This window comes from Streptomyces pseudoechinosporeus (assembly GCF_054783935.1).
The window spans coordinates 295237-350734 of sequence record NZ_BAAGPS010000005.1; the positions used below are offsets into that span (position 1 = coordinate 295237).

General features: G+C 69.5%; 52 protein-coding genes and 5 pseudogenes (2 of these 57 running past the window's edge). 23 read left to right on the forward strand and 34 right to left on the reverse strand.

The window, feature by feature from the left end; translation table 11 throughout:
* Both ACYVO6_RS07975 and ACYVO6_RS07980 read right to left on the reverse strand, forming a co-directional pair.
* On the reverse strand, positions 1 to 503 hold the 5' end (the start) of the coding sequence (locus ACYVO6_RS07975) for a serine/threonine-protein kinase (RefSeq protein ID WP_461058713.1). 1372 nt of this gene lie to the left of the window's left edge; the window shows 503 of its 1875 coding nt (coding positions 1-503); it begins with the start codon at positions 501 to 503; its stop codon lies off the left edge, out of view.
* Between the two features lie 224 nt (positions 504 to 727).
* Positions 728 to 1747 (reverse strand): right-handed parallel beta-helix repeat-containing protein, encoded by a 1020-nt coding sequence (locus ACYVO6_RS07980; protein ID WP_461058715.1) that lies wholly within the window; start codon positions 1745 to 1747, stop codon positions 728 to 730.
* A gap of 283 nt (positions 1748 to 2030) precedes the next feature.
* On the opposite strand from ACYVO6_RS07980, the gene ACYVO6_RS07985 reads away from it, so the two are divergent.
* Entirely contained in the window at positions 2031 to 2630 is a 600-nt protein-coding gene (locus ACYVO6_RS07985; RefSeq protein ID WP_461058717.1) for a Uma2 family endonuclease, read from the forward strand.
* 58 nt (positions 2631 to 2688) lie between these two features.
* Here ACYVO6_RS07985 and ACYVO6_RS07990 read toward each other — a convergent pair whose 3' ends face one another.
* Complete coding sequence (locus ACYVO6_RS07990) at positions 2689 to 3972, reverse strand: adenylosuccinate synthase (protein WP_461058719.1); 1284 nt, start codon at positions 3970 to 3972, stop codon at positions 2689 to 2691.
* Positions 3973 to 4159: 187 nt separating this feature from the next.
* Between ACYVO6_RS07990 and ACYVO6_RS07995 the strand changes: the two genes are divergently transcribed.
* A complete protein-coding gene (locus ACYVO6_RS07995) occupies positions 4160 to 4999 on the forward strand; it encodes a diacylglycerol kinase family protein (RefSeq protein WP_461058721.1) in 840 nt (279 codons plus the stop codon).
* 35 nt (positions 5000 to 5034) lie between these two features.
* Here the strand turns inward: ACYVO6_RS07995 and eutC are convergent, their stop codons facing one another.
* The 3 genes from eutC to ACYVO6_RS08010 all read right to left on the reverse strand — a co-directional run bounded on the left by eutC (position 5035) and on the right by ACYVO6_RS08010 (position 7929).
* The gene (gene eutC / locus ACYVO6_RS08000; RefSeq protein ID WP_461059331.1) at positions 5035 to 5820 is read right to left on the reverse strand and encodes an ethanolamine ammonia-lyase subunit EutC; all 786 of its coding nucleotides are present in this window, start codon (positions 5818 to 5820) and stop codon (positions 5035 to 5037) included.
* A gap of 5 nt (positions 5821 to 5825) precedes the next feature.
* Positions 5826 to 7220: an ethanolamine ammonia-lyase subunit EutB gene (locus ACYVO6_RS08005; protein ID WP_461058723.1), complete on the reverse strand. Its 1395-nt coding sequence runs from the start codon at positions 7218 to 7220 to the stop codon at positions 5826 to 5828.
* A gap of 217 nt (positions 7221 to 7437) precedes the next feature.
* A complete protein-coding gene (locus ACYVO6_RS08010; RefSeq protein WP_461058725.1) occupies positions 7438 to 7929 on the reverse strand; it encodes a GbsR/MarR family transcriptional regulator in 492 nt (163 codons plus the stop codon).
* Between the two features lie 105 nt (positions 7930 to 8034).
* Between ACYVO6_RS08010 and ACYVO6_RS08015 the strand changes: the two genes are divergently transcribed.
* The 3 genes from ACYVO6_RS08015 (at position 8035) to ACYVO6_RS08025 (ending at position 11090) form a co-directional block, all read left to right on the forward strand.
* Complete coding sequence (locus ACYVO6_RS08015; protein ID WP_461058727.1) at positions 8035 to 9054, forward strand: ABC transporter ATP-binding protein; 1020 nt, start codon at positions 8035 to 8037, stop codon at positions 9052 to 9054.
* Positions 9051 to 10712 carry an ABC transporter permease gene (locus ACYVO6_RS08020; protein WP_461058729.1) on the forward strand — a complete coding sequence of 554 codons (1662 nt, stop codon included), beginning with the start codon at positions 9051 to 9053 and terminating at the stop codon, positions 10710 to 10712. The genes ACYVO6_RS08015 and ACYVO6_RS08020 overlap by 4 nt, the downstream gene beginning before the upstream one ends.
* Before the next feature lie 84 nt (positions 10713 to 10796).
* Positions 10797 to 11090 (forward strand): hypothetical protein, encoded by a 294-nt coding sequence (locus ACYVO6_RS08025; RefSeq protein ID WP_461058731.1) that lies wholly within the window; start codon positions 10797 to 10799, stop codon positions 11088 to 11090.
* On the opposite strand, the gene ACYVO6_RS08030 is transcribed toward ACYVO6_RS08025, so the two are convergent.
* Complete coding sequence (locus ACYVO6_RS08030) at positions 11073 to 12290, reverse strand: cytochrome P450 (RefSeq protein WP_461058733.1); 1218 nt, start codon at positions 12288 to 12290, stop codon at positions 11073 to 11075. The two genes, ACYVO6_RS08025 and ACYVO6_RS08030, sit on opposite strands and share 18 nt — an antisense overlap.
* 98 nt (positions 12291 to 12388) lie before the next feature.
* Between ACYVO6_RS08030 and ACYVO6_RS08035 the strand changes: the two genes are divergently transcribed.
* Together ACYVO6_RS08035 and ACYVO6_RS08040 are read left to right on the forward strand one after the other, a co-directional pair.
* Positions 12389 to 13309 (forward strand): carboxymuconolactone decarboxylase family protein, encoded by a 921-nt coding sequence (locus tag ACYVO6_RS08035; RefSeq protein WP_461058735.1) that lies wholly within the window; start codon positions 12389 to 12391, stop codon positions 13307 to 13309.
* Between the two features lie 40 nt (positions 13310 to 13349).
* On the forward strand, positions 13350 to 13811 hold the full coding sequence (locus tag ACYVO6_RS08040; RefSeq protein ID WP_461058737.1) for a MerR family transcriptional regulator: 462 nt from the start codon (positions 13350 to 13352) through the stop codon (positions 13809 to 13811).
* A 16-nt stretch (positions 13812 to 13827) separates the two neighbouring features.
* Here ACYVO6_RS08040 and ACYVO6_RS08045 read toward each other — a convergent pair whose 3' ends face one another.
* From ACYVO6_RS08045 to ACYVO6_RS08080, 8 genes are all read right to left on the reverse strand, one after another.
* Positions 13828 to 14493, reverse strand: coding sequence for a response regulator (locus ACYVO6_RS08045; protein ID WP_461058740.1), 666 nt, complete (start codon positions 14491 to 14493; stop codon positions 13828 to 13830).
* Positions 14490 to 15851: a sensor histidine kinase gene (locus ACYVO6_RS08050; RefSeq protein ID WP_461058742.1), complete on the reverse strand. Its 1362-nt coding sequence runs from the start codon at positions 15849 to 15851 to the stop codon at positions 14490 to 14492. Before ACYVO6_RS08050 ends, ACYVO6_RS08045 begins: the two co-directional genes overlap by 4 nt.
* 148 nt (positions 15852 to 15999) lie before the next feature.
* Positions 16000 to 16674 (reverse strand): response regulator, encoded by a 675-nt coding sequence (locus ACYVO6_RS08055; protein WP_461058744.1) that lies wholly within the window; start codon positions 16672 to 16674, stop codon positions 16000 to 16002.
* Positions 16671 to 18029 carry a sensor histidine kinase gene (locus tag ACYVO6_RS08060; RefSeq protein WP_461058746.1) on the reverse strand — a complete coding sequence of 453 codons (1359 nt, stop codon included), beginning with the start codon at positions 18027 to 18029 and terminating at the stop codon, positions 16671 to 16673. Before ACYVO6_RS08060 ends, ACYVO6_RS08055 begins: the two co-directional genes overlap by 4 nt.
* Before the next feature lie 10 nt (positions 18030 to 18039).
* The gene (locus ACYVO6_RS08065) at positions 18040 to 19344 is read right to left on the reverse strand and encodes an acyltransferase family protein (RefSeq protein WP_461058748.1); all 1305 of its coding nucleotides are present in this window, start codon (positions 19342 to 19344) and stop codon (positions 18040 to 18042) included.
* A complete protein-coding gene (locus ACYVO6_RS08070) occupies positions 19337 to 20491 on the reverse strand; it encodes an alpha/beta hydrolase (RefSeq protein ID WP_461058750.1) in 1155 nt (384 codons plus the stop codon). The genes ACYVO6_RS08065 and ACYVO6_RS08070 overlap by 8 nt, the downstream gene beginning before the upstream one ends.
* A 236-nt stretch (positions 20492 to 20727) precedes the next feature.
* On the reverse strand, positions 20728 to 21633 hold the full coding sequence (locus ACYVO6_RS08075) for an alpha/beta hydrolase (RefSeq protein WP_461058752.1): 906 nt from the start codon (positions 21631 to 21633) through the stop codon (positions 20728 to 20730).
* 255 nt (positions 21634 to 21888) lie between these two features.
* Positions 21889 to 22281: a VOC family protein gene (locus ACYVO6_RS08080; RefSeq protein ID WP_461058754.1), complete on the reverse strand. Its 393-nt coding sequence runs from the start codon at positions 22279 to 22281 to the stop codon at positions 21889 to 21891.
* 102 nt (positions 22282 to 22383) lie between these two features.
* On the opposite strand from ACYVO6_RS08080, the pseudogene ACYVO6_RS08085 reads away from it, so the two are divergent.
* Positions 22384 to 22497: pseudogene (locus tag ACYVO6_RS08085) on the forward strand (integrase); the annotation flags it as partial.
* A 26-nt stretch (positions 22498 to 22523) separates the two neighbouring features.
* On the opposite strand, the gene ACYVO6_RS08090 reads toward ACYVO6_RS08085, so the two are convergent.
* The 3 genes from ACYVO6_RS08090 to ACYVO6_RS08100 all read right to left on the reverse strand — a co-directional run bounded on the left by ACYVO6_RS08090 (position 22524) and on the right by ACYVO6_RS08100 (position 24302).
* Positions 22524 to 22646 carry a hypothetical protein gene (locus tag ACYVO6_RS08090; protein ID WP_461058756.1) on the reverse strand — a complete coding sequence of 41 codons (123 nt, stop codon included), beginning with the start codon at positions 22644 to 22646 and terminating at the stop codon, positions 22524 to 22526.
* Between the two features lie 333 nt (positions 22647 to 22979).
* Positions 22980 to 23453: a hypothetical protein gene (locus tag ACYVO6_RS08095; RefSeq protein WP_461059333.1), complete on the reverse strand. Its 474-nt coding sequence runs from the start codon at positions 23451 to 23453 to the stop codon at positions 22980 to 22982.
* 129 nt (positions 23454 to 23582) lie between these two features.
* Positions 23583 to 24302: a GntR family transcriptional regulator gene (locus ACYVO6_RS08100; protein ID WP_461058758.1), complete on the reverse strand. Its 720-nt coding sequence runs from the start codon at positions 24300 to 24302 to the stop codon at positions 23583 to 23585.
* A gap of 56 nt (positions 24303 to 24358) precedes the next feature.
* Between ACYVO6_RS08100 and ACYVO6_RS08105 the strand changes: the two genes are divergently transcribed.
* Positions 24359 to 25183, forward strand: a complete 825-nt coding sequence (locus ACYVO6_RS08105) for a class I SAM-dependent methyltransferase (protein WP_461058760.1) — start codon at positions 24359 to 24361, stop codon at positions 25181 to 25183.
* A 115-nt stretch (positions 25184 to 25298) separates the two neighbouring features.
* On the opposite strand, the gene kynU is transcribed toward ACYVO6_RS08105, so the two are convergent.
* Both kynU and ACYVO6_RS08115 read right to left on the reverse strand, forming a co-directional pair.
* Positions 25299 to 26492, reverse strand: coding sequence for a kynureninase (gene kynU / locus ACYVO6_RS08110; RefSeq protein ID WP_461058762.1), 1194 nt, complete (start codon positions 26490 to 26492; stop codon positions 25299 to 25301).
* Complete coding sequence (locus ACYVO6_RS08115) at positions 26485 to 27315, reverse strand: tryptophan 2,3-dioxygenase family protein (RefSeq protein WP_461058764.1); 831 nt, start codon at positions 27313 to 27315, stop codon at positions 26485 to 26487. Before ACYVO6_RS08115 ends, kynU begins: the two co-directional genes overlap by 8 nt.
* Before the next feature lie 275 nt (positions 27316 to 27590).
* Here ACYVO6_RS08115 and ACYVO6_RS08120 point away from each other — a divergent pair, with 275 nt between their 5' ends.
* The 8 genes and pseudogenes from ACYVO6_RS08120 to ACYVO6_RS08155 all read left to right on the forward strand — a co-directional run bounded on the left by ACYVO6_RS08120 (position 27591) and on the right by ACYVO6_RS08155 (position 36656).
* Positions 27591 to 28466 carry a hypothetical protein gene (locus ACYVO6_RS08120; RefSeq protein ID WP_461058766.1) on the forward strand — a complete coding sequence of 292 codons (876 nt, stop codon included), beginning with the start codon at positions 27591 to 27593 and terminating at the stop codon, positions 28464 to 28466.
* A 137-nt stretch (positions 28467 to 28603) separates the two neighbouring features.
* A pseudogene (locus ACYVO6_RS08125) lies at positions 28604 to 30622 on the forward strand (bifunctional polysaccharide deacetylase/glycosyltransferase family 2 protein); the annotation flags it as partial.
* A gap of 177 nt (positions 30623 to 30799) precedes the next feature.
* Positions 30800 to 31879, forward strand: a pseudogene (locus ACYVO6_RS08130) (acyltransferase family protein); the annotation flags it as partial.
* The gene (locus ACYVO6_RS08135) at positions 31845 to 32264 is read left to right on the forward strand and encodes a DUF3151 domain-containing protein (RefSeq protein WP_461058768.1); all 420 of its coding nucleotides are present in this window, start codon (positions 31845 to 31847) and stop codon (positions 32262 to 32264) included. The pseudogene ACYVO6_RS08130 and the gene ACYVO6_RS08135, both read left to right, overlap by 35 nt.
* Positions 32265 to 32471: 207 nt before the next feature.
* A complete protein-coding gene (locus ACYVO6_RS08140; RefSeq protein WP_461058770.1) occupies positions 32472 to 33260 on the forward strand; it encodes an aldose epimerase family protein in 789 nt (262 codons plus the stop codon).
* A 46-nt stretch (positions 33261 to 33306) separates the two neighbouring features.
* Positions 33307 to 33855: an orotate phosphoribosyltransferase gene (gene pyrE, locus ACYVO6_RS08145; RefSeq protein ID WP_461058772.1), complete on the forward strand. Its 549-nt coding sequence runs from the start codon at positions 33307 to 33309 to the stop codon at positions 33853 to 33855.
* A 179-nt stretch (positions 33856 to 34034) separates the two neighbouring features.
* Entirely contained in the window at positions 34035 to 35057 is a 1023-nt protein-coding gene (gene fbaA / locus ACYVO6_RS08150; RefSeq protein WP_461058774.1) for a class II fructose-bisphosphate aldolase, read from the forward strand.
* Between the two features lie 102 nt (positions 35058 to 35159).
* Entirely contained in the window at positions 35160 to 36656 is a 1497-nt protein-coding gene (locus ACYVO6_RS08155; RefSeq protein ID WP_461058776.1) for an MFS transporter, read from the forward strand.
* 198 nt (positions 36657 to 36854) lie between these two features.
* Here ACYVO6_RS08155 and ACYVO6_RS08160 read toward each other — a convergent pair whose 3' ends face one another.
* The 3 genes from ACYVO6_RS08160 to ACYVO6_RS08170 form a co-directional block, all read right to left on the reverse strand.
* Entirely contained in the window at positions 36855 to 37742 is an 888-nt protein-coding gene (locus tag ACYVO6_RS08160; protein ID WP_461058778.1) for an SRPBCC domain-containing protein, read from the reverse strand.
* A gap of 57 nt (positions 37743 to 37799) precedes the next feature.
* The gene (locus ACYVO6_RS08165) at positions 37800 to 39407 is read right to left on the reverse strand and encodes a polyamine aminopropyltransferase (protein WP_461058780.1); all 1608 of its coding nucleotides are present in this window, start codon (positions 39405 to 39407) and stop codon (positions 37800 to 37802) included.
* Positions 39408 to 39588: 181 nt separating this feature from the next.
* Positions 39589 to 40107, reverse strand: coding sequence for a DUF2617 family protein (locus ACYVO6_RS08170; protein WP_461058782.1), 519 nt, complete (start codon positions 40105 to 40107; stop codon positions 39589 to 39591).
* A gap of 848 nt (positions 40108 to 40955) precedes the next feature.
* Here ACYVO6_RS08170 and ACYVO6_RS08175 point away from each other — a divergent pair.
* The 5 genes and pseudogenes from ACYVO6_RS08175 to ACYVO6_RS08195 all read left to right on the forward strand — a co-directional run.
* Positions 40956 to 41726 (forward strand): annotated as a pseudogene (locus tag ACYVO6_RS08175) (aminotransferase class I/II-fold pyridoxal phosphate-dependent enzyme); the annotation flags it as partial.
* A gap of 248 nt (positions 41727 to 41974) precedes the next feature.
* Positions 41975 to 42166 carry a hypothetical protein gene (locus ACYVO6_RS08180; RefSeq protein WP_144384867.1) on the forward strand — a complete coding sequence of 64 codons (192 nt, stop codon included), beginning with the start codon at positions 41975 to 41977 and terminating at the stop codon, positions 42164 to 42166.
* Positions 42163 to 43653 carry an N-6 DNA methylase gene (locus ACYVO6_RS08185; RefSeq protein ID WP_461058785.1) on the forward strand — a complete coding sequence of 497 codons (1491 nt, stop codon included), beginning with the start codon at positions 42163 to 42165 and terminating at the stop codon, positions 43651 to 43653. Before ACYVO6_RS08180 ends, ACYVO6_RS08185 begins: the two co-directional genes overlap by 4 nt.
* Positions 43653 to 44963 (forward strand): restriction endonuclease subunit S domain-containing protein, encoded by a 1311-nt coding sequence (locus tag ACYVO6_RS08190; protein ID WP_461058787.1) that lies wholly within the window; start codon positions 43653 to 43655, stop codon positions 44961 to 44963. The genes ACYVO6_RS08185 and ACYVO6_RS08190 overlap by 1 nt, the downstream gene beginning before the upstream one ends.
* Positions 44964 to 44976: 13 nt before the next feature.
* Positions 44977 to 46143 carry a pyridoxal phosphate-dependent aminotransferase gene (locus ACYVO6_RS08195; RefSeq protein WP_461058789.1) on the forward strand — a complete coding sequence of 389 codons (1167 nt, stop codon included), beginning with the start codon at positions 44977 to 44979 and terminating at the stop codon, positions 46141 to 46143.
* Positions 46144 to 46234: 91 nt separating this feature from the next.
* On the opposite strand, the gene ACYVO6_RS08200 is transcribed toward ACYVO6_RS08195, so the two are convergent.
* From ACYVO6_RS08200 to ACYVO6_RS08210, 3 genes are all read right to left on the reverse strand, one after another.
* Positions 46235 to 47413 (reverse strand): cytochrome P450 family protein, encoded by a 1179-nt coding sequence (locus tag ACYVO6_RS08200; RefSeq protein ID WP_461058791.1) that lies wholly within the window; start codon positions 47411 to 47413, stop codon positions 46235 to 46237.
* A gap of 209 nt (positions 47414 to 47622) precedes the next feature.
* Positions 47623 to 48141 (reverse strand): hypothetical protein, encoded by a 519-nt coding sequence (locus ACYVO6_RS08205; protein WP_461058793.1) that lies wholly within the window; start codon positions 48139 to 48141, stop codon positions 47623 to 47625.
* Positions 48142 to 48447: 306 nt separating this feature from the next.
* On the reverse strand, positions 48448 to 49002 hold the full coding sequence (locus ACYVO6_RS08210) for a Uma2 family endonuclease (protein ID WP_461058795.1): 555 nt from the start codon (positions 49000 to 49002) through the stop codon (positions 48448 to 48450).
* A gap of 175 nt (positions 49003 to 49177) precedes the next feature.
* Here ACYVO6_RS08210 and ACYVO6_RS08215 point away from each other — a divergent pair.
* Positions 49178 to 49615 (forward strand): annotated as a pseudogene (locus ACYVO6_RS08215) (aminotransferase class I/II-fold pyridoxal phosphate-dependent enzyme); the annotation flags it as partial.
* A gap of 258 nt (positions 49616 to 49873) precedes the next feature.
* Here the strand turns inward: ACYVO6_RS08215 and ACYVO6_RS08220 are convergent.
* The 8 genes from ACYVO6_RS08220 to ACYVO6_RS08255 form a co-directional block, all read right to left on the reverse strand.
* Positions 49874 to 50182 (reverse strand): hypothetical protein, encoded by a 309-nt coding sequence (locus ACYVO6_RS08220; RefSeq protein WP_461058797.1) that lies wholly within the window; start codon positions 50180 to 50182, stop codon positions 49874 to 49876.
* 75 nt (positions 50183 to 50257) lie between these two features.
* Positions 50258 to 50380 (reverse strand): hypothetical protein, encoded by a 123-nt coding sequence (locus ACYVO6_RS08225; RefSeq protein ID WP_461058799.1) that lies wholly within the window; start codon positions 50378 to 50380, stop codon positions 50258 to 50260.
* Between the two features lie 32 nt (positions 50381 to 50412).
* The gene (locus ACYVO6_RS08230) at positions 50413 to 51003 is read right to left on the reverse strand and encodes a class I SAM-dependent methyltransferase (RefSeq protein WP_461058802.1); all 591 of its coding nucleotides are present in this window, start codon (positions 51001 to 51003) and stop codon (positions 50413 to 50415) included.
* A 150-nt stretch (positions 51004 to 51153) separates the two neighbouring features.
* Positions 51154 to 51690 carry a YbjN domain-containing protein gene (locus ACYVO6_RS08235; protein WP_461058804.1) on the reverse strand — a complete coding sequence of 179 codons (537 nt, stop codon included), beginning with the start codon at positions 51688 to 51690 and terminating at the stop codon, positions 51154 to 51156.
* A gap of 184 nt (positions 51691 to 51874) precedes the next feature.
* Positions 51875 to 52198, reverse strand: coding sequence for a type II toxin-antitoxin system PemK/MazF family toxin (locus ACYVO6_RS08240; protein ID WP_461058806.1), 324 nt, complete (start codon positions 52196 to 52198; stop codon positions 51875 to 51877).
* Entirely contained in the window at positions 52195 to 52419 is a 225-nt protein-coding gene (locus ACYVO6_RS08245; RefSeq protein WP_461058808.1) for a hypothetical protein, read from the reverse strand. The genes ACYVO6_RS08240 and ACYVO6_RS08245 overlap by 4 nt, the downstream gene beginning before the upstream one ends.
* A gap of 22 nt (positions 52420 to 52441) precedes the next feature.
* Complete coding sequence (gene clpB / locus ACYVO6_RS08250) at positions 52442 to 55042, reverse strand: ATP-dependent chaperone ClpB (RefSeq protein WP_461058810.1); 2601 nt, start codon at positions 55040 to 55042, stop codon at positions 52442 to 52444.
* 291 nt (positions 55043 to 55333) lie between these two features.
* Positions 55334 to 55498 carry the 3' portion of a (2Fe-2S)-binding protein gene (locus tag ACYVO6_RS08255; protein ID WP_461059335.1) on the reverse strand. It continues 132 nt past the right edge of the window, so 165 of the gene's 297 nt are visible here — the last part of the coding sequence; its start codon lies beyond the right edge, outside the window; it ends in the stop codon at positions 55334 to 55336.

Consider the following 55498-nt stretch of genomic DNA (forward strand, 5'->3'; position numbering starts at 1 on the left):
GGGGCGAGGTAGCCAGGAGTTCCGGCGATCAGGCCGGTGGCGGTGAGCGTCGGTTCGTCTCGCAAGTTGCGCGAGATCCCGAAATCGCCCAGCTTGGCGTGATCACCACCGGCGACGAGCACGTTGCCGGGCTTGATATCGCGATGCACGATGCCCCTGGAATGCACGGTCTCCAACGCGTCGGCGAGCTGCGCACCGAAATGAGCCACTCGCTCGGGAGGCAGGGCATCGTGCTTACCCAGGTCCGGCCCTTCGACGTACTCCATGACCAACCAGCACTCGTCGTCCTCTTCCACCACGTCATGCACTGTGACGACATGCGGATGGTTCACCTTCGCCAGGAGGCGCGCCTCACGTCGCAGGCGCCTGATCTGTGAATCACCTCGCACCAAGGCACGCTTGACCGCGACCTCGCGGTCCAGCTCCGTATCGGTGGCAAGCCAGACAGCCCCGTTGCCGCCGGAGTCGATCTCTTCTTCCAGTCGATATCGGCGGCCGATCACAGAAATTTACCTCCCCCATTCAGAACAGCATAAAGATGCCGCCTGATCACGAATACGAGGGCGCCCTCTCGCGGACGCTGCGGGGCAACACTAGACCACATCGATGTGGATTATGGACCGGTTCCGAGATATCACGGCGACCGTTCACCCGTTCAATAGAACGAGCGTCCGCCAGCTCTACGCAGCGAGCCAGGAAATCGCAATCGCTGCCCGCCGACACGAATTCAGTCGGTAACTTCAATATTGGTCAGACCGCGACCCGCATATCGGACTTTATTGTCCCGGTACACCACGTTCGGCACCGAACCGCATTCATCCTGATCGACCACCTTGATCGCATAACCTTCAGCGCCGCCGAGGTTCGAGTCATTGGCCCGGAACACATTCCCGCAACCCCATCCGTTCACGATCACGTTCGTTTGGTAGCCGTCGACCAGCGCACCATCGCCGCCGAACGTACCGGTGTTGGCTTCGATCAGATAGCCGTTGCCCTTGACATCCAGCCAGGAGTCCGCGGAATTCTTACCAGAAACACCCTGCCCGTCGAAGGTATTTCCCCTGACAACACCGTCCTCGGTACCCTCCTTGATGTCGATATGCTCGGCGGTGATGCCCGGCCCCAGCTTGTTGTTCAGCGCCTGGTTACGGTTACTGCGATCGGGGCCTTTGTCCTCACCGTACTTTTCCCAGTTACTCTGCGCCGAGCCGAAGTAGATACCTTCGCCGAACTGCGGCTTCTTCAGCCCGGTGTCATGGATCCGCGAATCCTGAATGACGTTGTCCGAGCTGGACTTCCGGAAGTGAACGGCCTCCTCATCGATTCGGGACACTTCCACGTCATCGATAACGACACGATTGGAACTGTCGAGCACGATGCCCTTTTTGGCCTCGGCCACCGAGAAACCGGTGAGATTCCAGTGGGCCGCGCCGTCGAGACGCAGACCGTATCCGCCGCTGTTGGAGAGTACGGACTGGGGTGTTCCGCTCAGCGTGATGGGTTCCCGCTCGGTTCCCTTCACGGTGGCGGCGAAGGATCCGCTGTAGTCTCCGGCCGCCAGCTGGATGGTGTCACCCGGCTTGGCGTCAGCGAGAGCATCGGCCAACTCCTGGGACGAGCTGACCGAGATCGTGTTCCCGGGCGAATTCGGTTCCCGGGTCGGGTTCGCCACCGCGGTGACGCCGACGGCCAGGCCCAGCACGGCGCCGGCCAAGGCCCACACCGTGAGACGGGAGTTGGAGATCATTCACTGTCCTCTGTGCGGGCGGCGGGAGCCGCGACCGGGTGATCGCTACCGGCCGCAGGCATGAGAACAGGGACTCCCGGCAGCCCGAGGTATCGACCAACTCGCGCGCCAGGAGGCCCTGTTGCCGCAGTTGTACGCCGCCACGCAGGTGGGGTCCAGTTCGGTCACCGGGACGTGTGACTGTCTGCTCACCGGTTCGGAAAGCCGAGCGAAAGCCCGTACACGCTTGGATACGCTGAGTAGCGAATGGCCCGCTTCGCAAGAAAGGCGCATCCTGACGGTGATGCTGGAACGACCGACGATAAGCGGCACCGAGCCCCCCAGCTTCGAGGGCATGCTGGACGCCCTCGACGAGCTGCACGTGCCCGACGGCTACAAGGCCGAGATCATCAAGGGGAACATCGTCTTGTCACCGTGGTCGAAGGGGTACTACCTCAACATCATGGAGCTGGTGTGTGAGCAGCTTCGGCCACACCTTCCGGAAGGGCACCGGATCAGTTATGGCCCGTTTCTATACGTATTTCCGGGCTCTGAGCGCGCCTACGGCCCCGACATCCATGCCGCCGACAGTCGCACCCATCAGACCGCCAGCAACCGCCTGGACGGCGAAAGCCTCTCCTTCGTCGCAGAGCTGACGTCATCCTCCACACGGGACGACGACCTCACCGACAAGGTCGAGACCTACGGGAAGGCAGGCGTCCCCGTCTACCTGATCCTTGACATGCAGGAGGAGCAGGCCACCGTCCTGTGGGGTCCCTCCGCCAAGGGGTACGAGGGCCGCTTCACCAAGGACTTCGGCGAGAAGCTCCACATCCCCGCACCGTTCGACTGCATGCTCGACACCGCCGGATTCCAAGCCCCAAAGGAGCCCGAGGACGGCTGACAGCGAGGACAACGCGGAGAGGGGCGCCCAGTCCGGGCGCCCCTCTTTTCGGTCCGTATCAGAGGAACGAGTTGATCTCGATCGTCTCGTCGCGGCCCGGTCCCACACCGATCGCCGAGATCGGCGCCCCCGACATCTCCTCCAGCGCCTTGACGTAGTCCTGGGCGTTCTTGGGAAGGTCGGCGAAGGTCTTGGCCTTGCTGATGTCCTCGGACCAGCCAGGGAGCATCTCGTAGACCGGCTTCGCGTGGTGGAAGTCGGTCTGGGAGTAGGGGAGTTCCTCCACTCGCTTGCCGTCGATCTCGTACGCCACGCAGACCGGGATCTCCTCCCAGCCGGTCAGGACGTCGAGCTTGGTGAGGAAGAAGTCGGTGAGGCCGTTGACGCGGGTCGCGTAACGGGCGATGACCGCGTCGAACCAGCCGCAGCGGCGGTCGCGGCCGGTGGTGACACCGCGCTCGTGGCCGATGCGGCGCAGGGCCTCGCCGTCCTCGTCGAAGAGTTCGGTGGGGAAGGGGCCCGCGCCGACCCGGGTCGTGTAGGCCTTCAGGATGCCGATGACCCGGCTGATCTTCGTCGGGCCCACGCCCGCACCGGTGCAGGCGCCGCCCGCGGTCGGGTTCGACGAGGTGACGAAGGGGTACGTGCCGTGGTCGATGTCCAGGAGCGTGCCCTGGCCGCCCTCGAAGAGGACGACCTTGTTGTCGTCGAGGGCCTGGTTGAGGACCAGGACCGTGTCGGCGACGTACGGCTCGATCTGCGCGGCGTAGCCCAGCAGTTCCTCGACGACCTGGTCCACGGCGATCGCGCGGCGGTTGTACAGCTTGGTCAGGATCTGGTTCTTGACGTCGAGGGCCGCCTCGACCTTCTGGGTCAGGATCGACTCGTCGTACAGGTCCTGGACCCGGATGCCGACACGGTTGATCTTGTCCGCGTACGTCGGTCCGATGCCGCGGCCGGTCGTGCCGATCTTCCGCTTCCCGAGGAAGCGTTCCGTCACCTTGTCGACGGTGACGTTGTACGGCGTGATGATGTGAGCGTTTCCGCTGAGCAGCAGCTTGGACGTGTCGACGCCGCGCTCGTTCAGACCGCTCAGCTCGGAGAGCAGGACCGACGGGTCGACGACGACACCGTTACCAATGACCGGCGTGCATTCAGGCGAGAGGATTCCGGAAGGGAGGAGGTGCAGGGCGTACTTCTGATCGCCCACGACCACCGTGTGGCCGGCGTTGTTGCCGCCCTGGTAGCGCACCACATAGTCCACGGATCCACCGAGCAGGTCGGTGGCCTTTCCCTTGCCTTCGTCACCCCACTGAGCACCGAGCAGCACAAGTGCGGGCACAGGCGTACACCCCTTCCGGGTGGGGCATGTCCAACATCAGGGGCGTACGCTGCACAGCTTGTGCCGCGTACACCGGCGACCTTCGTTGGCCGCGACCCGTCGGACCGGATGCCCCGGAATAGACGAAGCCCCTGGCGCAATAGCGCAAGGGGCTCTTGCACAAAGATGCTACCCGAGGAAGCGAGGCATGACCGAGGTGGCGGCTTCCGACCAGCTCCTGGTGGTCATCGACCCGGTCGCCCGTCGCAATGACGGTGAGTCGGTACGGATCGCGAAAGACGTGCTCAGCGCGGGTGCGACCGTGAAACTGTGCCTCCCCGACGGGCCCGAGGAATTCGCCCGGGCACTGACCCGACGCGGGTCCCGGCGACCGGTCGTCGTGGGGGACGACCGGGCGTTCCTGCGGGCGGTGTCCCTTTTGCACCGGCAGCGGGAACTGGCCGGATGTGCGCTGTCGGTGGTGCCGGTGGGGAGTGCGCTGTCGCTCGTACGGTCGCTGGGGGTGCCCACCGGTGCCGTCGCCGCCGCGCGGGCTGTGCTCGACGGGGTCGAGCGGAGGCTGGATCTGCTCGCCGACGACAGCGACGGGGTGGTGCTGGGGGATCTGCGGATTCCGCCGGTGACGGGTCATCCGGGCGCCGCCCCGATGTCTGCCGAGGAGTCGTCCTCGCATCCCTGGCTGCGGACGTGCCAGTCGCTCGTACGGACCCTGACGGCGCGGCCCGCGCGGGTGGTGTCGGCGCCCGGGCCGTCCCGGCTGCGGGTCGAGGTCGACGGCGTCACCCTCGTCGACCTCGACCAGCCGGTGGAGGCGGTGTCGGTCACGCCCGGCGGTTCTGGTGCGCGGGTCGAGGTCCGGCCTGCGTCGGTGGGGGCGGAGGCCGCGCCGCTGGAGGCTGTCGCCCGGATCATCACCGTGTCGGGGGCGCATTTCCGCTACCGCGCGGACACGGTGGTCAGCGGGCCGGTACGAACTCGGACCTGGACGGTCCGGGAGGGGGCCTGGGGGCTTACGTTGCCGGGGTGACCACGGGGTGACGCCTGGTCTTTCATTCCCGCCCACTACGCCGGCAGCGCATCCGACTCGTCCTTCAGCCCCACCCCGGTGAGCCGCAGCTCACGGGCCCGGTGCATCAGGGATGCCAGCTTGGCGGCAGCCGTCTCGTAGGTCAGGCCCAGGGGTGGGCGGATGTTGGACAGGCAGTTGCGGTCCGCGTCCGTCGTCGTGCCCGGGGTCGGGGCGTACGTGAGGTACGCGCCCAGCGAGTCCGCCGCGGACATGCCCGGGCGTTCGCCGACCAGGACCACCGTCATCGTCGCGCCCATGGCATGGGCGATGTCGTCGCCGAGGGCGACCCGGGCCTGTTCGGCCAGGACGACCGGCGCGATCCGCCACCCCTTGAGCCGTGTCATCGTCTCGCGCACCACCGGCGCCGCATGCTCGTGGACGGCCCGGCTGGACAGTCCGTCGGCGACGACGAAGACCACGTCCCACTCCCCCACGGGAAGGTGGGCCCGGTCCGTGTCCTCCAGCCGCCGCCCCAGATCCGGCCGCTGAAGATACGTAAGCCGGTCCGCAGCCGCGCTCCGCACCCGCACGGTCGCCAGCCCCGTCCCCGCAAGCCCCGCCGCGACCACGTCCGGCTCGAACGGCGAGTGCACCGCGTCCCGCGCGGCGGCATGCGCGGCCTGGAGTTCCAGCCGGTGCCGGGTCGGCAGCCCGGACCCCGCCCGGCCCAGCCCGATCCGCGCCTGGGTGTGCCGGCGAAGGGTGGCCCACAGCGCGGCATCGGGGGACTCGGGTGCCACCAAGGCCCGTACGGCCGTTGCCAGTTGACGATCCGCCATATCCGTCATGCCGCCAGTTCCCTCCCGATCGCCGTCAGCGGATGCCCCGTACCCGTGACATCCCGTATCCCGCCCCGCTCGTCCAGCAGCCCGATCCTGTCCAGCCACGCCTCGAACTCCGGGGCGGGACGCAGGCCCAGTACCTGCCGGAGGTACAACGCGTCGTGGTACGAGGCCGATTGGTAGTTGAGCATGATGTCGTCGCCGCCCGGCGTGCAGATCACGAACGAAGCGCCCGCCACGCCCAGCATCGTCAGCATCGTGGCGATGTCGTCGTCGTCCGCGTCGGCGTGGTTCGTGTAGCAGATGTCCAGGCCCATCGGCAGGCCCAGCAACTTGCCGCAGAAGTGGTCCTCCAGGGCCGCCCGGAGGATCTGGCGGCCGTCGTAGAGGTACTCCGGGCCGATGAAACCCACCACCGTGTTGACCAGGAGAGGGTCGTAGCGGCGAGCGACCGCGTACGCGCGGGCCTCCACCGTCTGCTGGTCCACCCCGTGGTGCGCGTCGGCGGACAGTGCGCTGCCCTGGCCGGTCTCGAAGTACAGGGCGTTCGAGCCCACCGTGCCCCGGTCCAGTGAAGCCGCGGCCTCATGCGCCTCGTCCAGCAGGCTCAGCGTGACGCCGAAGGAGGCGTTCGCGGCCTGCGTACCCGCGATGGACTGGAAAACGAGGTCCACGGGAGCGCCACGCGACATCAGGTCGATGCTTGTCGTGACATGGCTGAGGACGCAGGACTGGGTCGGGATCGCGTACCGCTGGATCACGCCGTCCAGCAGTTCCAGCAGGTCCCGTACGGCCTTGGGGCTGTCCGTGGCCGGGTTGATGCCGATGACCGCGTCGCCGGAGCCGAGCAGCAGGCCGTCCAGCAGGGCGGCCGCCACTCCCGCCGGGTCGTCCGTGGGGTGGTTGGGCTGGAGGCGGGTGGCGAGGCGGCCGGGCAGGCCGATCGTGGAGCGGAAGGCGGTGACGACGTGCGCCTTGCGGGCGACGGCGACCAGGTCGGCGTTGCCCATCAGCTTGGAGACGGCGGCCACCATCTCGGGCGTCAGTCCGGGCGCCAGCGCGGTCAGCGCCGCCGCGTCCGCCGCCTCGGACAGCAGCCACTCACGGAACTCCCCGACCGTGAGCGACGACACCGGCGCGAAGGCCGCCGCGTCGTGCGTGTCGACGATGAGGCGCGTCACGTCGTCGCTCTCGTACGGGATCACCGGCTCGGCGAGGAACCGCGCGAGCGGCACCTCCGCGAGCGCCCACCGCGCCGCGACCCGCGCCTGCGCCGACTCGGCGGCGAGCCCGGCGAGCCGGTCGCCGGAGCGCTCGGGGCTCGCGGCGGCAAGCAGCCGGGGCAGATCGCCGAACTGATGGCTCCGGCCGCCGAGAGTCGCGGTGTAGGTGCTCATGGCGGCGACCGTACGAGGGGGTGGCCGACGGGGTCCATGGAAAGAAGGCGTACGGAAGGAGAGTTAACGCAGACGTTCGTTCTAAAGGTCTATTTGACAAGTATTTAACGCCCAGACCTGTGAGCTGACTCAATCATCCAGCAGGATTCCGGCGTCGCAATGGTCATCTTGGCGATCTTTTCGGTCGGCCAACATGGGCGTCGCGGACCAGGGAACGCTAGCCGAACAGTCTGTCCCGCTCCACACGCCAGCGGTCCATCAGGGCCTGCAGCTCGCCCTCGAGGAACTCGAAGAAGGCCAGGGTCTCGGCGAGCCGACGGCCAGCGGGGGTCTCGGGGCCGAGACCGTCGACGCCCTCCCGCAGGGTGTACTCCCAGCGCTTGAGCACCGCGTCCCGGTTGGTCACCGCCTCGTACCACTGATTGCTGTGCACCCGGTACCGCTCGCGCCGGGAGCCGGGGTCACGCTCGCGGGAGACCATGTGCTGCTGCGCGAGGTAGCGCACCGCTCCGGAGACGGCGGCCGGGCTGATCTGCAGTTGCTCGCCGAGTTCGACGGAGGTCATCGCCCCGGAGTCGGAGGCGAGCAGCGCCGCGAACACCCGGGCCGCCATGCGCTGCATTCCGGCCTCGACCAGCTGCGCGGCGAAGCTCTCGACGAACTTCGAGACCGCCTCCGGGTCCCGTCCCAACTCACTCGGTTCCGTCATCCCTGGATCCTCTCCCCTGCTCACCGCGCGCACCGTCGAGTCTATCCGCCGTTTTAACGCTTCCTTAACTTCACAAGTTTGTGAAACTAGCGTAGATTCAAAATCATGACGAAGGCAATCACCGTCTCCGGACTGCACAAGTCGTTCGGCAGGACACACGCGCTGGACGGCCTCGACCTGGACGTCGAGACCGGCGAAGTCCACGGCTTCCTCGGCCCGAACGGCGCCGGGAAGTCCACCACCATCCGCGTCCTGCTGGGCCTGCTGCGCGCCGACGCGGGCGCGGCCCAGCTGCTGGGCCGCGATCCATGGACCGACGCGGTGGAACTGCACCGGCATCTCGCCTACGTTCCCGGCGATGTCGAGCTGTGGCCCAACCTCACCGGCGGCGAGGCCATCGATCTGCTCTCGCGGCTCCGCGAAGACAGGGGCGCGAAGCGCCTTCCGCAGAAGGGTGGTGGCGGGCGACGGGCGGGAATCAACCGGCAGCGCCGGGACGAGCTCATCGAGCGCTTCGACCTCGACCCGACCAAGAAGGGGCGCGCGTACTCGAAGGGCAACCGGCAGAAGGTCGCCATCGTTGCCGCGCTCGCCTCCGACGCCGAACTCCTGTTGCTCGACGAGCCGACCGCGGGCCTCGACCCGCTCATGGAGGTGGTCTTCCAGGACGTCATCTTCGAGGCGAAGGCCGCGGGCAAGACCGTCCTGCTGTCCAGCCACATCCTGGCCCAGGTGGAGAAGCTCGCCGACCGCGTGAGCATCATCCGGCTCGGGAAGATCGTGCAGTCGGGCACGCTCAGCGAGATGCGGCACCTGACCCGTACGACGATCGAGGCCGAGACCGAGACCCCGGCCACCGGCCTTGAGGGGCTGCCGGGCATCCACGACCTGCGGACGGACGAGGGCAGGGTGCGGTTCGCCGTCGACGGCGGCCGGCTCGACGGCGCGGTCCGCAAGCTGACCGAGTTCGGCATCCGCAGCCTGGTCAGCCACCCGCCGACGCTCGAAGAGCTCATGCTGCGCCACTACGGCGACGAGCTCTCCGCCAACGGGCACGGCAACGGCAGCGGGCACGGTGATGGCAAGGGCAAGTCCACTGCCGCAAGTGACGGAGTCGTCCGATGACCACCGCAACCGCCACCACCAAGGCGCCCGCACCCGCCGGCGCCGCAGCGGGCGGCAACACACTGGCCGGAACCCGCACACTGATCCGATTCAACCTGCGCCGGGACCGCGTCCGGCTCCCCGTGTGGATCCTCGCGCTGTTCCTCGGCACGCTCGCGACGGCCAGCAACTACAAGGAGCTGTACGCCGACCCGAAGGACCGCGCCAACGTCGTCGAGACCATGGACAGCCCGGCCGGACTCGCCATGTCCGGACCGCAGCACTACCTCGACGACTACAACTTCGGCTCGATGCTGGGCCACCAGATGCTCGGCTTCATGGCCGTGCTCGTCGGCCTGATGAGCGTCCTGATCATCACCCGGCACACCCGCACCGAGGAGGAGACGAACCGCGCCGAGCTGGTGCGTTCCACCGTCGTCGGCCGACATGCCCACTTGGCGGCCGCGCTGGCCGTTGCGGCCCTCGCCAACCTCGTACTCGCCCTGCTGCTGGCCTTCGGCCTCAGCGGCATGGGCATCGACGGCATCGACCTCAGCGGCTCGCTGCTCTACGGCTTCGACCACGCGGCCGTGGGCATCGTGTTCGCCGCCGTCGCCGCGATCACCGTGCAGATCACCGCGCACTCGCGCGGCGCCTCCGGCATGGCGCTCGCGGTCATCGGCATCGCGTACGTCCTGCGCGCCGCCGGTGACGTGGGCAGCAATGGCGCGCTGTCCTGGCTGTCGCCGATCGGCTGGGTGCAGCGTACGTACGTCTACGTCGACAACCGCTGGTGGCCGCTGCTGCTCTGCCTGGCGCTCGCCGTGCTCTGCGCGGCCGCGGGCTTCGTGCTCTCCACCAGGCGGGACGTGGGCGCGGGCCTGCGGGCGACCCGGCTCGGCAGCCCGGTCGCCTCCGAGGCGCTGGGCCGGCCGTTCGGCTTCGCGCTGCGGCTGCACCGTGGCATGCTCATCGGCTTCGGAGCGGGTCTCTTCCTGATGGGCATGATGTACGGGTCGATCCTGGGCGACGCCGAGGACATGCTGCAGGACATCGACCAGATCCAGGAAGCTCTGCAGGAGATCGGCGGCGCCACCATCGCCGAGTCCTTCGCCTCGATGGTCATGGTGATCATCACGGTCGTCGCCGTGGTGTACGTGGTGATGGCGGCGCTGCGGCCGCGCGCCGAGGAGACCTCGGGCCGGGCCGAACCGCTCCTCGCGACCGGGCTGTCCCGTACGCGCTGGGTGGGCAGCCACCTGGCCGTGGCCATGACCGGCGGTACCGTCCTGCTGCTCCTGGCCGGGCTCGGCTTCGGCATCTCGGGAGCGGCCTCGACCGGTGACGGCGGGCTGTTCCTGAAGCTGGTCGGCGCGGCGCTGGCGTACGCGCCGGCGCTGTGGGTCGCCGTCGGGGTCGCGGTCGTGTTCTTCGGCTGGTTCCCGCGCGCGAGCGCGGCGGCCTGGATCGTTCCGGTGTATGCGTTCGTCGTCGGCTACCTGGGCCAGATCCTGCAGTTCCCGGACTGGATGAACAACCTCTCCCCCCTCGGCCACGTTCCGCAGTTGCCGGCCGCGGACCTGAGCTGGACCCCGCTGGTGCTCCTCACCCTGATCGCGGCGGCCCTGGTGTGGCTGGGCCTGGAGGGCTTCCGGCGAAGGGACCTGGAGACGAAGTAGCGGCGCCTTCCGGGCCTGCCGGTCGGCGCAAGGCGCCGTGGCCCGCCGGGAACCCCTGGTGGGCCAGGCGCGTCTCTTGCGGGCATGGAGCGAGGGGAAAGCGCGGCGTCCTGTGGGGGATGTGTCCTGGCGGTGGCCGGGGCCTCGGTGGCGGCGCTGGTCTGGGCCTCATCGGAACGTACGCAACGGCATATGGGCGGCGGTTTCGAGGGCGAGGGCACGGACTACAGCGTGCTGCTCACCGAGCTGCCGCTCGTCGTGGCAGCCGGAGCCGCCCTCCCCGCGCTCGCCTGTGCGCTGCTGATACGTGTGTTGCGCAGGCGGCGCCGGGCCACGGCCGCCGCCGCCACGGACACGGCATCAGAGCTCCACGAGTAGCTCCTTCAGGCCGCGGATGACGAAGTTCGGTTTGCGCTCCGGCTCGGCGGCCAGGCGGAGTGTCGGTGCCCGGTCGAGCAACGCGCCCAGGGACGCGGCCAGTTCGATCCGGGCCAGGGGCGCGCCGATGCAGTAGTGGATCCCCGCGCTGAACGAGATGTGCGGGTTCTCCGCGCGGGCGAGGTCGAGCCGCTCGGGCCGCGCGAAGACCGCCGGGTCATGGTTGGCGGAACCGAAGAGCATCGCCACCTCGCTCCCCCGCGGAATCACCGTGCCGTCGATCTCGATCTCGTCCAGCACCCAGCGCTCGAAAAGCTGGAGCGGGGTGTCGTAGCGCATCAGTTCTTCCACAGCTGTGGACAACAGTCCGCGGTCGGCACGGAGAGCGGCCAGCTGATCGGGGTTGCGGAACAGCGCCCACCAGCCGTTGACCGTGGCGTTCACCGTCGCCTCGTGCCCCGCGTTGAGGAGCAGCACACAGGTGGAGATCATCTCCTGCTCGCTGAGCCGATCCCCCTCCTCGTACGCGGCGATCAGCCCCGAGATCAGATCGTCCCCCGGCTCCTTGCGCCGAACCTCGATCAACTCCCGCAGATACTCGGTGAATTCGACCGACGCCCTCACCGCCTTCGCCGCCGTCTCCTGTGACGGGTTCAGCTCGTACATCCCGCAGATGTCCGCCGACCAGGGCCGCAGCGGAGCACGGTCGGACTCCGGGATGCCCAGCATTTCGGCGATCACGGCGACCGGCAGCGGCTCGGCGACCGTCGTCAGCAGATCGCCGCCGCCGTCCGCGACGAGGCCCGCGACCAGCTCGTTCGCCAGCTTGTGGACGTACGGGCGCAGCCCTTCGACCGTACGCGGCGTGAACGCCTTCGACACCAGGCGCCGGATCCGCGTGTGGTCCGGCGGCTCCAGATCGAGCATGCCGTGGTCGTTGAGCACATGAAACGGCTCGTGCTCGGCCGGCGGCGCCGTCCGCCCGAAGTCCTCATGCGTGAACCGATGCTGATACGTCCGCCCCAGCCGCCGGTCCCTCAGCAACGCCGACACATCCGCGTGACGCGGCACCAGCCACTGGTTGGTGGGCTCGTAGTAGTGCACCCGCCCCCGGGCACGCAGCTCGGCATACGCGGGGTAGGGATCGGCGACGAACCCGGGATCCCAGGGGTTGAACGCGGTGTCGGAAAGAGCTGCCATGTACGGACGCTAGCCCGCCGGGCGACGGCCCGCCAGATCCGCCGACTTCTGGACTGAGCCCTTGTCTTAGCGCGCGCTCGAATTTCTACGGTCGCCCCATGACAAATCCACAGCAGCAACCAGAGCAGCAGTCCGTCACCAGTCGCCGCACCGCACTCGCCGGCGGCGCCCTCCTGGGGCTCGGCGCGGCCGGCACCCCGCTCCTCGCCGCGACACCGGCAGCCGCTACACCGGCCGGGGCCGCAGCCGCGGAGTCCGATCGCTACGCCCGAGGGTTCGCCACGCTGCGCAGGATCGCGGGCGACCGCGCGGCCGAAACGATCAAATCGCTCCAGGACACCGCGCCGGATCTGGCCCGCTACATCGTCGAGTTCGCCTTCGGCGACATCTACTCCCGTCCGGGACTCGATCCGAAACAGCGGCAGTTCGTGACGATCGGCGCGCTGGCCGCACAAGGCGACACCGCTCCGCAGCTCGACTTCCACATCGATGCGGCACTTCGTGTCGGCGTGCGCCCCGCCGAGATCATCGAAGCGCTGATCCAGATCGCTCCGTTCATGGGCTTCCCCCGGACGCTGAACGCGGTCGCCGTGGCCCGCGAGGTCTTCACCGATCGCGACGTCACGTTCGAACCGCCCGTCATGAAGGACCCGCGCGACCGATACGAACGCGGCGCCGAGAAGCTGGTGGAGATCGACGGGCAGCACGGCCTAGACGTGGTCGAGTCGCTGAACGACATCGCCCCCGACCTGGGCCGCTACATCGTCGAGTTCACCTTCGGCGACGTCTACTACCGGCCCTGGCTCAGCCCGCAGCGACGGCAACTGGTCACCGTCGGCGCCCTGACGGCCTTCGGCGACACCGCTCCACAACTGCGCGTGCACCTCGGTGCGGCGCTGAACCTCGGCCTGAGCCCCGCCCAGGTGATCGAAACACTGATCCACACCGTGTCGTACGCCGGGTTCCCGAGGGTCCTGAACGCGGTCACCGTGGCGAGAGAAGTCTTCGAAGAACACTGACCGTTGACTCCGGGCGCCGCCGGACTCCTACCGTTGCCACATGACTTCATCAGGCACCGGCACCACGGGGACAGGCACTGGCACCCGGACCATTGCCGAGACCGCCGATCTCACCGGAATGAGCGCGCACACGCTGCGCTACTACGAGCGGATCGGCCTGCTGGACAGGGTGGACCGCGGTCCGGGCGGGCGACGCCGGTTCCGTGACGAGGACCTGGCGTGGCTCGCCTTCCTGACCCGCCTGCGCACCACCGGAATGCCCATCCGCGACATGCGGCGATTCGCTCAGCTCCGCAGGCAGGGCGACCCCAGCGTGCCGGCCCGCCTGGACCTGCTGCTCCAGCACCGGGAGACCGTACGGGACCGGATCGCCGAGCTCACCGAATGCCTGCGCGCTCTGGACGCGAAGGTGGAGCACTATCAGGCATTGACGGCACACATCGACGGCGTCGAGGCGGTGGGCGACATCGACGGCGTCGAAGCGGGGACTGCTCAAGAGTGACCGGGTCGGTCGCCCCTCACCCCGGCGTGACCAGTCTCGCCTCGTACGCGAACACCGCCGCCTGCGTCCGGTCCCGCAGGCCCAGCTTCACCAGGATCCGGCTCACATGGGTCTTGATCGTCGACTCGGCGACCACGAGCCGTTCGGCTATCTCGCCGTTGGACAGCCCCTGCGCGATGAGCACCAGTACCTCCGTCTCCCGCTCGGTCAGATCGCCGTACGCCGCCCGCGCGGTGGCCGACAGCCGCGGCGCCTCCGACAGTTTCGAGAACTCCGTGATCAACCGCCTGGTGACGGAGGGCGCGAGGAGGGCCTCGCCGGCCGCCACCACCCTTACACCGTCCGCGAGTTGGCGGGCCGAGGCATCCTTCAGGAGGAAGCCCGACGCCCCTGCCCGGAGCGCCTGGTACACGTACTCGTCGAGATCGAACGTGGTCAGCACCAGCACCTTGGCGCCGCCGTCCGCGGCCACGATCTCCCGAGTCGCCTCGATGCCGTTGAGCTCGGGCATACGGATGTCCATCAGGACCACGTCGGGAACGAGTTCCCGCACCCGGTCCACCGCATCTCGCCCGTTGACCGCCTCGCCGACGACCTCGATGTCCGGCATCGCGCCGAGCAGCACCGAGAACCCTTCGCGGACCATCATCTGGTCGTCGGCGATCAGCACCCGGATGGTCATACGGAGTCTCCCGAGTCCCTCGAGGTCTCCGTGTCGGAGACGGGCACCGGCAGGAAGACCGTCACCTCGTACCCCCCGTCGTCCGTCGCGGCCGCCGTCATTTCGCCGTTCAGCATCGTCACCCGCTCCCGCATCCCCGTGATCCCGTGCCCGGCACCGGGCGAGGGCTTCACCAGCTCGGTCGCCGGACCGTTGACGATCCGCAGCCCGAGTCCGCCCAGCACATAGCCGATCTCCACGCGGGCCGAGGCACCCGGCGCATGCCGCAGCGCGTTGCTCAGCGCCTCCTGGACTATTCGGTACGCGGACAGCTCTATGCCCTGCGGGAGTTCACGGACGGCTCCGGTGACCACCTTCTCGACGGTCAGGCCGGCGTTGCGCACATTGGTCAGCAGCCCGTCCAGGTCGGCGAGGGTCGGCTGCGGGGCGTCGGGGGCCTCGTAGTCCTCAGCCCGGACTACACCGAGGACGCGGCGCAGCTCGGAGAGCGCGATCACCGCGTTCTCCCGTATCACCGCGAACGCGTGCTCCAGCTCCGGCGGCGGGTTCTCCACCCGGTAGGGCGCGGCCTCCGCCTGGATCGCGACCACCGACATGTGGTGGGCGACCACATCGTGCAGCTCGCGGGCGATGGTGGTGCGCTCTTCGAGCAGGGTCCGCTTGGAGCGCTCGTGCTCGGTCACCGTCTGCTGGGCGATCACCTGCCGCTCTGCCGTACGGCGTATGTGGACGACGGCGACGACCAGGAGGGCCAGTGCGGAGATGAACAGCATCGGGCCGGTGTTGGAGGAGTAGTAGTCCGAGCCGAAGACGAACTCCGCGAGGATTCCGTAGCAAGCCGTCAGGGCCCACATCCACGCGGCCGTGCGGGGACGCGTCCGCAGCGCCACGACCGTGAGCACCACCAGGTGCACGGCGAAAGCGCCGGGCGGCCACGGCAAGTCCGCCGAGCCGTCGTTGTGGAACACCGCGGCGACCGGGGTCGCCGCGACGGACGCCCAGAAGGCGGCGACGGGCCGGACCAGCGTCAGCAGGACCGGGACCAGCGCGAGGAGGGCAGCGATCATCGCGGTGGCGTCGCCGTCGCTCGCGGCGCCGGCTATGGCGCTCGCCAGCAGGCCGCCCGCCAACACCACGGCGTGCGGGGTCCACCCCGCGTACTCCCGCAGGCGCCCGGGCAGCCGCCGGGTGATCGGGCCGTCCACGCTCATGCGCGGCAGCGGGCGGTAGGCGAACGCGTCGTGGAACAGCTCCTGCCGCAGCCCGCGCAGGGCGCCCACGGCCAGCCGGTACTCAGGAGTGCGCGACTTGGCTCCGCCCCGCGGGGGTGTCGTCTGCGTCTGGGTCGTCTCGGTCACGTTCAAAACAGTAAGCCGCGGGCGGCTCGCGGTCGTCACCAGTGAGAAGGGTCCTCCGGAGTCCCTCTCAGGTACTACGGGTAGCCAGGGGCGAGCCCGCGCGGACGCCCACGGCCCGTACCCGGCAGGCGGTTCCGCGATCGGTGGTTCAGTACCCGGAGGGCCGTACCAGACCCGACTCGTACGCGAACACCGCCGCCTGCGTCCGGTCCCTCAACCCCAACTTCACCAGGATCCGGCCCACATGGGTCTTCACCGTCTGCTCGGCGACCACCAGCCGCTCGGCGATCTCGGCGTTCGACAGCCCCTGCGCGATCAGGGCGAGGACCTCCGTCTCGCGCTCCGTCAGCTCACCGACGCGTTCCTTGAGCGGGGCGCGGGGAGCCCCGTCAAGCCGGGAGAACTGGGCGAGCAGGCGCCTCGTGATCCCCGGCGCGAGCAGTGCGTCCCCCGCGGCGACCACCCTGACCGCCTCCGCCAGCTTGTCCGCGGACGCGTCCTTCAGCAGAAAGCCGGAGGCACCCGCGCGCAGCGCGTCATACACGTACTCATCAAGATCGAACGTGGTCAGCACCAGCACCCTGATCTGCGGTGTCTCGCAGGTAATACGGCGGGTGGCCTCGATACCGCCGAGTTCGGGCATGCGGATGTCCATCAGGACGACGTCCGGGACGAGCTCGGCGACCTTGGCGACCGCGTCCAGGCCGTCGACCGCCTGGCCGACCACATCGATGTCGGGCTGGGTGTTGAGCAGCACCGAAAAGCCCTGCCGGACCATCTGCTGGTCATCGGCGATGAGTACGCGGATGGTGCCGCTCGTCATGGTCGTTCTCCCGGGGAGTCTGTGGAGTTGTCGGAGACAGTGTCGTCGAGGGAGGCCATTCCATCGGCGGTTCCGGCGCGGGGCAGGAACGCCGCCACCGTGAAGCCGCCGCAGGACGTCTCCATCGCCATGAGAGTGCCACCGAGCATCGCCGCGCGCTCCCGCATACCGAGCAGACCGTGTCCCGCGCCGGGGGAAGGAGGGGCAGGGCGCCGGGGTCTGGAGTTGACGACCCGGATCTGCAGGCCGCGCGGGAAGTGCGTGAGCTCCACGCGCACCTCGGAACCGGGCGCGTGCCGCAGCGCGTTGCTCAGCGCCTCCTGGATGATCCGGTACGCGGAAAGCTCCACGCCCGGCGGCAGCGGAAGCACCTCGCCGCTGATCTCGGTGTTCACCTTGAGACCGGCGGCTCGGGTGTTCTCGACGAGCACGTCGAGCCGGTCGAGGGTGGGCTGCGGGGCGTCGGGGGCGACTCCGGTGCCGGGAGCGCCGAGGCCGTACGGGTCGTCGGGGTTCTCCGAGCGCAGTACGCCCAGGACGCGGCGCAGTTCGGTGAGCGCCTCCAGCGCGTTCTGCCGGATGCCGTCGAGGTTCTCCCTGAGCTCGTCGGAAGGGTTCTCGACCAGGTGGGGGGCGACCTGGGCCTGGATGGAGATGACCGACATGTGGTGGGCGACCACGTCGTGCAGCTCGCGGGCGATGCGGTTGCGCTCCTCCAGGACCGTACGGCGGGCACGCTCCTCGGCGGTGATACCGGCCTGCTCGACGAGCTGGGTGCGGGCTTCGCGGCGACCGCGGAGGGCGGTGCCGAGGAGGACGACGCCGGCGAACAGGGCCACGGCCAGCGTGCCCGTCGACTGGTAGTTCGTGGCACCGATCAGCCCTTGGATGACGTACGTGACCAGCGCGGTCAGCGCCAGAACCTCGGTGGCGACGCGGGTGGGTACCCGCAGCGCCAACAGGAACAGCACCATGGACTGCGCGATCATCCCGGCCGGGCCCCATGGCCAGGGAGGGGTGAAGTCGGGCTGGTTCAGTTGAGACCGCGCTCCCATGGTCACCACAACGGTGACCACCGTCGAAAGCCACCACGCCGGAATCGGCCACCGCAGCGCCATCGCCACCGCCGCGCCCTGGGCCAGCGCGCACACCAGGGCATACTCCGTACCCAGGTGGTAGCCGTCACCGAACTGATCCACGTTGGCGATGGTGGTGCCGATCGCGACCAGAACCACCAACCCATGCGGCAGCCAGCGCAACCACACCGAGGGCGGCAACGGATCCGCCTTCCCGGTCCACAGGTCCTCGCGCAGCACCCGCAGTCCCCGAACCAGCCGCTTCTCCACCGCACTCATCCACACCACCCTAGGCACGGCGAACACCCTTCGACCCCGCCCTGCCACGGTGTACGTGGACCACGCGCGACAGGCGCCCACCGCGACGGCGCCGCCCCTGTTCGTAGGAGCGAAAGGCGGCCCAGCACACCATGAGGGCGAGGGCGAAGACCGGGAGCCAGGCGAGGCGGGCCAGGATCCAGGCCAGGCTCTCGGGGGTGGTGTGCAGTCCCGGGAGGCGGCCCGCGAACAGGCCCGTCGCGGTGACCGACATCAGCGCCGTCTGGTGCCAGAGAAATATCGTCATCGCGGAGAGGTTGACGAACGCCACCCCCGCCCACGCCACGGGCCGCCGCATCGCCCGGCGCAACGGCTCCCGGAGCAGCAACGCCAGACCGCACTGGGCCAGACCGAAGGTGACCGCGGCCAGGGTCGGTGGGTTGAGGTTGGAGACCGCGGAGCCGGGGACGCCGACCATCGACGCCGGATAACCGGCCCACGCGACAAGCACCGCGGTCGTCGCCGCACCGCCGATCAGCAGCACCCACCCCGAACGCCGGGTCAGCTCGCCCCTGGTCCAGGCCGCGCCCAGCGTGTACGGGACCAGCCAGCCCGCCGCCACGTTGCTCCAGCCCAGCCAGGCCGGTCCGCCGAACCCGAAACGTATGAGGTCCACATGGAGAACGACGGCCAGCGGCCACAGCGGGTTGACCCGCGCCACCAGCGGGGTCAGCGCCGTCAGCCCCGCGAAGACCAGCAGGAACCACAGGGGTGACAGGACGAGCTTCAGCAGCGTATGCACCGTCGACACGCCCGTCCCCGTCACGAGCAGGCAGACCGCGGCAACCGTCCACAGGCCCAGCACGGCGGCCACCGGCCCGAAGAGGCGTGACAGCCGCGTACGCAGCCACTTCCCGTACGTCGTGCCACGGGCCCGCGCCGACTCATAACTCCTGGTCGCCACATGGCCGCCCACCAGGAAGAACACCGCGAGCGTCTGGAAGACCCAGGAGACCGGGGCCAGCCATGGCATATACGCCAGCGGGCTCGACGTACGCAGTGCGCCGCCGTCCGCGACCAGCGCCGTGACCAGCCAGTGGCCGAGAACTATGCCGAGTATCGCGAAGGCGCGCAGGGCGTCGAGGGAGCGGTCGCGGTGGGGTGGGGTGGCGGCGTCGATCTGGTGGGTGGCTCGGTGGAAGCGGTGGAGGGATTCCCGGAGGAACGGGCGTGGGGTGGTGCTCGGCGAGCTGCCGGGCTGGGCAGAGTTCCGCGTGGAGTCCTTCGGGGGGCCCTCCCCCTCCCCCACCCTCCCCCTCAACTTCAGCTCACGCATGGGTCACCTCCGAAGTCTCCCCGAGGACGATCCGGGCGAGGTTGTCCAGGGACACCGAGCCCGGCTTGAGGTAGTCGCTGTGGCCGCCGTCGCCCGCCGCGAAGACGCGCGCGCCGAAGTCCGGTGACACGGGGTCGGTGCCGAAGCCGACGGTGGTGCCGAAGAGGTCGGCCTTGGCGTGCGGGACGTCCTCGATCCAGTCGCCGGCGCCTCGGCCCGCCCATACGCGGGCGTCCGTGTGCAGCCCGGCGACGGAGTCGGCGCCGGTTCCGGGGCTGCCGAAGAGCGCGATGTCGGAGACGCCGAGGTCGCCCTCGCCGCTTGCGGCACGCGAGGCGACGGCGGCACCGGATGAACCGGCGGGCCCAGCGGACCCGGAGGACCGTACGGAACCGGCGGCCCGGAAGGCGCTCTCGGCCGCCTCTGCACACACGACGGTTCCGTACGAGTGGCACAGGAGGGAGACCCGGGCCTGCGGATTCAGGGCCTCCAACTCCCGTATGAAACCTCGCAGTTCAGGTGCCGCATCCTTCGCACGCCCCGTGGTGAGGACCTCGGGGCTTATCGTTCCGGGCGTCTCATAGCCGAGCCAGGCGACGACCGCGCCATGTATGCCGAGCCGTTTGTGCAGGGCGTCGGCACCTGCGCGGAAGCGCTCGTACGTGTCCAGGTTCGTGCCGGAGCCGGGGACGAGTACGGCCACGCGCTCGGCTTTCGCCAGGTCGCCGAAGATCTCGACCGCGCGGCCGGAGCCGCGGGCGTCGAAAGAGAGGAAGTGCCGGCCGGGGTCCGCCATGGAGCGAACCGCGGACGCGCGGCCGTGGTCGCCGTGCTCGGCGGCCATGCGCGCCGCCTCGGCGGCGTTCGCTCGGTTCGCGGCGTACGCGTCGTCCAGGTTGGCCGGGCTCACCGCCGTGAGGCGGGCCGGTGCGGGGGCCGGGATCTCCGGGTGTGCGGCAGCGGCCGATATGGGAACGACGACGGCGGCCGTGACCAGCGCGGCGAGCAGACCGCGCGACAGTCGGCCAAGCCGTCCGAATCGCCCCGGCCGAACCGCCCGATCCGAACCAGCCGACTCAGCCGTCTCCTCCGCCGAATCCAGCCTTGCTCCAGGCTCCGGCAGCCTCCGCCTCCCCCGCACCCCCATGACGCCCGTCCTCCCACTCCCAGCTCACCGACCCGCTCATCGGGCCTCACTGGAAAGGAAGTTACGGACGCCACCTCGTGGTCAGCGTCCCGCCAGGGAGCTCACCTCGGACGTAGCTCTCAGGTATTACGGGTATGACCGGGCGGCCGGACCTGAGCTGACATCAGCCCACCACCGCCCCCATCGACCAACCGGCTCACAAGCCCAACGGCGGGCTCACTAACCCAGCTGCGGGCTCACCAACCCAGCTGTGCGATCTCCTCCGCCACCACCGCACACGCGTCCGCAGCCGGATCGATCAGCGGGAAGTGCCCCACGCCGTCGAGGAGCGTAAGCCCCACCACCTCTCCGGCCTTCGCCGCCGCGTCCGCGTACGACTCGGCGACGGCCTGCGGCACGACGATATCTGTCCGGCCCTGCACCAGGGTCGTGGCGATTCCGGTGGGCAGCAGAAGTGCGGGATCGGCGTACGGCTGCCGCTCACCGAACAACCCTTCCCCGCCCAGGAGTTGAAGAGCCGCGCCAGCACATACGTCCAGCTTCTCGGCGACAGCGAAGTCCGCGATCGGAGCGAGCGCGACGACACCCCGCAGCGGCGCCGGCCGCTCCGTACGCCAGGGTGCGTCCGCCGGCAGCAGATGCCGGGCGGCGGCCCACAGGGCAAGCTGCCCGCCCGCCGAGTGCCCGGTGATCACCGTACGGCGCGCATCGGCCTGCGGCAGGGCCTCCCGTACGAGACCGGGGAGCGCGTCGAGCGCCGCCGCGACGTCGTCGAAGGTGTCCGGCCAACGCCCCGCGACAGAACCGTCATCGCCCTCCCCCGACCCGGCACCGCCACGCCGGTACTCGACATTGGCCACGGCAAAACCCCGCCGGGCCAGGAAGTCCACGAACGGGGTGATGTGCCGACGGTCGTACGCGGCCCGCCAGGCGCCCCCGTGCAGAACGACGACGAACGGCGCCGACTCCTCGCCCCCGCGCGGCGCATAGAAGTCGATCACCTGGTCGGGATGGTCGCCGTACGCGGCGGTGGTATCGGGATCGACAGGCGGATGCGAGAAAGCCGACTGTTCCTCAGCCGCGGCACGGGCAGCGACGGCGTCCGGTTCCGCGGCTATTCGGGCTGCGTCGTCATCCGGCATGCTCCAACCTCTCAGCGCTGTTCGAACGTTGGCCGGACGGTACCAGCCCTGTGACGTGGGCCGACACGGGGCTGCCACGCTGCTGCGGGCGGCAGCGAACGGTGACCGGTCAGCCCATGTACGAACACAGCAGCCACTGCGCCTGCGCCCACTCCTGAAGGAGGGTGATGCGGAGGGCGGCCATCGCGGCGTGCAGCTTCTCGTCCCAGTTCTCGGCGTCGCATGGGCTACCGCAGACTCACTACCTGACCCACGTCAGGCGCTCGGGCCGGTGCGCGCAAAGAGGCAGAACGGGTGGCCCGCCGGGTCGCACAGGACGCGTACATCGGCCTGAGGTTGGAAGTCCGCCACGGTCGCTCCCAGAGCAAGGGCGTGATCGACAGCCGATGGCAGATCGTTCACCTCGATGTCCAGATGCATCATCATCTGCTGCTCGGACCGGGTGGAAGGCCACTGCGGACGGGTGAAGAGCGGCTCTGTCTGGAACGACAGCCCGGCACTGCCGTCGGGCGGTGCGATCTCCACCCAGCCCGGTTCTTCCTTCTGCATCGGCCATCCGAGGAGGCTTTGGTAGAACTGCGCCAACTCGTGGGCGTTCGGTGCATCAAGAGTGGTGGCAGCCAACGTGAAACGAGGACGGGACTTCATGCAGTGCTGCTGCCCGGTTTTTGGCTTCGAACGAGTCTTCTGGTCCCGGTTAGCGATCTTCGGGGCCCGCTGTGAACAAGTCAATTGGCTCCACCTGAGCCCAACACCAATGCCCGCCACCCCGACGTGCTGGCGGCCCAACGCCGCGAGTGCGCCCGCACCCGCAGCGAGAAGGGCATCCGCCGGGGCGGACGTCCCTTTGCCGAAGCAGCCTGACCTCATGGTGAATCCTGCTCAGCACATCAGAAGGGCAGGCCCCGCAGGTCCACACTGATGGTGGGATGAGGCAGGCCGGCCAGGTCGTAGATCATGGTGGTCAGTGGCGAGGTCCGTTCGCCGTCGGGCTGCCGGACGGTGACGGGCACGGAGAGCCGGCTCCATCCCGATCACGCGAGCGAGGCTCGTCTGATGACTGGTCACGGTCGACAGGACGAGGTCGACGAAGGCCCGCTGCTCATCGTCCAGGCCCATCTCGTGGAGACGCACGCTCAGGTGGTCCCAGCTACACCGCGGGCCGCTGTCCGTCTCCCTGACCAGCGCTGCCTTCACGGCGTCCAGGTTGAGCAGGTGCCCCTCCTCGACGAGAGCCCGAACGGCCACTCGCTCCCGCGGCGTGGCCGACCGCAACAACCGCTCTCCGAGCGGTAGCGCCGCCTCCTCCTCGGTGGACGGCTCGGTCTCGGCCTCGGTGGTCTCGTTCATCCGAGTGCCTCCGATGCCTGCCGGTAGCGGCCGGTGGCGACGAGCTGCGCGACGGCCCCGGGTGAGCAGAGTTCACCGGGTGACGGCATCGGCACTGACCAGTACGGGCGCCACGCGTCGTCCGGGGCGCGGGTTACATCGGTCCGCGGGACGCCGAGATGCCAGCCCCGGCCGAGGCAGTCCGTGTCCGGCGCACGCCACCGGGCGGCGGTACTGGCGGGCACCAGCGCGTAGTACCGGCCCTGACGCGGATCACGAATCACCGGGCCGTGGAGGACGGCCACAGCGAGGTACGCATTCACGCGCCCGGCCTCGCCGGTCCCGGCGGCGGCATGCACGATCCCTTCCGGAACGCGGACGGCGGAGAACAGGCTGCCGCAGCGCAGCAGGGTGATCCCGTGCTCGGCCCACTGCATGCGGGCCTCGCTAGGTCTGTCGGCGGCGGACAGCAGCCAATGGGCGGCTGCCATTTCTCGGTCGGCGCAGGTGTGGACGAGCACCCCGGGCTCCGTTTCAACAGGACTGCAGGCGTTGTCTCCAGTGCGCATGGCATGAGACTGGACCGGTGGACCGGTCCAGTCAAGCGATTCGCGATTTCCCTACCTCATCGGGTAGTTGTCGGTCTCCTCGAACACGTGCGACGGCGTGACGCCCTCCTCGCACACGAGCGGTCGATGGTCCTGGTCGAACGCCACGTGCAGCGCAACGGCCACCGCAGCAGGCTGCTCCACCTCCAGAAGCCGGGCCTCCTCGGCCGAGGCCAGCCGCACCGTCGTGGTGTCCACTCCCTCCGCCGGGAAGCGGCCCGTCTCCCGCCGGACGTAGTGCGTGGTGCCTTCCGGAATCGGCCCCTTCGCGGCCAGCCGCGGCGCGGCGTCTGCGATCGACGGCGGGAACCACGCGGTGACCAGCGACTGCGGCGAGCCGTCATCGAGCAGCACCAGCCGGATCCTCCGCAGCGCCTCCTCACCCGGCTTCAGCCCGAGCGCATCGGCGACGTGCGGCGGCGGCACCGTGCGGTCAGGGGTACCGAGGCGCCGGTACGGTGCGCCTCCGGCCACACGGCTGGAACCTGCGCGGCGTCCCCCTGCGGGCCGGGCAACCGGCGTCTCCGCGACGGTGAACCCGGCGCCCTGCCGGGCGACCACCAGGCCGTCGGCACGCAGCACGTCGTAGGCCTTGACGACCGTGGCCCGCGACACATCCCACTGTTCGGCGAGGTCACGGCCGGATGGCAGCAGATCGCCCGGGCCGAACTCTCCGTTGGCGATCCGCGTGCGCAGATCCTCGGCAATCTGCTCGTACTTCAACAGAGGCATGGGACGTGCTTTCCGATCACTGGACTGGTCCACCGGTGAGGCACCAGAATGCCGCCATGCCGAGCCCTGAGCTAGCGCCAGAGATCGTGACCTTCTACACCGAGACCAACGAGGCCGAGCGATTGACCGTATCGGCCGACGGGCGCCTCGAGTTGGTACGGACGCAGGAGCTCTTGCGCCGCTGTCTTCCGCCCGCGCCTGCCCGCATCCTCGACGTCGGCGGCGGCCCAGGCGTCCACGCTCGATGGCTTGTCGAGGACGGCTACAGCGTGCACCTCGTCGACCCGATCCCGCGCCACATCGAGCAGGCCAAGCAGACCGGCGCCACGGTCGAGTTGGGAGACGCGCGCCAGCTCACCGCAGAGGACGCCTCGTACGACGTCGTCCTTCTGCTGGGCCCGCTCTACCACCTGCTCGAGCGCGCCGACCGGGACCGGGCTCTCGCCGAGGCGTACCGCGTCCTCAAGCCCGGCGCCCTCATCGGGGCGGCCGGCATCAACAAGTACGCGTCGCTGTTCGAGCACACGGCGTTCGCGCATCTCCACCGTGAGCCGGTGCAGCAGAGCATCGGCAAGATCCTCGCGACGCAGACGCACGACGGGAGGAAGGCCTTCACCGCCGCGTACTTCCATGGCGCCGAGCAGCTGCGCGACGAGGTGGCCGCGGCCGGCTTCACCGAGGCCGAAGTGTTCGGTATCGAGGGCCCTGCCTGGTCGCTTCTGGCGGCGACCGAGCGGCACACCGGACAGTCCCTGATCGGATCCGAGATGTTCGAGTCCGCCCTGACCGCGGCACGCATGGCCGAGCCGTACCCCGAGTTGCTCGCGGCGAGCTCTCACCTCCTGGCGGTGGGGCACCGGCCGGGCGGGGTGGATCTGTAACGCTCGTAGATCTGCCTGCCTGTGAGCACCGCCGTGCACCAAGTGCGGGGGCACGGCCCGGTCAGCGGCGGAGCCGCACCTTGGTGCAGCCCCGCCGCCCCCGAGGCAGACCAACTCAGCCCACCACCCCCGCCAACACCCTCACCGCCCTCTCCACATCCCCGAACCCCACATACAACGGCGTGAAGCCGAAGCGCAGGATGTCCGGTTCGCGGAAGTCGCCGACCACTCCGCAGGCGATCAGGCGGCGCATCACCTCCCGTGCGTCATCGCAGCGCAGCGCGACCTGGCTCCCCCGGTCCGCGTGGGCCGACGGGGTCACCGACTCCACCCGGCCCTCGGGGACGTACGCCGAGACGCACTCCAGGAAGAAGTCCGTGAGCGCGAGGGACTTGGTGCGGACTGTCTCGATCGGCACCCCTTCCCACACCTCCAGGGCCGCCTCCAGAGCCAGCATGGAGAGGATGTCCGGGGTGCCGACGCGGCCGCGCGGTGCGCCTCCCGCCGGTTCGTACTCCGAGCGCATGCCGAAGGGGTCCACGTGGGAGTTCCAGCCGGGGAGCGGGGAGTCGAAGCGGTCCTGGAGGTCGCGGCGTACGTACAGGAAGGCCGGTGAACCCGGGCCGCCGTTCAGGTACTTGTACGTGCAGCCGACCGCCAGATCCACCCCGTGCTCGTCGAGCCCCACCGGCAGGGCGCCCGCGCTGTGGCAGAGGTCCCAGACGGCGACCGCTCCCGCCTCATGCACGGCCGCTGTCAAGGAAGGCAGATCGTGCAGGCGGCCCGTGCGGTAGTCGACGTGGTTCAGCAGCACCGCCGCGGTACGCGGGCCGAGTGCCGACGGTACGTCGCCGGGAGCCACCGCACGCACCGTGCAGCCGGTCATACGCGCCGCCGACTGGGCGATGTAACCATCCGTGGGGAACGTGGTGGCATCGACGACGATCTCGTCCCGGCCGTCCCCAGCCAGCCGCACCGCCCCGACAACCGCCTTGAAAACATTGACACTTGTCGAGTCGCCCACCACGATCTGCCCGGCCGCCGCCCCCACCAGCGGAGCGATCCGGTCCCCGATCCGTTCGGGCGCCGTCCACCACCCGCTCTCGTCCCAGGAGCGGATCCGCAGTTCACCCCACTGCCGGCGTACGACGTCCTCGACCCGGCCGGGCACGGCCGCCGGCAGCGCGCCGAGAGAGTTCCCGTCCAGATACACGACGTCGTCGAGTACGAACTGCGAGCGCAGCTTGGCCAGTTCGTCGGCCGCGTCCAACTCCGCGGCCCTCACCCTCAGTTCATACCGTTCAGACATAGGACCGCGCCGTCCACAGCTCGGGGAACACGTTCTTCCGCGCCCGCTTCTCCAGCCAGGCCACACCCGCCGAACCCCCGGTCCCGGCCTTCGCGCCCATCGCGCGCCGGGTCGCGACCAGGTGGTCGTTGCGCCATCGCCACACCAGCTCGGCGACATCGGTCAACGCCTCGCCGAGGCGGGTGAGTTCGGAGGTGTCGTCGCCCGCGTACAGGGACGCCCACACTTGCTCGACCTCGGGCGACGGCTCGTACCTGAGCGAGACATCGCGCTCGAGCACGGCGGCGGGAATCGCGTACCCGCGCCGGGCCAGGAGCCTCAGCACCTCGTCGTACAGGCTCGGTTCATGCAGTGCCTTCTCCAGTTCGGCGTGCACGCGGGGCGCACCCCGGTGCGGCACGAGCATGGACGAGGACTTCTCGCCGAGCAGGAACTCCATCCGTCGGTACATCGCGGACTGGAAGCCGGAGCCTTCCCCGAGGGCGTTGCGGTACGAGTTGAACTGGGCCGGGGTCAGCTGGCCGAGGGGCTTCCAGGAGGCGTTCAGCGCCTCCAGCTCCCGTACGGACCGCTTCAGCGCCGCCACCGCGACCGGCACGTCGTCCTCGCGCAGCGCCTTCGTCGCGGTTTCCCACTCGTGGACGATGACCGTGAACCACAGCTCCATCACCTGGGTCGTGACCAGGAAGACCATCTCTCCGGGATCGTCGGAGAGGGTGTGCTGGAGGTGGGTGAGCACATCCGCCTGTACGTAGTCCTCGTACGGGGTCGTGCCCTGGAAGTCGAGATGCGGGGTCTCGGGCTCTTCAGCCTCGTGGGACATCGCTGTCTCCTGTTGTGTACTCCGGGTAGCGGTCCGCCCCTGCCGTTGTCGACACGGGGGCCCCGGTCCCCACCCCGCATCTTGCGCAGTCACTTACCGGGATCGCAAGGGCGGCCTGGTCACACCGATCGGGCGCAGACTCCAGCGGGAACATCGCAAATACAGCAAACACACAGCTTGTGAGGAATGTGTGACAACTCGAATCTCCCCTGCGGGCGTCCATTTCGGCTTCTAGGTTGGGGAGTTGAAGTTGAACGTTCGACATGGGGGGAACCGTGACGAACTCTGTCTCGGGCGCATGTGAAGGCGCCGGGAACGAGAGCACGACCGAGACCGCGGACGAGAACGGCGACATAGCCGGGACCTCGGCCGAGACCACGGCCAAGACCACGGCCGAGGACGGCAGCACGTCCGAGACCGCCGCCGAGAACCGCAGCACGGCCAGGTCCGTATCCGAAGCCGAAGCCTCCGCATCCGAGAGCGACCCGGTGTTCGTCGACTCCAGTGGGCGCCGTCCCCGCTGGGTCCGCCGTGTCGGGTGGGGGATGGGGGGCATCTGCGTCACCTACTGCCTGGCCCTCGGGCTGAGCCTGGCGGGCGCGGCGCCGTTCGCTCCCGAGACGCTGATGCCGATACGGGACCGGGACAGCGAGCCGTCCATCGGCGCCGCCGACGGGCGGGACCAGGGCGCACCGGAGTCCAGCAGGAGTGGGCGTAACGATTCAGCACGGGACGAGGCGGCGGATCCCTCGGCCGACCGGCCGAGCGAAACCCCGACCGCCGAGGAGGCCGAGGGGGGCGTGGAAGAACCGGCGGGCGGCAGGAACACCGACCCCGACACACCAACTCCCGACCGCCCGACGACCACGACGCCGCCCGCGCCCGCTCCCCCCGCCGACGGCGGGAACCCGGACGCCCCGGACGAGAACGACCCGGGCGAAGAGCCGACAACGCCCACCGATCCCACCCCGAACGACCCCACCCCCACTGACCCGACCACCGAGCCGTCCACCCCCTCCGACCCCGGCGGCACAGGCGGAGGCGGCACAGGCGGCACCGGCAACGGAGGCGGCCTCGGCGACGTGGTGGACGGCGTCCTGGACCCGGTCACCGACACGGTGGACGGTCTCCTGGGCGGGGTTCTTGGGTGACACGCCTGCTCGCCGGCCGCCGCTCGACGTCGACAGCACCACGTCCGACAGCGCCGCGGACCTCCCCGGCGTCCCGGCGGCCCCGTCCGCACATCGTCGTCCCCTCGCTCGTCCTGCTGGCGCTGGTCTGCGTCCTCATGCTCGGCGGTTACGTACGAGGGGACTACGCCGCCGACCACCGCACCCACCCGCTGGTCGCGGACGGTGACGTACCCCGGGGCATCCTCAACGGCGGCCCGATCGTCGACGCCACCGGCGAACAGCCCCGGGCCCACACCACGCCCGACCGCACCATCGTGCTGACCTTCGACGACGGCCCGGACCCGACCTGGACCCCGAAGGTCCTCGACGTCCTGCGCAAGCACCAGGTCCCGGGCTCTTTCTTCGTCACCGGCACCATGACGTCGCGGCATCCGGGCCTCGTCGCGGACATGGTGCGCGAGGGACACGAGATCGGGCTGCACACCTTCGGCCACCCCGACCTCGCGTACAAGGACGCGGCGGGCATCGACCGCGAGACGTCGCAGGCGCAGCTCGCGCTGGCGGGTGCGGCCGGGATCCACAGTTCGCTCTTCCGGCCGCCGTACTCCTCGAAGCCCGAGGCTCTCGACAACGCCTCCTGGCCGGTGGTCGAGCGGCACGGCGAGCAGGGCTATCTCGTCGCGTTCATCGACCGGGACACCGAGGACTGGAAGCGGCCGGGGGCCGAGAAGATCGTCGACGCGGCCATGCCCGAGGGTGACGACGGGGCGATCGTCCTGCTGCACGACTCGGGCGGCGACCGCTCCCAGACCGTCGAGGCCCTGGACCGGTTGATCCCTCAGCTCCAGGCGCGTGGCTACCGGTTCACCACCGTCGCCGACGCCGCCGGGTCCGGCCCGCTGAACCAGCCCGTGTCCGACACCGAGCTGTGGCGGGGCCGGGCCTTCGTGGCCGCGGTGGTCTTCTCCGAGTGGGCGCTGCCCGTGCTCGCCGGTCTGCTCGCCGTGGTCGGTGTGCTGGTGCTGGGCCGTTTCCTGGCGATGCTCGTCCTCGCCCGGCGCCATGCCCGGGCCCGTCGCAGAGCGGACTTCGCCTGGGGAGACGGCGATACGGTCACCGAACCGGTGAGCGTGATCATCCCCGCGTACAACGAGAGCGAGTGCATCGCCGACACCGTGCGCTCGCTCGCCGCGAGCGACCATCCCATCGAGATCATCGTGGTCGACGACGGTTCGACGGACGGCACCCCCGAGATCGCCGCCGCGCTCGACCTGCCGAACGTCACGGTCCTCACCCAGCGCAACAGCGGCAAGGCCGCCGCCCTCAACACCGGGATCGCGCACGCCAGTCACGACCTGATCGTGATGATGGACGGCGACACGGTCTTCGAACCGGACACCGTACGGCAGCTGGTGCAGCCCTTCGCCGACCCCGCCGTCGGCGCGGTCGCGGGCAACGCCAAGGTCGGCAACCGCACCACCATGATCGGCCGCTGGCAGCACATCGAGTACGTGATGGGCTTCAACCTCGACCGCCGCATGTACGACCTGCTGCGCTGCATGCCCACCATCCCGGGCGCCATCGGCGGGTTCCGCCGCGTGGCGCTCGAGCAGGCCGGGCGGATGAGCGACGACACGCTCGCCGAGGACACCGACATCACCATGGCCCTGCACCGGGCGGGCTGGCAGGTGGTGTACGAGGAGAAGGCGGTCGCTCACACCGAGGCCCCGGGGTCGCTCGGCGAGCTGTGGCGCCAGCGCTACCGCTGGTCGTACGGCACCATGCAGGCGATGTGGAAGCACCGCGGCGCGCTGCGCGACAGCGGGCACTCCGGGCGTTTCGGCCGGGTCGGGCTGCCGCTGGTCACCGTCTTCATGGTGCTGACCCCGCTGCTCGCCCCGCTCATCGACCTCTTCGCCCTCTACGGCTTCTTCTTCATGGACCCGGCGCGTACGGCCCTGGCCTGGTGCGCCGTGCTCGGCATCCAGGCCGTCTGCGCCGCGTACGCCTTCCGCCTCGACGGCGAACGGCTGCGGGAACTGTGGGCGCTTCCCCTCCAGCAGCTGGTCTACCGGCAGTTGATGTACCTGGTACTCATCCAGGCCTGCCTCACCGCGATCAGCGGCGGCCGGCTGCGCTGGCAGAAACTGCGCAGGACGGGCGAGGTCGGCGCACGCGTCATGGCGAAGGGCGACGGGCCCGCATCGGCGACCTCGCTCGCCAGCATCCCGGGCCAGAGGACCGCGGGCGCGGCACCGTCCGCGCCCCCGGCCCGCCCCACCGGACGCGACCGCTACCTCGACCTGCTCCGCTCCCTCGCCCTGGTCCGCGTCGTCACGTACCACACCTTCGGCTGGGCCTGGCTGACGCTCGCCTTCCCCTCGCTCGGCGTGATGTTCGCGCTGGCCGGCTCACTGATGGCGCGCTCGCTGAACAGGCCCGCACTCTCCGTGATCCGCGGCAGGATGCGGCGCCTGCTCATCCCGTTCTGGGTGTTCGCCGCCGTCGCGGTCTGCTGGATGCTGGCGCGCGGCTGGAGTCCCGTACAGCTGCCCCGAATGCTGCTGTGGGTGCTGCCGCTGGGCGATCCACCGGGCAGCGAGTGGGGCGAGCAGCTGACCGGGACACTCTGGTACATCCGCGCCTACCTCTGGTTCGTGCTGCTCTCCCCCGTCCTGCTGTGGGCCTGGCGGCGCGCCCCGCTCCCGCTCCTCGCGGGCTTTCTGACGCTGGCCGCGATCAGCCAGTACGAGCTGTGGGACCTGCCGGTCCTGGTCGGATCGGCCCTCACCGACCTCGGCGTCTTCGGCGCCTGCTGGCTGCTCGGCTTCGCCCACCAGGACGGTTCGCTGGACGCGCTGCGCGCCCGTACCGTCTGCGCGGCCTCGGCGCTGCTGCTGGCGGCCGGCGGCTGGTTCACGTTCACGCACCCCACGGACGAGGGCTACGACCTGGGCTCGATCCCGCTCGGCCAGGCCCTGTGGTCGCTGGGCTTCGTCCTTCTCCTCATGAGGTTCCGGCCACGCTCACTGCCCCGATGGCCGTGGCTCGACGGACTGGTCCGCCTCTTCAACGCCCGTGCCGTCACGATCTACCTGTGGCACGAGGTCGCGCTGATCCTCGCCGTGGCGCTGACCGACCGGATGTGGCAGGTGCCGTTCCTGGAGCAGTATCTGCCGCTGGGCTCGGACTGGTTCCTGTTCCTGCTGGTCTGGCCGCTGATCGCGGCCGCGATCCTGACGGTCGGCTGGGCCGAGGACCTCGCCTCCCGGAAACGGCCCCACCCGTGGCCCACGAAACCACCGAAGAAGGCCCTGATCGCCGTCCCCGCGCGCTCGTCGGCCGACGGAGAGCAGGCTGCCCGAACGCCTGACCGCAAAGTGGCAGACTGCATGCATGACGACTCACAAGAACCTGCTCGGCGGCCCTGAGCCGACGCACCTGCCGGAGAACGAAGACGCGTACCGCATGCTCGGCGAGGAGTCCCTGGCGCCCGCCGAAGTCGCGGCCAAGCACCCCACGTTCTCGCTGGCCTGGGCCATGCTCGCCGACGACGCCTTCGAGGCGGGGCGCGTGGTCGAGTCGTACGCGTACGCACGCACCGGCTACCACCGCGGACTCGACCAGCTGCGCCGGGCCGGATGGAAGGGGCACGGCCCCATTCCCTGGGACCACCGCGCCAATCGTGGCTTCCTGCGCTGCCTTGCCGCGCTCGCGCGCGCGGCCGACGCGATCAGCGAGAAGGATGAGGCGGAGCGGTGCTGGCAGTTCCTGCAGGACAGCAGCGTGGAGGCCTATGCGGCGCTCAGGCGGTAACGGTCGCTTCAGGGTGCCCTTTGCTTGCCTGGTCACCCGGCGCCGGTGTGGGCGCCGCTGGGGCTGCGCCCCCGGCCCCCCTCGATAGGTCGTATCTCGGCCGCGGGTGCGTTGTGGCTGGTCGCGCAGTTCCCCGCGCCCCTTGGGGGCTGCGCCCCCAGACTCCCCCGCCCCCTCCGCAGATCGTCCGACCAGTAAGGTCATCCCGTGCATAACGAAGACATCACGCTGACCGCGGGTGACGCGGAGGTGACCGTGCGGCCGGGGAACGGCGGGCGGGTCGGTGGGCTGCGGGTCGGCGGGCTTGAACTGCTGCGCCAGGGCGGTAAGTTCGGGAGCTTTCCGATGGTGCCCTGGTGCGGGCGCCTCCGGGACGGGCGCTTCCTCAATGGGGCAACCGTGCATCAACTGCCCCTCAACTCACCGCCGCACGCCATCCACGGCACCACCCGCGACGGAGCCTGGCGGACGGCGCGTACGAGCGCGGACGAGGCCGTCATCACGTACGACCTCGTCGAACCCTGGCCGTACGCGGGCCGTGTCACGCAGGTCTTCTCGCTGGCCGAGGACGCGCTGACGCTGACCATGTCCGTGGAGACGTACGACGACTCCTTCCCGGCGCAGATCGGCTGGCACCCGTGGTTCAACCGCAACCTGGGCGGTGACGACGTACGCATCGACTTCTCGGCCGCCTGGCAGGAGGAGCGCGGCGACGACCATCTGCCCACCGGGCAACGGCTCGACCCGAAGCCGGGCCCGTGGGACGACTGCTTCGGGATGCCCGGTGGCGTCGACGTGACCCTGACCTGGCCGGGGCAGCTGGAGCTGAAGGTGGCCAGCCGCGAGGAGTGGGTCGTCGTGTACGACGAGCAGGAGGCGGCCGTGTGCGTGGAGCCGCAGACCGGTCCGCCCAACGGGCTCAACACCCTGCCCCGCCTGGTCACCCCGATCGAGCCCCTCGAAGCCACCACCACATGGTCCTGGCGGCAGCTCTGACCCACGCCATCTGGACCCGGTGGCGGGCGGCTCTAAGCTGACGGACATGACTGACGTACGCGGCACGCTGCTGCAGCAGATCAAGGACAAGGCCGTGGTGCACGGCAGGGTGACCCTCTCCTCGGGTCTTGAGGCCGACTACTACGTCGACCTGCGGCGCATCACCCTCGACGGGGAGGCCGCCCCGCTGGTCGGGCAGGTGCTGCTCGACCTCACCGACGGCCTCGAGTTCGACGCCGTGGGCGGGCTGACCATGGGCGCCGACCCGGTCGCGGCCGCCATGCTGCACGCCGCCGCCGCGCGCGGCAGGCGGCTGGACGCCTTCGTCGTACGGAAGGAGGCCAAGGCGCACGGCCTTCAGCGGCGGGTGGAGGGACCGGACATCAAGGGCCGTCGCGTGCTGGTCGTCGAGGACACCTCCACCACCGGTGGCTCCCCGCTGACCGCCGTCGAGGCGGTGCGGGAGGCCGGGGCCGAGGTGGTCGCCGTCGCGACGATCGTCGACCGGGCCACGGGCGCCGCCGAGAAGATCCAGGAGGGCGCCGGGGTGCCGTATCTCTTCGCGTACTCGAAGGACGAGCTGGGCCTGCACTGAGCGGTGTCCACAGGGAGTTGTCCACAGGTAACCCGAGGCCCCGGACGGGAGTTGTCCACAGGCCCGGGCCGCGTGGCTGGATCAACCGGCCAAGTCTGGAAAGATGGGGACGACGATGACGTCGCCCCCTAGGTCAGGGCCGTAAGCAGAACTCCACCCGCACATACAAGGAGCGGACAATGGCCATCGCAACCCCCGAGGTCTACAACGAGATGCTCGACCGGGCGAAGGCAGGCAAGTTCGCCTACCCGGCCATCAACGTGACCTCGTCGCAGACCCTGCACGCTGCGCTCCGCGGCTTCGCGGAGGCCGAGAGCGACGGCATCATCCAGATCTCCACCGGTGGTGCGGAGTTCCTGGGCGGCCAGCACAGCAAGGACATGGTCACCGGCGCGGTCGCGCTGGCCGAGTTCGCGCACATCGTCGCCAAGAAGTACGGCATCACGGTCGCCCTGCACACGGACCACTGCCCGAAGGACAAGCTCGACGGGTATGTGCGCCCGCTGCTGGCCGTCTCCGAGGAGCGCGTGGCGCGCGGCGAGAACCCGCTGTTCCAGTCCCACATGTGGGACGGCTCGGCGGAGACCCTCGCCGACAACCTCACGATCGGCCAGGAGCTCCTGGAGCGCGCCCGCGCCGCGAAGATCATCCTCGAGGTGGAGATCACCCCGACGGGCGGCGAGGAGGACGGCGTCTCGCACGAGATCAACGACTCCCTGTACACGACGGTCGACGACGCGATCCGTACGGCCGAGGCCCTGGGCCTGGGCGAGAAGGGCCGCTATCTGCTGGCCGCGTCGTTCGGCAACGTGCACGGCGTGTACAAGCCGGGCAACGTCGTGCTCCGTCCCGAGCTGCTGAAGGAGCTGAACGAAGGCGTCGCGGCGAAGTTCGGCAAGCCGTCCCCGTTCGACTTCGTCTTCCACGGCGGCTCCGGCTCCACGGAGCAGGAGATCGCGACCGCGCTGGAGAACGGCGTCGTCAAGATGAACATCGACACGGACACCCAGTACGCCTTCACACGTCCCGTCGTCGACCACATGCTCAAGAACTACGACGGCGTTCTGAAGGTCGACGGCGAGGTCGGCTCCAAGAAGCTGTACGACCCGCGGACGTGGGGCAAGGCCGCCGAGGCGTCCATGGCCGCGCGTGTCCTGGAGGCCTGCCAGAACCTCCGGTCGACCGGCACGAAGATCAAGTAAGGCGCGCGTTGACCAAGTAAGGCGCCCGTTGATCAAGTAGGGCGTACTTTTCGGACGGTCCGGGATCCTGTGGGGTGCCGGACCGTTCCGTATGCTCCGGGTATGGCTGCCCCTCCCCAGGAGAACCAGCAGGACACAGGCGTCAGGATCGGCACCCCCGCGGGGAGATGGATCCTGCTGACCACGGTGCTCGGTTCGAGCATGGCGTTGCTGGACTCGACGGTCGTGAACGTCGCGCTGCCGCGTATCGGCCGCGACCTCGACGCCGATCTCGCCGCCCTCCAGTGGACCGTCAACGCGTACACGGTCACCCTCGCGGGCCTGATCCTCCTGGGCGGCGCCCTCGGCGACCGCTTCGGGCGCCGGAAGATCTTCGTCATCGGCGTGATCTGGTTCGCGGTGGCGTCGCTGCTGTGCGGCATCGCACCGAACGCCCCTGCGCTCGTCGCGGCCCGCGCCCTTCAGGGCATCGGCGGCGCGCTGCTCACCCCCGGCTCGCTCTCCCTCATCCAGGCCTCCTTCCATCCCGACGACCGGGGGAAGGCCGTCGGCCTGTGGTCGGGGTTCGGCGGTGTCGGCGCCGCGGTCGGCCCCTTCGTGGGCGGCTGGCTGGTGGACGGTCCCGGCTGGCGCTGGGTGTTCCTGCTCAACGTCCCGCTCGCGCTGCTGTGCGCGCCGATCGCCCTGCGCCACGTACCGGAGTCGAAGGACGGGCGGAAGCACGCGCGCGGATTCGACGTACTCGGCGCGGCCCTCGGCGCGCTCGCCCTCGCCCTCGTGACGTACGCCCTGATCGAGGCCGGCAGCGGCACGCTGATCGTCGCCGGGACGGCTGCCGCGGGGGTCGTGGCGGGCATCGCCTTCGTGTACGTCGAGCGGAAGCGGGCCGATCCGATGATGCCGCTCGACATCTTCGCGTCCCGCCAGTTCACGGCGGTCAATCTGGTGACCCTGTGCGTGTACGCGGCCTTCAGCGGCTTCTTCTTCCTCGCCGCGCTCCAGTTGCAGGTCGTCTCCGGCTACTCGGCGCTCGGCGCCGGTACGGCGCTGCTGCCCACCACCGTTCTGATGCTGCTCCTGTCCGCCCGCTCCGGCGACCTGGCCGCGCGTATCGGCCCTCGCATCCCCCTCACCGTCGGCCCGCTGCTGTGCGCGGCGGGGATGCTGCTGATGCTGCGAGTGGGCACGGACGCGTCGTACGTCCTGGACGTCCTGCCCGCGCTGCTGGTGCTGGGCCTTGGCATGGTCACCCTGGTCGCGCCGCTGACCGCGACCGTGCTCGCCTCCGTGGACAACTCGCGGGCGGGCCTGGCCAGCGGCATCAACAACGCGGCGGCCCGCGCGGCGGGCCTGATAGCGGTCGCCGCGCTGCCGCTAGCCGCGGGGATGGGGTCGGAGGCGTACCGCTCGCCTGCCGCTTTCGACGACGCGTTCACGCGGGCGATGCCGCTGTGCGCCGCGGTCCTCGTGGTGGGCGCGATCGTCGCCTTTACGACCGTTCGCCGGCCGACGCCGGACTGCCGGCGGCCCGAGTGCCGGACGCACGGGAGCGTTACGGCTCCGCCGCTGGAGCGGGGTTCCGGCGCGTCCGGCGCGTGAGGGGTGGGCGTCGGGGGCTGCGCCCCCGGCCCCCTCGAATGGGTCGTATGTCGGCCGCGGGTTCGTCGTGGCTGGTCGCGCCCACGCGGCGGAGCCGCATATGAACACAGCCCCGCGCCCCTGAAGGGGCGCGGCCCCGGGAACGCCCGCATCCGTACTGGGTGACCAGGTGCCCAGCGGCCCCGCGGAGCGGTGCGGTCAGCGCCGTCGGCGCAGGACGCGGCCCAGAACGATGGCCGAGGCCACCACAAGCGCGGCGGCCGGCGCGGCCCAGCGCAAGGCCGCGCCCCTGGACACGGCCTCAGGTGCCGGCACCGGCGCGTACCGGCCACGCGGGGGCGCGTGATCGACCTCCTCCGCGCTCCGGCCGATCATCGTCCGCCGGGCGTGCGCGGCCTCGGCCGGAGGCTCCCCGTCCTCCTCCTCGAAACCACCCTCGAAGTCGTCCTCGGCGAACGGGGCGAGCGCGGGCGGCGGAACCTCGGTCTCGAAGACGGAGGGTTCCTCGGCGGCCACGGCCTCGGCATCCTGGGCCCCTTCGGGCGGTGCGATCGCCGAGTCGGAGTCGGCGGCCGGCTCGGGCGCCGCCTCCGGCGCGGCAGAGGCGGACGCCCCCTCCGCCTCACCAGAAGCCTCCGGCTCACCAGAAGCCCCCGTCGAACCGCCGGAGGCCCCCGCCAGGTTCTCCGCGAAACGGTTCAGCAACCGCGTACCGGCCGAAGCCACCGCATCCGACGGCAACTCCATGACCCGCCCGTCAGCCGAGACCGTCCCCCCAAAGACAAGCATCGAGCCCCCCTCAGCCGAGCGGAGCGACAACGTGAGCGCGAGCTTCGCCGAGCCGCTCCCGCGGGCCTCGGTGGCGTCGCCTTCGATGGCGTACGACCCGTCGTCCTGCCCGGCGACCCGGAGCGTGCCGCGATAGGTGATGCTGTGACTGCCGACGCGTACCTTCAGGCGTCCGGAGACGGGCGCCTTCCCCGCGTCCTGCTGGAGCCCGGGCACCGCCCGGGCCACCCGCGAGGGATCGGCGAGCGCCTCCCGAAGACGTTCGACGGGAACCGGAACGAACACCTCATGCTCCATGTCGGCCGAGCCTACCCAGCGTGGCCCGTTCCGCACCTGCGTATCAGAGCATTCGGTTCAGCCGGCGTAACGCGGATGGACCAGCGTCGACGGCGGCAGGCCCGGCAGCCGGGTGCGTTCCGCCGCCCGCGCCGCCCCGGGGAGGGACAGCACGGGTGTCGTACGGGCCGCGAGGACGAAGCCCCAGTCGTCCGGCGCCCCCGCCGGGCCACTCGTACGGTCGGGCCCGGCCGCGAAGCCGGAGTCGCGACCGCCCACCCGGTACGGCACGGTCCGCAGCCCCGCCGCCCGCAGTGTCGCGTCGACCGTCCAGAACACCCGCGGCCGGGACGCGACAGGCCCCGCGTGCACGACGAGCCGCCCGCGCTCGGCGAGAACCCGCCGCGCGAGCCCGTAGAACTCCAGCGAGTACAGCTTCGTACTGGCCGTGATCCCCGGATCCGGCAGATCCGAGATCACGACGTCGTACGTGTCCCGCGTCTGACGCAGCCGCACGAACGCGTCGGCGTTGACGACGCGCACCCGCGGATCCCCGAACGCGTCCTTGTTCAGCGCGGACAGCGCCGGGTCGGTGCGCGCCAACCGCACGACGCCCGCGTCGAGTTCGACCACATCGACCCGTCGTACGCCCGCGTGTCGCAGCACTTCGCGTACCGCGAGCCCGTCCCCGCCGCCGAGGACGAGCACGCGCGCGTGCGGCCCGCTGCGCATCGCCGGGTGCACCAACGCCTCGTGATAGCGCCGCTCGTCCCGCCCGCTGACCCGCAGCCGCCCGTCGAGGAACAGGCTGAACGGACGCCCGTCCGAGCCGCCGGTGAGGACGACCTCCTGTACGTCCGTCTGCAGCGCCACCCGTACGTCGTGGCCGTACACCGCCTGCCGCGCCGCCCGTTCGAAGTCGTCGACGTGGACGGCGGCCGAGGCGAGCAGCCCGAGGACGACGAGGTTGGCGATGACGAGCAGCCGGCGTCCGCGGCGGGTCAGGTCCTGCCGGAACAGGCCGAGTACGAGGGCGCCGCCCGCGATCGCGTTGACGGTTCCGGTGATCAGCGCTCCGGTCAACTGGCCGAGCAAGGGCAGGAGAAGGAAGGGGAAGGCGAGTCCGCCGACCAGCGCGCCCACGTAGTCCGCGGCGAACAGGTCGGCGACCGCGCCGCCCGCGTCCTGCTGCCTGATCCGCTGGATCAGCTCCATCAGCAGGGGCACTTCGGCGCCGATGAGCAGTCCGATCACCAGTGAGAAGGCGACGAGCAGATAGCGGGATCCGCCCTCCCACGCCCCGCCCCAGTCGCCGGTCCAGGCGAAGGCGGCGTACAGGGCCATCGCACTGCACCCGCCGACCAGCGCGAGCAGCGCCTCGACCGCCCCGAAGCCGGCCGCGGCGCGGCAGCACAGACGTTTGGCCACGAGCGAGCCGATGCCCATCGCGAAGACCATCACGGAGAGCACGACGGAGGCCTGGGTGACGGAGTCACCCATCAAGTACGAGGCGAGGGCGACGAGTTCGAGTTCGTAGACGAGTCCGCAGGCCGCGCAGACGAAGACGCCTGCGAGGACGAGGCCCCTGCCTGTGGCTGCCTTGACTGGCAGTCCCGGGCAGGGGCCTCCCGGACTGGCGCCCCGGGGCGGCGCTCCGGGCGGGGCCGGGGCGTGCGGGTCGATCACCCAGGTCACGGTACGTCACGCCTCCGGCGGGGGGCGTCACTCACACGTGTGGAACTTTTTGGGTGTGCGCCTGCTTTGGGTACCGTCGCGCTTCCGCCTGTTTCGTTTACGGCTGCGGGTAGTTGTGGGCTGGTCGCGCAGTTCCCCGCGCCCCTAAAGGGCGCGTCCCCGAACCCGGCGCTTATGCCGGAGCCGCCACCCGTACCCCAACTCTCGTCCTTGTCGCCACCAGTTGGCCGTCCTGTGGATATGCGTGCCAGGTGCGCCAGTGGACCTGGTCCTCGTGGTGTTGGGCAAGCATGGCTGTGAACGCGTGGGGGCTGCCGGGGAAGACGCCTGCCAGGCCGTGGGGGTGGTCGGAGACCAGCGCGAGGAGTTCCTGTGCGCGCCCCTCGAATGAGCCGCGTGACAACGTTTCTACGCGGGCCGCGAACTCGTACTCCCACTCGCCGACGCGTTTGGCGACGCCGAGCGGCAGGGGGGTGCTGCTGCCCGGGATGCAGGCGACGGTTTCCGAACAGGTGCCTCGCCGCTCGTCCAGGAGTACCTGGTGGGATGCGCCGAGCAGTCTCAACTGGAGCTTGGCGCCGGAGAGTTCGAGGTCGAGCGTGGCGAGCGCGGGGAGCGGCTCGCGTCCCAGGGCCCAGGCCAGGTCGGCCGCGCGCGTGTCGGTGTAGGCGGTGTGGAGGGTGGTGAGCATGGATCGGCTCCCGCTGGCACGCAAAGGGTGAGTGGGGCCCGTCGCATCCTGACCGGCTCCGGGGGAATCGCCCGGTCTGCCTGGTCAGAAGGATGCTTCGGGGTCTGCGTGGGGGATTAAGAGGGAATCATGAACAGCGCGTCCGCCACAGCCTTTTTACCCATCTTCATGCGATTTCCATCCCTCCGAGGGCTCCCCAGCTCACCTGTTCAACCAGGGAGTGCGCCCCCGGCGGCCGAGTGCGCCGTGAGCGCCCCAACTGCCAGGCGCCCGGCGGCAGATACCCCAACGACGAGGCGCCCGCCGAAAAGTGTGACACTTTCGCGGCAAGTGTCACACTTTCCGGCGGACGCCTCCTGGTGCCGGACGGTCCGGATGCGGTTCCCCCACGGACCAGCTGCCCCGTGTCAGCTGCCTCCGCCGCCGCATCCTCCCCCGCCGCCCCCGCAGGACGACCCGCCTCCGCAGGACGAGCCCCCGCTGCAGGACGAGCCCCCGCCCCCGTGGTGACCGCCCCCGCCCGAGGCCCACCAGCTGCCGCCGCGGCTCCCGGAGCCGCTGCGCGAACGCGAGCGCGCCCTCCTGCTGTCGCTCGTCGCGGCGATCAGAACACCGATGACGACCACTGCACCGACCACCGCCAGGATGATGCCGATATTCATGGCGTCACCCTCCTTTCGTTCCCCCGAAGCGACCCCCCGTGGGCCATTGCTTCTCGCTTGTGTTTCTGTCTGCTTTCTTGCTGTTCCTGCTTGCTTCTTTCTGGCTTCCTTCTTGCGTGAGAGGGGGATGCCCCCGGCCGCCGGAGCTCAAAGCAGAGTTGAGCAACTCCAGAGGTTGCGCGCAGGATGGCCGCCATGACCTCCACCGTGCGCCCGCTCCTCAACCGCCGTCTCGCCGAGTTCGGGACGACGATCTTCGCCGAGATGTCGGCCCTGGCCGTGAGCACCGGCTCCATCAACCTCGGCCAGGGCTTTCCCGACACCGACGGCCCCGACGAGGTCCGCGAGGCGGCCGTACGGGCGCTGCGGGACGGCCGCGGCAACCAGTACCCGCCGGGCCCCGGCATCCCCGAGCTGCGCGCGGCGATCGCCGTACATCAGGAGCGCCGGTACGGGCTCACGTACGACCCCGACACCGAGGTCCTCGTCACGGCGGGCGCGACGGAGGCGATCGCGGCCGCGCTGCTCGCCCTGCTGGAGCCCGGCGACGAGGTGATCGCGCTCGAGCCGTACTACGACTCGTACGCGGCCTGCATCGCGATGGCGGGCGGCACCCGTGTCCCCGTGACGCTGCGCCCGAGCGAAGGTTCGTTCCGCCTGGACCTCGACGAGCTGCGGGACGCGGTCACCGACCGCACCCGCCTGCTCCTGATCAACACCCCGCACAACCCCACCGGCACGGTCCTCACCCGCGAGGAACTCACCGCGATCGCGGCACTCGCCGTCGAACGCGACCTCCTCGTGGTCACCGACGAGGTCTACGAACACCTGGTCTTCGGCGAGGCCGAACACATCCCGCTCGCCACACTGCCGGGCATGCGCGACCGCACGGTCACCATCGGATCGGCCGGGAAGAGCTTCTCCTTCACCGGGTGGAAGGTCGGCTGGGTCAAGGCTTTTTCGCCTACCTATTCTCTTGGCACCACGGCGCTCGATCTCGCTGCCTAGCGGACTCAGCCTCATAGATCCCAAAGAGCGTGCACTCAATGACGCCTCACTCAACTGCGCACGCGCGCCTAGGAGAATCCCAAAGACCGTGCATCAAGCGTCGCGTGGGCCGTGTCTTCTACTGTCCTTCCTGACGCCGGGGATCGTGTGACTCGCTCGCGCTCTTGGAGATCCCCCTGATCTCAGGAAGGAAGCACGTGCAGCAGAAGTCGATGTACGTGATCATCGCGGTCCTCGTGGCGCTGGTTGCCGCTCTCGCCGGCAGCCTCGTGGCCGTCGTAGAGGGAGGGCGCCCCACGGTGGCTTTCAGGACCGGGGTGACGACCTTCGCCGGTGCCCTGACGCTCGTTCTCGGTGTCATGGTCTGCCTGGGCGTGGTGGGCTCGTGAACGACGTCGAAACCCTTCGAGGGGGTGCGCGTGACGAGGACCCCGCCGCGCTCAGGGTCTTCACGGAGGTGCGCCTACAACGCGAGCGTCTCTCCCGTCTGATGAACGCCCACGACGCGGCCCGGCTCGTCCTCGGGCTGCTCTACCTGAGCCGGACCGCGCGCACCGTCCCCGGGGCCGGTGTTCCCACATGGTTGTGGCTGCTGAGCGAGGCCGTAGAGCGTAGGTCGCCAATCGGACCTTCCCTGCGCAAGTGCCTTGCCCACTGGCTCCCCGCCAACGACGCCGGAGGCGACGATACGGGTACGAGCGACTTGATGCCCGTACCGCCTCCCGGCGCCGATGGCCCGCTGCGCGGTCTCATCCTGGCGATCGGCTCCGTCCAGCAGGTCGGGACGCTGCTCGACCAGTGCCTGCGCGACCTCTCGGCCGAGCAGGCACGCGGAAGCCACTACTTCACGCCCGGCGACATGGCCCGCCTCATGGTCGGCGCCGCCGCGCCTCAGGACGGTCACAACGTGCTGGACCCCGTATGCGGTTCAGGTGGGCTGCTGGTCGAGAGCCATCGTTACGTCCGCGAACGTGTCGGGCTGAACCCGACCATGTCTTTGCGGGGGAAGGATCAGCACGCCCATACCTCGCAGGTCGCCCGTATGAACCTCGCTGTACGGGGCATCGAGGCCCGTGTCTTCCCGCCTGGGGACAGCCTCGCCACGCCGGAGCCCGATCGGTACGACATCGTCCTGGCCAACCTTCCGTTCAACCAGCACGACTGGGCACCGGAGCGCCAGGTCACCCGGCTGGAGCGGTACTTCCCCACCGACCCCCGGTGGCTTGACGAGCCCCCGCCCAGGGGATCCGCCAACTCCGCGTGGATCCTGCACATCGCGCACGCGCTGGCCCCGCAAGGCCGAGCAGCCTTCCTGATGGCCGACAGCGTGGCCAAGAGCATCCAACCCGCCACACGAAGGCTGCGCGAACGGCTGCTGCGAGCCGACCTCGTCGAGTGCGTGATCGCACTGCCGCCCCGCGTGTTCGGCCATACCGAGGCCACCGCCTGCCTGTGGGTGCTCAACAAGGACAAGAGCCCACGACCCGGCTGGGGCAGCGTCGACCGTCGCGGACAAGTGCTGTTCATCAATGCGCGGCGGGCTTTCGAACCCGTCCCGGGATCGAGGGCACGGAGGCTGGGAGACAAACACACGGAGTCGATCCTGACCACCCTGGCAACCTGGCGGGGCATCGCAGAGAACCGTGCCACCTCCATGTCCTACCGCGATGAGCCGGGCTGGTCCCGAAGCTGCTCGACCGAGGAAATCGCCCGCCGCAAGCACGACCTCATGCCCACCTCGTACGCCGTGGAGCCCCCAGGTCCCGAACGCGACACACGGAGCCGGATCGACCAGCTCAAGCTTGAGCTGGTCGAGAAGCTCAACCAGGTCCATGCCCTCGAATCGCGACTACTGGACGCCCTGGAGGAGATCTGATGGACGCGACGGCCCACCACGACGGCTCCAGTACCGAGGGGTGGCAGAGGACCACCATCGCCGAGTTCCCGAAGGCGTCCATGTACACCACCTCCGGCGTCCTCGACGACAACGCTCCCGATCAGACAGGCATCGTCAGCTCGACCTACGTCAGGGACGGGAAGATTCACTCACCGCAGACCGGCAAGCGCGGTCTGGGGGACTCTCGCCCCAACCGGGCAACCCTCAAGGAGGGCGACCTGGTCGTCGTACTCGTCAGGCGGACGGGCGACGCCGCTTTCATCACCGCCGAGCACGCGGGTTGGACCGCGACCAGGTCGATCGGCATCATCCGCGCGGACCCGCACGTCGTGAGGTGGCTCCGCATCTGGCTGCAGACGCCCACGGCGAAGGCACGGATCGACGAGGACGTGACGGCACACGTCGAGCCCACGGTGAGCCTCGACACGCTCCGCCGCATGCCCCTCCCGCTTCCACCGCCGGACATCATCACCAAGTACCACAGGGCCTTCAGTCTCATCGAGGAAAAGATCGACCTCCACCAGGAGGCCGCGCAAAAGGCAGTGGAGCTGGCCGACGCGATCCACAACGACTGGTCCTCCGCGAGTCCGGCCTGGGAAACACGACTGCTCGACGAGGTCGCCAAGGCGAAAACAGGCAAGGGCTCCGCGCGCTCGCTCCCCCCTAGAACGAAAGGACCCGGCGTCGACGCGATCACCCCAACCGACCTCTTCGACCTCACGGTGCCCCACGTGGAGAGGTTCCGCCTGAGCAGCCCGGCAGATGCCGCGAAAGCGTGGCCTCCCGGCACCTTCATGTTGAGCACCCGACCCGACGGCGCGCACATCTCCGTGACGCAGCGCCCGGCGTCACCCACCAGAGGCGTCGTGGCGGTGCGGCCTGCGGACGACAAGGACAGCTGGTGGCTGCTCCACGAGCTGAGAAGCCGGAGCAGCGACGTCGCACAGGTGGCTCAGGGCCGAAACGCCCGGGAGATCTCCGCACGCGCCCTCTCGCGCTTGAGCATCACCTGGCCCGACTCGAGCACCCGCGCCGACTTCCACACCATGACCGACCCGCTGCACGCCGTGGCAAGGCAGCTGGTCTCCGAGAGCGCGACACTGCACGACCTGAAGGACGCGCTCCTGCGCGACATCTCGACAAAGGCCGGCGTTCTCCTGGAGCAGGAGGCGGAGCCCGACGAAAAGCGCGTATACCCCCCTCGGCCCTCTGTGGTCCCTTCACCGCGCGAGGCCACGACCGGCCATGAGTCAGGATGGTCCCCGGAGAATCGACGGGTACCCGAGTGAGAACGGTGGAGACATGAGCGCCAGGCCACTGCTGAACCGAAGGCTGGACGGACTCGGGACGACGATCTTCGCGGAGATGTCGGCACTGGCGACCGCGACGGGCGCGATCAACCTGGGCCAGGGCTTCCCCGACACCGACGGGCCCGAGGAGATCCGCGAGGCCGCCGTCCGCGCCCTGCGGGAGGGGAAGGGCAACCAGTACCCGCCCGGCCCAGGCATCCCGGAACTGCGGGTAGCGATCTCCGACCACCAACAGCGCTTCTACGACCTCTCCTTCGACCCTGACACCGAGGTCCTGGTCACCGCTGGCGCCACCGAGGCCATCGCCGCCACCATGCTGGCGCTTCTGGAGCCGGGCGACGAGGTCATCGCCTTCGAGCCCTTTTACGACTCCTACGCCGCCTGCATCGCCATGGCCGGAGCGAAGCGCGTACCGCTCACGCTGCGAGCGCCGTCCTTCCGCCCGGACTTGGATGAGCTGCGCGCCAAGATCACACCGCGGACCCGGCTCCTGCTCCTCAACACCCCGCACAACCCGACTGGGATGGTCCTCACCGCCGAAGAGCAGAGTGCCATCGCCGCACTCGCCATCGAACACGACCTGCTCGTCGTCACCGACGAGGTGTACGAGCACCTCGTCTACGAAGGCACGCACCATCCCATCGCGGCCCTGCCCGGCATGCGCGAGCGCACGGTCACCATCGGCTCGTCGGGCAAGACCTTCTCCTTCACCGGATGGAAGGTTGGCTGGGTCACCGCGAATGGCCCGCTCGTCTCCGCCGTCCGGACGGCCAAGCAGTACCTGACGTACGTCAGCGCGGGCCCGTTCCAGTACGCGATCGCCGAAGCACTGCGGCTGCCAGACTCGTACTTCGACGGATTCCGCGCCGACCTCCGCCGCAAACGCGACCTGCTCGGCGACGGCCTGCGCCAGGCCGGGTTCGAGGTCTACCAGCCCCAAGGCACGTACTTCATCACCACCGACATCGCCCCCTTCGGCGAGAAGAACGCCTATGCCTTCTGCCGCGCCCTCCCCGAACGCTGCGGCGTCGTCGCCGTCCCCAACTCCGTCTTCTACGACGACCCCGACGCCGGCCGCAGCCAGGTCCGCTTCACCTTCTGCAAGAGGGACGACGTACTCGACGAGGCCACCAGCCGCCTGCAACGCCTGGCGTCCTGATCCCATGTATTGGGCTGATTCCATCCTGCTCAGGAAGGAATCAGCCCAAGGCGTCCCGCAGATCTACCGGACCCCTCCAGTGCCTTCGACGTCACAGGGCGAGCGGCAGGGATGTGAGGCCGCGCATCAACCGCGTGTGCCGCCACTCCAGTTCCTCAGTGGGAACTGCCAGTCGAACGTCGGGGAAGCGGGAAATGACCGCCCCGAGCGCGAGTTCGGCTTCGGCTCGCGCGAGGGGTGCTCCCAGGCATCTGTGGATACCGTGGCCGAAGGCGAGGTGGCCGGTGGCACCACGGTTGAGATCGAGCTGGTCCGGCCCGGGGAATCGGGTGGGGTCGCGGTTGGCGGCACCGGGAGCGATGAGTACCGGAACGCCTGCGGGGATCACGGTCCCGCCAAGTGTGAGCGCCTCGGTGCTATAGCGGAACGTGGCGATCCCGACAGGCGAGTCGAAGCGCAGCAACTCGTCCAGGGCACTCCCGAGCAGCTGCGGTTCGACTCTCAACTGCGCGAGCGACTCTGGGTGTTGCAGAAGAGCCAGAGCCGCGTTACCAATGAAGTTGGTGGTGGTCTCGTGGCCGGCCACAAGCAGGAGCACGGCGAGCGATACGAGTTCGTCCTCGGTCAGCTTGTCCTGGCCGTCGCGCACGGCGATGAGGTCGTCGAGCAGGCTCTCGCCGGGCGAGCTGCGTCTGGAGGCCACAAGGTCGGTCATGTAGCCGCCAACAGAATGTGAGGCGGCGTCGATCCGCCGGGGATCTCCGGCGGCGAACAGCTCGCTCGACCACGTGCGCACGAGCCGGCGGTCGGATGCGGGTACGCCCAGCAGCTGACAGATGACGGTGACTGGCAGCGGTACCGCGAGGCTCGCAACGAGGTCCACCGGTCCGTGATCCGGCCAGGCGTCGAGCAGCTCGCCGACCAGGCCGGCGATGTACGGGCGCAACCGCGCGACGGCCCCGGTGGTGAACGCCTTCGTCACCAGAGCCCGCAGCCGTGCGTGGCGCGGGGGGTCGGTGGCGAGCATGTTCTGGGAGACGGCCGGATGGAGGTCACGCTGCGAGGGCCGGCCGGCGAAGAACCGCATGGTGTTCTTCGAAAGCCGAGGATCGGTGAATGCCTCCCGGGCCTCCGCGTAGCCCGTGACCAGGTAGCTGTAGCGCCCTCCTGAACCGGTGGGCACCTTCTGAACCGGGGCCGCGTTTCGCAGCCGGGCGTAGGTCGGGTAGGGATCGTCGAAGAACCGCGGGTCCTGCAACGGGTCGGTCACGCTTGCGAGTCCATTCCTGCGGGTGCCAGTTCGTCTGCGACAGTGCGCGTGATCTCGCCCTGTGTGTAGGCGCGGGCGACGAGGAGCAGCCACTCGGTCTCGGCGCGGAGGTTGCCCTCCCGGGAGGCGGCACCGGGGGCCGGCGGTGCGGCTTCTGTCTGCGGCTCGCTGTCGGCTTTCTTCTGCCGGTTTTCTTTGCGTGTACGGGCCTAGGGAAGCGCGGCGCTCACACCATCGGCGATCATCATCCACATGGGCTGACCGCCCGTGCCGAAGGCCGAGGCCAGGGCATATCCGACCGAGGCGTCCGCCGGCCGGACCTCCGCGTCCTCCTTCCACTCGGCGATGACCATCTCGTCACCGTTGGAGATGAAGTCCCCTATGTACGTGCCATCGCGGGTCAGCCGACTGCTGGGAACGGAGTCAGGGACCAGGCGGTACCTCGCCCCGTCGTATTCCACGTCCACCCGGTACGAACGCCTGGTCAGACCGCTCTTGGCCGGCTTGAGGGCGACCTCCGTGCCGTCGATCGTCATGGTGAGGTGGGCCGGGTCACGGCTGCCGATGGCGGTCTGCGGCTCCACCTCCGACTCGAGGTCGCGCTCCAGGGTCACGCGAGGAACCCCCTCGCCTTCGACCTCCAGGCGGTCCTGGCCGTCCTGGCGGACGGTGATCTCGCCGAAGAGCGTGTCCTCGATGGGCGTGGCGGCGGGAGGTGGGTCGTTCATGGGGTGAGTCCTTCAGCGTCGTCAGAACTGATGGGGCAACTCTGCCAGTTGAGTCGCGGCCAGCTCGCGGTAGAGATCGTTCCGCTCCAGCAGCTCACGGTGCGCCGGCGCGTTCAGCGCCGGCGGCGCCAGTTGTGTGTCTCGCCGCAGCGTGCGCGAACGCGGAGAACAACTCCCGCTGCCAGACGCAGAGAGAGCCCGAGCCCGTGGGGGGCGGCAGGCCGAGATCCACGGCCGCCACCGACCAGGCCCGACGATGTCCGACGACAGAGGTGCCGACGGCACGGCCGCACCGGGAGTCCTTCGTCAGCGGGCGTCCGCCTCGGGCTCCGGGCGCGGGAGTTCGTCGAGGTCGAGGGTGAAGGTGCGGCCGTCGGCCAGGGAGATGGGGAGCTTGCCCGTGCCGTACTTGTGGGTGTGCGCCGCGATGTAACCGGTGACGGTCGGCTGAGTGTGGAGGACGACTTCCTGGGCGTAGGGGTCCACAACCAGGTAGATCGGGATTCCGTAGCGTCCGTACTTCGCGGTGCAGTCGTCGTAGTCCTTGCGTGCGGAGGAGGTCGAGACGACCTCGGAGATCAGCAGGACGTCCTCGAAGCTGTAGCGCTTGCCTTCCCGGTGGGCGTCCTCGCGAAGAATCGCCAGATCGGGGGCCGAATTCTCGTCGGCGGGGAAGTCGATGTAGACGTCGGAGGTGACCTTCGCGTGACGGCCGAGGGCGAGAGCGGAGTCGATCTGCATCGATCTGATGGTGCTGGAGTGCTCTTCGCTCCGGGGAGTCATGATCACCTTTCCGTCGGCCCCGAACAGGACCGTGTACCCCTTGGGGAACTCGGTGTGCACGATCGCGTCGACGCTCATGGACGGCTCCTTCCCGTGTGTGGTCAGGATACGACGGACAGTGCCGCGTCACCGAGCCCTGCGGTACGGCTGCGAGATCGGTCCGGACACGTTCTGCGGCCGACTCAACGGCGGTGCTGGAGATCCCCTCGGCGGGGCTTGTCGCGCGACATACGAATGAGTGCATGAACGAGGCGTCGGCTGGATTACGGCGCCCCGGGAACTCGTCTCGGCCGTCCGCTCGGCCAAGCAGTTCCTGACGTACGTCGCCTCCGGGCCCTTCCAGTACGCCGTGGCCGAGGCGCTGCGCCTGCCCGAAGCGTACTTCGAGGAGTTCCGTGCGGACATGCGCGCCAAGCGGGACCTGCTCGCGGGCGGCCTGGAGCAGGCGGGCTTCAAGGTCTTCCGCCCGGCCGGCACGTACTTCATCACCACTGACATCCGGCCCCTCGGCGAGAGCGACGGCTTCGCCTTCTGCCGCGCGCTGCCGGAGCGCTGCGGGGTGGTGGCGATCCCCAACGCAGTCTTCTACGGCCACCGCGAGCAGGGCGCGCCCTTCGTACGGTTCGCCTTCTGCAAGCGGACGACGGTGCTGGAAGAGGCGGCCTCCCGGCTCAAGACGCCGACCGCATGACAGCCGGCAGGCGTACCCGCAAAGGGTTCCGGCCACACGGACACGGTTGCTCCGAGCCGCCGCGCACCCAGTGGCACGATGGATGGACGGGCACGACTGTTGACGCGGAGTTGCACGACCGGGTGAGGCGACTGGATTCACGGGGAGCTGTGGCTGCTCCCGTCCTGATTGGTTCGCCGATGGCTGGTTGGTTCGCCGACGGCTCGGGTTCACTGCCACCCTGGCGAACAGGCCCCCTGGCACCCGGCGGGCCGGTGCTCATGACCCGATGGAGGTTTCCCCGCCGGTCCTCCTGCTCGACCACCGGGCCGACCGGCCCCGCGCAACCCGCGCCGCCGCGAGCGCCCGGCCGCGACAGCTGCGCAACTGGCTCCGGGACAGCCTGGCCCGCTGCCCGCCGCCCGCGATCAGGGCGTTGACCGACACCATCGGGTCGCCTCCGACCGTCCGCGCCACCAAGGCCCCGACCACCAGCGGGACCAGCGCCACCGAGAGGGCCGAACCGGTGGCGGTGACCGTGGCGGTGACGTTCCGGAGGGGGCGCGGGCGTGTGGTGTCCGTGGTCATGACGACAGTGCACCAGCCGCCCGGATCCGGGGATACCGGGCAACATACTCAGTCGCTGCGGCCGGGATACTCAGGTCACGGGGCGGGCAGGGCGAGCGCGAGCTTGCCGATGACGCGGCCGTTGAGCATGCGTGCAGTCGATGACGTGGTCGGCGCCCAGGGCCCGTACCGCGTCGGGCTCGGGAGTGCTCGCGTCACCGAGCCCGGCGTCGCACCTCGTTCTCCCGGCGTCAGCCCTCGATGGCCCGGTACACCAGCAGATACCGCCAGAGCAGCAGGCGGCGCAGGGTCGAACCGGGCAGGAGGCGGGCGGATTCGGTGCGGGTTTCGGCGTACGTCATCGGGGGCGGCCAGACCATCGGGATCTGCACCGACGGGGCGGGGCGGCGCCGGCGCAGCAGGCGGTTCGCGGTGAGGAGGGGCTGGGCGGGGAGGGCCCAGAGGGCGTCGGTCGCCGACTTGACCGGGTAGAGCCCGAGCACCGCCAGGACTCCGCCTGGCGCGAGGGCTTTCCGTAACGTCAGCACCGTGTCGAACGGCATGTGGTGGAGGCTGGCGATGCAGGAGATGAAGTCGTAGTGGGAGTCGGGCAGTTGACTCTCGCGGACGTCGGCCTGACGGTAGCGGGGGCCGCCTCCGGTGGCTTGCGCCGCCTCGATGACGTCCGCGTTGGGGTCGACCGCGTCGACGTCCAGCCCCCGCTGCGCGAGCTGCCGCGCGAACTGCCCCGTACCGCAGCCGACGTCCAGTGCCGTCAGCGCGCCGTCCGGCACCTGTTTCAGGAGCAGCGGGTGGTAATGATCGTTCAAGTTGAAACCCATGCGGACGGAACCTACCCAGGCCCGTCTCCCCGCCGCAGCCCCGCGCGACGAACGGCGAGAGCCCGGCCGGGGCCCGCGACGCTGCTGGTCGCGACCCTGACCGGGCTCTCGTTCGCGTACGGAGCCGAGCCCCCTGCCGAAACGCGGAGACTACTCCTCGTCGCCCTCGGGCTTATCGGCGTCGTTGACCTCCTGCTCCAGGCCGAGCTGTTCGACAAGCCACTTGTCGAACTCGATGGCGGCCCGCACCCAGCTGACCGTCGAGGACACGAAGTGCTCCAGGCTGACACCGGTGCCGATCAGCATCTGCGCCTCGCCGATGAGGCGGACGGTGCCGTCGTCGTGCGTGTGGCTGTAGAGCTTGGGCCACAACGTGCGCCGGTTCCAGTCGTCGATCGACTCGAGGAGCTGGGGCTTCTCGTCGATCTTGTGCGGGCGGTCGTAGAACGTCCGCACCGAGAAGACCTGCTGGTCTCCCTCGCCACGGAACATGAAGTACGTACGGAACTGCTCCCACGGCGCAGCGAGGTCACCCTCGTCGTCGACGACGTACTTCAGCTCCATCTGGTCCAGGAGCTGCTTCACGAGGTCCTGATCCGGGACGACGGGGCCCGCCGGTCCGCCGCTCTGCGGCTCTGGCTCGGGCTGGCCCCCGAAGTTCGGAATCGAGGACGGGTCGATGGACATACTTGGACACTCCTGTGCTCGTCTGGCTCGTCCGGCCATAGCTGAGACCAGACGTACACAGCCCACCCTCTCTCTCTTGGGCCGTGACCGGCAACCGCCCCAGGCGAAGGGTTCCGAATGTGGCCGAATGAGAGGCGGATGGCCAGGGTGAGACGCATGTGCACGACCCCGGCCTGCCCTGCGGTCAGAACAGGCCGAGCTTGAGCATGAGGGCCCGGTCGAGTTCCATCAGCTCGTGAGCCTCAAGGGCGCCCTTGAACGCGCCGAAACGCGAACCCGGGTCGACGGAGTAGGTCTGATCCGTCAGAATCCGTGTCGCCTTGCCGTCGAGTTCGATCTCCGGGCGGTAGACGGTCGGCACGGCGCTGGTCGATGTCATGGCGACCGTCACGAGCGATGTGGCGAACTGGTCGGACTGGATCACCACCGCATATCGGTGGCCTTGCTGCTCATGTCCCCGCGCCCCAGGCATCGCCTTGAGCTCGTGGATCGCTCCCCGGAAGATCACTCGGCGATGCCCATGAAGCGTTGGATGGCGAGCATCTCCGCCCGGTCGTCAGGGTCGGCTTCCGCGCGCGCCGCGTCCGCCTTCGCCTGCTCGATCAGCTTCTCCTTGTAGGTGTGCAGAAGCGCATACCGCACGGCCTCCCTGCGGGAGCCGTACTCCTCCACCAGTGCGCTCAGCGCTGTCTCCATGGCCTCGTCCGTGCGGACGTTCAGAGTGCCCATGGAGACAGCGTATTGCGCCGTCTTACAGCGTCTTGCCCGTAGCCGGCCCCACGATCAGGCCGTCCCCGAACGAGTCCACCCGTACCGTGTCGCCGTCCTTCACCTCGCCCGCGAGGATCTCCTTGGCGAGGCGGTCGCCGATGGTGGTCTGGACGAGGCGACGGAGAGGGCGGGCGCCGTAGGCCGGGTCCATGCCCTCGTCTGCCAGCCAGGTCAGGGCCTCGTCGGTGACCTCCAGGGTGAGGCGGCGCTCGGCAAGGCGCTTGGTGAGGCGGTCGATCTGGAGCCTGGCGATGCGTTCCAGTTCGGGCTTCGTCAGGGCCGAGAAGACGACCAGGTCGTCGAGACGGTTCAGGAACTCCGGCTTGAAGGAGGCGCGGACCACCTCAAGGACCTGCTCCTTCTTCTCCTGCTCGCTGGTCATGGGGTCGACCAGGAACTGGCTGCCCAGGTTCGAGGTGAGGATCAGGATCGTGTTGCGGAAGTCGACCGTACGGCCCTGCCCGTCCGTGAGGCGTCCGTCGTCCAGCACCTGGAGCAGGATGTCGAAGACCTCAGAGTGCGCCTTCTCGACCTCGTCCAGCAGCACCACGCTGTACGGGCGACGCCGCACCGCCTCCGTCAGCTGGCCGCCCTCCTCGTAACCGACGTAGCCGGGCGGGGCGCCGACCAGCCGCGCCACGCTGTGCTTCTCGCTGTACTCCGACATATCGATCCGGACCATCGCCCGCTCGTCGTCGAAGAGGAAGTCCGCGAGCGCCTTGGCCAGTTCGGTCTTGCCGACGCCCGTCGGGCCGAGGAAGAGGAAGGAGCCGGTGGGACGGTCCGGGTCCGCGATACCCGCGCGTGTGCGGCGTACGGCGTCCGACACCGTCCGTACGGCCTCGGTCTGGCCGATGAGCCGACGGCCCAACTCCTCCTCCATGCGCAGGAGTTTCTGCGTCTCGCCCTCGAGGAGCCGTCCGGCGGGGATGCCGGTCCAGGCGGCGACGACGTCCGCGATATCGTCCGCGCCGACCTCCTCCTTGACCATCGTGTCGGACTTGGACGCCTCCTCCTCTTCCTCGGAGGCGGCCTCCAAGTCCCTTTCCACGGCGGGGATCTCGCCGTACAGCAGCTTGGAGGCGGTGTCGAAGTCGCCGTCGCGCTGGGCGCGTTCGGCCTGACCGCGCAGTTCGTCGAGCTTCTCCTTCAGCTCACCGACCCGGTTGAGGGACTGCTTCTCCTTCTCCCAGCGGGCGGTGAGGCCGCGCAGCTCCTCCTCCTTGTCGGCGAGATCGCGGCGCAGCTTCTCCAGGCGCTCACGGGAGGCGGGGTCGGTCTCCCTCTCCAGCGCCAGCTCCTCCATCTTCAACCGGTCGACGACGCGCTGGAGTTCGTCGATCTCGACGGGAGACGAGTCGATCTCCATACGCAGCCGGGAGGCGGACTCGTCGACCAGGTCGATCGCCTTGTCGGGCAGGAAACGGGAGGTGATGTAGCGGTCGGAGAGGGTGGCCGCGGCGACCAGCGCGCTGTCCGCGATCACCACCTTGTGATGGGCCTCGTACCGCCCCTTGAGCCCGCGCAGAATCGCGATGGTGTCCTCGACGGTCGGCTCGGCGACCAGCACCTGCTGGAAACGCCGCTCCAGGGCCGGGTCCTTCTCGATCCGCTCGCGGTACTCGTCGAGGGTCGTGGCACCGACCATGCGCAGCTCACCGCGGGCGAGCATGGGCTTGAGCATGTTGCCCGCGTCCATGGCGGAGTCACCGCCGGCCCCGGCGCCCACGACGGTGTGCAGCTCGTCGATGAACGTGATGATCTGCCCGTCGGAGTCCTTGATCTCGGCGAGTACGGTCTTCAGCCGCTCCTCGAACTCACCGCGGTACTTGGCGCCCGCGATCATCGCGCCGATGTCGAGCGCGACGAGCCGCTTGTTCTTGAGGGACTCGGGCACGTCCCCCTTGATGATCCGCTGGGCGAGTCCCTCGACGACGGCGGTCTTGCCGACGCCGGGCTCGCCGATGAGGACGGGGTTGTTCTTCGTACGCCGGGACAGCACCTGTACGACGCGCCGGATCTCCTGGTCCCGCCCGATGACGGGGTCGAGCTTGCCCTCACGCGCGGCGGCCGTGAAGTCGGTCCCGAACTTCTCGAGTGCCTTGTACTGGCCCTCGGGATCCGGTGTGGTCACGCGGCGCCCTCCCCTCGCTTTCTGGAAGGCCTCCAGCAGCTTCTTCGCACTGGCGCCCTGCTGGGAGAGTACGTCCCCCGTCTGGCCGCCCTTCGCGGCGATGCCGATCAGCAGGTGCTCCGTGGAGAGGTACTCGTCGCCCAGCTCCTTGGCCCGCTCCGTGGCATCGGCGATGACGGCGAGCAGCTCGCGGTTGGGCTGCGGCGGGGCGACGGTCGAGCCGGTCACGCTGGGCAGCGCGCTCAGTACCCGCTCGGCGCCGGCCCGTACGGCCGCCTGGTCCGCCTCTGTCGCGGCCAGCAGGTCGGTGATGTTCTCGTTCTCCTGCCCCTCGAGCAGTGCGAGCAGCAGGTGCGCGGGGGTGAGATCCGGGTGGCCCTCGGACACGGCACGGTTGCTGGCCGCGTTGATCGCGTCCCGGCTCCTGTTGGTCAGCTCGGCGTCCACGTCCGCTGTCTCCTCCTTGCGTCAGCCGTCGTCAGCCGTCGTTTGTCGTCGGTCAACACTGACTTCGGCAACGTACACAAAGTTGAGTCTATTCCACTCAAGGAGGCAGGCGGGAGCAGAACGGGGGACACCGCGCGCACACCAGGCTCGTACGGCTGAAATCAGCCCCGCTTCGAATGGCCCATACCTGGAGATTCCGCGCAAACTACAGCGGCGTCACCGTGTTCAGGTCACGGTGACGCCGCTGCGGGGGGAAGCACCTGCGCGATTTACTACGACGGGGGAATCGCGTCAGGCACTGCGGGGGGTGGCTGAGATGGTTCGTACGTCCGGGGCTTCCGGCTCGACCAGCTCGTGGTCACGCTGGTCGAGGTTCACAAAGATCATTCCGTACCGGATGGCACACCGCACGGGCTGCGGCGCTCCTCGCGGACGCCGCAGACACCGGTACGCCCG

Excerpts from the sequence above, each read along its gene's own strand:
- ACYVO6_RS07980 (WP_461058715.1), bottom strand. The coding sequence starts at position 1,747 with ATGATCTCCAACTCCCGTCTCACGGTGTGGGCCTTGGCCGGCGCCGTG.
- ACYVO6_RS07985 (WP_461058717.1), top strand. The coding sequence starts at position 2,031 with ATGCTGGAACGACCGACGATAAGCGGCACCGAGCCCCCCAGCTTCGAG.
- ACYVO6_RS07995 (WP_461058721.1), top strand. The coding sequence starts at position 4,160 with ATGACCGAGGTGGCGGCTTCCGACCAGCTCCTGGTGGTCATCGACCCG.
- eutC (WP_461059331.1), bottom strand. The coding sequence starts at position 5,820 with ATGGCGGATCGTCAACTGGCAACGGCCGTACGGGCCTTGGTGGCACCC.
- ACYVO6_RS08005 (WP_461058723.1), bottom strand. The coding sequence starts at position 7,220 with ATGAGCACCTACACCGCGACTCTCGGCGGCCGGAGCCATCAGTTCGGC.
- ACYVO6_RS08010 (WP_461058725.1), bottom strand. The coding sequence starts at position 7,929 with ATGACGGAACCGAGTGAGTTGGGACGGGACCCGGAGGCGGTCTCGAAG.
- ACYVO6_RS08015 (WP_461058727.1), top strand. The coding sequence starts at position 8,035 with ATGACGAAGGCAATCACCGTCTCCGGACTGCACAAGTCGTTCGGCAGG.
- ACYVO6_RS08020 (WP_461058729.1), top strand. The coding sequence starts at position 9,051 with ATGACCACCGCAACCGCCACCACCAAGGCGCCCGCACCCGCCGGCGCC.
- ACYVO6_RS08025 (WP_461058731.1), top strand. The coding sequence starts at position 10,797 with ATGGAGCGAGGGGAAAGCGCGGCGTCCTGTGGGGGATGTGTCCTGGCG.
- ACYVO6_RS08030 (WP_461058733.1), bottom strand. The coding sequence starts at position 12,290 with ATGGCAGCTCTTTCCGACACCGCGTTCAACCCCTGGGATCCCGGGTTC.
- ACYVO6_RS08035 (WP_461058735.1), top strand. The coding sequence starts at position 12,389 with ATGACAAATCCACAGCAGCAACCAGAGCAGCAGTCCGTCACCAGTCGC.
- ACYVO6_RS08040 (WP_461058737.1), top strand. The coding sequence starts at position 13,350 with ATGACTTCATCAGGCACCGGCACCACGGGGACAGGCACTGGCACCCGG.
- ACYVO6_RS08045 (WP_461058740.1), bottom strand. The coding sequence starts at position 14,493 with ATGACCATCCGGGTGCTGATCGCCGACGACCAGATGATGGTCCGCGAA.
- ACYVO6_RS08055 (WP_461058744.1), bottom strand. The coding sequence starts at position 16,674 with ATGACGAGCGGCACCATCCGCGTACTCATCGCCGATGACCAGCAGATG.
- ACYVO6_RS08060 (WP_461058746.1), bottom strand. The coding sequence starts at position 18,029 with ATGAGTGCGGTGGAGAAGCGGCTGGTTCGGGGACTGCGGGTGCTGCGC.
- ACYVO6_RS08065 (WP_461058748.1), bottom strand. The coding sequence starts at position 19,344 with ATGCGTGAGCTGAAGTTGAGGGGGAGGGTGGGGGAGGGGGAGGGCCCC.
- ACYVO6_RS08070 (WP_461058750.1), bottom strand. The coding sequence starts at position 20,491 with ATGGGGGTGCGGGGGAGGCGGAGGCTGCCGGAGCCTGGAGCAAGGCTG.
- ACYVO6_RS08075 (WP_461058752.1), bottom strand. The coding sequence starts at position 21,633 with ATGCCGGATGACGACGCAGCCCGAATAGCCGCGGAACCGGACGCCGTC.
- ACYVO6_RS08080 (WP_461058754.1), bottom strand. The coding sequence starts at position 22,281 with ATGAAGTCCCGTCCTCGTTTCACGTTGGCTGCCACCACTCTTGATGCA.
- ACYVO6_RS08095 (WP_461059333.1), bottom strand. The coding sequence starts at position 23,453 with ATGGCAGCCGCCCATTGGCTGCTGTCCGCCGCCGACAGACCTAGCGAG.
- ACYVO6_RS08100 (WP_461058758.1), bottom strand. The coding sequence starts at position 24,302 with ATGCCTCTGTTGAAGTACGAGCAGATTGCCGAGGATCTGCGCACGCGG.
- ACYVO6_RS08105 (WP_461058760.1), top strand. The coding sequence starts at position 24,359 with ATGCCGAGCCCTGAGCTAGCGCCAGAGATCGTGACCTTCTACACCGAG.
- kynU (WP_461058762.1), bottom strand. The coding sequence starts at position 26,492 with ATGTCTGAACGGTATGAACTGAGGGTGAGGGCCGCGGAGTTGGACGCG.
- ACYVO6_RS08115 (WP_461058764.1), bottom strand. The coding sequence starts at position 27,315 with ATGTCCCACGAGGCTGAAGAGCCCGAGACCCCGCATCTCGACTTCCAG.
- ACYVO6_RS08135 (WP_461058768.1), top strand. The coding sequence starts at position 31,845 with ATGACGACTCACAAGAACCTGCTCGGCGGCCCTGAGCCGACGCACCTG.
- pyrE (WP_461058772.1), top strand. The coding sequence starts at position 33,307 with ATGACTGACGTACGCGGCACGCTGCTGCAGCAGATCAAGGACAAGGCC.
- fbaA (WP_461058774.1), top strand. The coding sequence starts at position 34,035 with ATGGCCATCGCAACCCCCGAGGTCTACAACGAGATGCTCGACCGGGCG.
- ACYVO6_RS08155 (WP_461058776.1), top strand. The coding sequence starts at position 35,160 with ATGGCTGCCCCTCCCCAGGAGAACCAGCAGGACACAGGCGTCAGGATC.
- ACYVO6_RS08160 (WP_461058778.1), bottom strand. The coding sequence starts at position 37,742 with ATGGAGCATGAGGTGTTCGTTCCGGTTCCCGTCGAACGTCTTCGGGAG.
- ACYVO6_RS08170 (WP_461058782.1), bottom strand. The coding sequence starts at position 40,107 with ATGCTCACCACCCTCCACACCGCCTACACCGACACGCGCGCGGCCGAC.
- ACYVO6_RS08190 (WP_461058787.1), top strand. The coding sequence starts at position 43,653 with ATGGACGCGACGGCCCACCACGACGGCTCCAGTACCGAGGGGTGGCAG.
- ACYVO6_RS08195 (WP_461058789.1), top strand. The coding sequence starts at position 44,977 with ATGAGCGCCAGGCCACTGCTGAACCGAAGGCTGGACGGACTCGGGACG.
- ACYVO6_RS08205 (WP_461058793.1), bottom strand. The coding sequence starts at position 48,141 with ATGAACGACCCACCTCCCGCCGCCACGCCCATCGAGGACACGCTCTTC.
- ACYVO6_RS08210 (WP_461058795.1), bottom strand. The coding sequence starts at position 49,002 with ATGAGCGTCGACGCGATCGTGCACACCGAGTTCCCCAAGGGGTACACG.
- ACYVO6_RS08220 (WP_461058797.1), bottom strand. The coding sequence starts at position 50,182 with ATGACCACGGACACCACACGCCCGCGCCCCCTCCGGAACGTCACCGCC.
- ACYVO6_RS08230 (WP_461058802.1), bottom strand. The coding sequence starts at position 51,003 with ATGGGTTTCAACTTGAACGATCATTACCACCCGCTGCTCCTGAAACAG.
- ACYVO6_RS08235 (WP_461058804.1), bottom strand. The coding sequence starts at position 51,690 with ATGTCCATCGACCCGTCCTCGATTCCGAACTTCGGGGGCCAGCCCGAG.
- ACYVO6_RS08245 (WP_461058808.1), bottom strand. The coding sequence starts at position 52,419 with ATGGGCACTCTGAACGTCCGCACGGACGAGGCCATGGAGACAGCGCTG.